The organism is Pectobacterium aroidearum (genome assembly GCF_041228105.1).
In the GTDB taxonomy this organism is placed as follows: domain Bacteria; phylum Pseudomonadota; class Gammaproteobacteria; order Enterobacterales; family Enterobacteriaceae; genus Pectobacterium; species Pectobacterium aroidearum.
This window is the reverse complement of record NZ_CP166097.1, coordinates 1,845,188-1,902,403: the sequence shown is the minus strand read 5'-3', so window position 1 is coordinate 1,902,403 and position 57,216 is coordinate 1,845,188. Positions and strand designations below refer to the sequence as shown.

At 42.6% G+C, this 57,216-nt stretch carries 62 protein-coding genes, 1 tRNA gene and 2 pseudogenes (1 of these 65 running past the window's edge); 38 read left to right on the top strand and 27 right to left on the bottom strand.

All coding sequences use genetic code 11. The features are described 5' to 3' along the window. The first annotated feature begins 153 nt into the window (after positions 1-153). A complete protein-coding gene (gene cycA, locus AB8809_RS08720) occupies positions 154-1,566 on the top strand; it encodes a D-serine/D-alanine/glycine transporter (protein ID WP_181828957.1) in 1,413 nt (470 codons plus the stop codon). A gap of 171 nt (positions 1,567-1,737) precedes the next feature. On the opposite strand, the gene iraP is transcribed toward cycA, so the two are convergent. Further along, complete coding sequence (gene iraP / locus AB8809_RS08715) at positions 1,738-2,004, bottom strand: anti-adapter protein IraP (RefSeq protein WP_015840872.1); 267 nt, start codon at positions 2,002-2,004, stop codon at positions 1,738-1,740. A 397-nt stretch (positions 2,005-2,401) separates the two neighbouring features. Next, positions 2,402-2,671 (bottom strand): annotated as a pseudogene (locus tag AB8809_RS08710) (LysR family transcriptional regulator); the annotation flags it as partial. A 379-nt stretch (positions 2,672-3,050) separates the two neighbouring features. Here AB8809_RS08710 and AB8809_RS08705 point away from each other — a divergent pair. Next, positions 3,051-3,126: transfer RNA gene (locus AB8809_RS08705), tRNA-Asn, on the top strand. Positions 3,127-3,305: 179 nt separating this feature from the next. Further along, a complete protein-coding gene (locus AB8809_RS08700) occupies positions 3,306-4,586 on the top strand; it encodes an integrase arm-type DNA-binding domain-containing protein (protein WP_349856155.1) in 1,281 nt (426 codons plus the stop codon). Between the two features lie 114 nt (positions 4,587-4,700). On the opposite strand, the gene AB8809_RS08695 is transcribed toward AB8809_RS08700, so the two are convergent. Next, positions 4,701-5,822 carry a PD-(D/E)XK nuclease family protein gene (locus tag AB8809_RS08695; protein WP_349856156.1) on the bottom strand — a complete coding sequence of 374 codons (1,122 nt, stop codon included), beginning with the start codon at positions 5,820-5,822 and terminating at the stop codon, positions 4,701-4,703. A 362-nt stretch (positions 5,823-6,184) separates the two neighbouring features. Between AB8809_RS08695 and AB8809_RS08690 the strand changes: the two genes are divergently transcribed. Next, positions 6,185-6,823, top strand: a complete 639-nt coding sequence (locus tag AB8809_RS08690) for a hypothetical protein (protein WP_236616670.1) — start codon at positions 6,185-6,187, stop codon at positions 6,821-6,823. A gap of 226 nt (positions 6,824-7,049) precedes the next feature. Here the strand turns inward: AB8809_RS08690 and AB8809_RS08685 are convergent, their stop codons facing one another. Continuing rightward, the gene (locus AB8809_RS08685) at positions 7,050-7,535 is read right to left on the bottom strand and encodes an Hcp family type VI secretion system effector (protein ID WP_038911501.1); all 486 of its coding nucleotides are present in this window, start codon (positions 7,533-7,535) and stop codon (positions 7,050-7,052) included. 515 nt (positions 7,536-8,050) lie between these two features. On the opposite strand from AB8809_RS08685, the gene AB8809_RS08680 reads away from it, so the two are divergent. Continuing rightward, positions 8,051-8,737 carry a hypothetical protein gene (locus tag AB8809_RS08680; RefSeq protein ID WP_349856157.1) on the top strand — a complete coding sequence of 229 codons (687 nt, stop codon included), beginning with the start codon at positions 8,051-8,053 and terminating at the stop codon, positions 8,735-8,737. A gap of 74 nt (positions 8,738-8,811) precedes the next feature. Here AB8809_RS08680 and AB8809_RS08675 read toward each other — a convergent pair whose 3' ends face one another. Both AB8809_RS08675 and AB8809_RS08670 read right to left on the bottom strand, forming a co-directional pair. After that, on the bottom strand, positions 8,812-8,943 hold the full coding sequence (locus AB8809_RS08675; RefSeq protein WP_349856158.1) for a hypothetical protein: 132 nt from the start codon (positions 8,941-8,943) through the stop codon (positions 8,812-8,814). Positions 8,944-9,010: 67 nt separating this feature from the next. Next, positions 9,011-9,205 (bottom strand): toxin-antitoxin system HicB family antitoxin, encoded by a 195-nt coding sequence (locus tag AB8809_RS08670; protein ID WP_349856159.1) that lies wholly within the window; start codon positions 9,203-9,205, stop codon positions 9,011-9,013. Positions 9,206-9,442: 237 nt separating this feature from the next. Here AB8809_RS08670 and AB8809_RS08665 point away from each other — a divergent pair, with 237 nt between their 5' ends. From AB8809_RS08665 to AB8809_RS08655, 3 genes are all read left to right on the top strand, one after another. Continuing rightward, positions 9,443-9,604: a hypothetical protein gene (locus AB8809_RS08665; RefSeq protein ID WP_180778238.1), complete on the top strand. Its 162-nt coding sequence runs from the start codon at positions 9,443-9,445 to the stop codon at positions 9,602-9,604. A gap of 890 nt (positions 9,605-10,494) precedes the next feature. Continuing rightward, entirely contained in the window at positions 10,495-11,724 is a 1,230-nt protein-coding gene (locus AB8809_RS08660) for an ImmA/IrrE family metallo-endopeptidase (RefSeq protein ID WP_349856160.1), read from the top strand. Between the two features lie 12 nt (positions 11,725-11,736). Beyond that, entirely contained in the window at positions 11,737-12,870 is a 1,134-nt protein-coding gene (locus tag AB8809_RS08655) for a beta family protein (RefSeq protein WP_349856161.1), read from the top strand. Positions 12,871-13,424: 554 nt separating this feature from the next. Here AB8809_RS08655 and AB8809_RS08650 read toward each other — a convergent pair. Further along, entirely contained in the window at positions 13,425-14,189 is a 765-nt protein-coding gene (locus AB8809_RS08650) for a hypothetical protein (protein ID WP_349856162.1), read from the bottom strand. Positions 14,190-14,421: 232 nt separating this feature from the next. Here AB8809_RS08650 and AB8809_RS08645 point away from each other — a divergent pair, with 232 nt between their 5' ends. Next, positions 14,422-15,921 (top strand): SIR2 family protein, encoded by a 1,500-nt coding sequence (locus tag AB8809_RS08645; protein WP_349856163.1) that lies wholly within the window; start codon positions 14,422-14,424, stop codon positions 15,919-15,921. 38 nt (positions 15,922-15,959) lie between these two features. Next, complete coding sequence (locus AB8809_RS08640) at positions 15,960-16,478, top strand: hypothetical protein (RefSeq protein ID WP_349856164.1); 519 nt, start codon at positions 15,960-15,962, stop codon at positions 16,476-16,478. 156 nt (positions 16,479-16,634) lie between these two features. On the opposite strand, the gene AB8809_RS08635 is transcribed toward AB8809_RS08640, so the two are convergent. Next, positions 16,635-16,814: a hypothetical protein gene (locus AB8809_RS08635; RefSeq protein ID WP_349856165.1), complete on the bottom strand. Its 180-nt coding sequence runs from the start codon at positions 16,812-16,814 to the stop codon at positions 16,635-16,637. Positions 16,815-17,119: 305 nt separating this feature from the next. Here AB8809_RS08635 and AB8809_RS08630 point away from each other — a divergent pair, with 305 nt between their 5' ends. The 7 genes from AB8809_RS08630 (at position 17,120) to AB8809_RS08600 (ending at position 23,590) form a co-directional block, all read left to right on the top strand. Then, a complete protein-coding gene (locus tag AB8809_RS08630) occupies positions 17,120-17,497 on the top strand; it encodes a hypothetical protein (RefSeq protein ID WP_349856166.1) in 378 nt (125 codons plus the stop codon). Next, complete coding sequence (locus AB8809_RS08625; RefSeq protein ID WP_349856167.1) at positions 17,466-18,863, top strand: relaxase/mobilization nuclease domain-containing protein; 1,398 nt, start codon at positions 17,466-17,468, stop codon at positions 18,861-18,863. The genes AB8809_RS08630 and AB8809_RS08625 overlap by 32 nt, the downstream gene beginning before the upstream one ends. Positions 18,864-19,181: 318 nt before the next feature. Continuing rightward, on the top strand, positions 19,182-19,985 hold the full coding sequence (locus tag AB8809_RS08620; protein ID WP_349856168.1) for a hypothetical protein: 804 nt from the start codon (positions 19,182-19,184) through the stop codon (positions 19,983-19,985). 28 nt (positions 19,986-20,013) lie between these two features. Further along, positions 20,014-20,391: a hypothetical protein gene (locus AB8809_RS08615; protein ID WP_349856169.1), complete on the top strand. Its 378-nt coding sequence runs from the start codon at positions 20,014-20,016 to the stop codon at positions 20,389-20,391. 26 nt (positions 20,392-20,417) lie between these two features. Next, positions 20,418-20,750, top strand: coding sequence for a hypothetical protein (locus AB8809_RS08610; protein WP_349856170.1), 333 nt, complete (start codon positions 20,418-20,420; stop codon positions 20,748-20,750). Between the two features lie 478 nt (positions 20,751-21,228). Continuing rightward, positions 21,229-21,750, top strand: coding sequence for a hypothetical protein (locus AB8809_RS08605; RefSeq protein ID WP_349856171.1), 522 nt, complete (start codon positions 21,229-21,231; stop codon positions 21,748-21,750). A gap of 769 nt (positions 21,751-22,519) precedes the next feature. Next, positions 22,520-23,590 (top strand): hypothetical protein, encoded by a 1,071-nt coding sequence (locus AB8809_RS08600; protein ID WP_349856172.1) that lies wholly within the window; start codon positions 22,520-22,522, stop codon positions 23,588-23,590. A 735-nt stretch (positions 23,591-24,325) separates the two neighbouring features. On the opposite strand, the gene AB8809_RS08595 is transcribed toward AB8809_RS08600, so the two are convergent. The 7 genes and pseudogenes from AB8809_RS08595 to AB8809_RS08565 form a co-directional block, all read right to left on the bottom strand. Next, positions 24,326-24,736 (bottom strand): hypothetical protein, encoded by a 411-nt coding sequence (locus tag AB8809_RS08595; RefSeq protein WP_349856173.1) that lies wholly within the window; start codon positions 24,734-24,736, stop codon positions 24,326-24,328. 104 nt (positions 24,737-24,840) lie between these two features. Continuing rightward, positions 24,841-25,239 (bottom strand): hypothetical protein, encoded by a 399-nt coding sequence (locus AB8809_RS08590; protein ID WP_349856174.1) that lies wholly within the window; start codon positions 25,237-25,239, stop codon positions 24,841-24,843. After that, the gene (locus AB8809_RS08585) at positions 25,240-26,871 is read right to left on the bottom strand and encodes a DNA-binding protein (RefSeq protein WP_349856175.1); all 1,632 of its coding nucleotides are present in this window, start codon (positions 26,869-26,871) and stop codon (positions 25,240-25,242) included. Further along, positions 26,871-28,181, bottom strand: a complete 1,311-nt coding sequence (locus AB8809_RS08580) for a tyrosine-type recombinase/integrase (RefSeq protein ID WP_349856176.1) — start codon at positions 28,179-28,181, stop codon at positions 26,871-26,873. The genes AB8809_RS08585 and AB8809_RS08580 overlap by 1 nt, the downstream gene beginning before the upstream one ends. Before the next feature lies 1 nt (position 28,182). Further along, a pseudogene (locus AB8809_RS08575) lies at positions 28,183-29,387 on the bottom strand (site-specific integrase). Between the two features lie 551 nt (positions 29,388-29,938). Continuing rightward, positions 29,939-30,142, bottom strand: a complete 204-nt coding sequence (locus AB8809_RS08570; protein ID WP_226308989.1) for an AlpA family transcriptional regulator — start codon at positions 30,140-30,142, stop codon at positions 29,939-29,941. A 78-nt stretch (positions 30,143-30,220) separates the two neighbouring features. Beyond that, complete coding sequence (locus tag AB8809_RS08565; RefSeq protein WP_349856177.1) at positions 30,221-31,090, bottom strand: DUF6387 family protein; 870 nt, start codon at positions 31,088-31,090, stop codon at positions 30,221-30,223. Between the two features lie 413 nt (positions 31,091-31,503). On the opposite strand from AB8809_RS08565, the gene AB8809_RS08560 reads away from it, so the two are divergent. After that, positions 31,504-32,775 carry an integrase arm-type DNA-binding domain-containing protein gene (locus tag AB8809_RS08560; protein ID WP_349856178.1) on the top strand — a complete coding sequence of 424 codons (1,272 nt, stop codon included), beginning with the start codon at positions 31,504-31,506 and terminating at the stop codon, positions 32,773-32,775. Between the two features lie 134 nt (positions 32,776-32,909). Here the strand turns inward: AB8809_RS08560 and AB8809_RS08555 are convergent, their stop codons facing one another. Both AB8809_RS08555 and AB8809_RS08550 read right to left on the bottom strand, forming a co-directional pair. Then, complete coding sequence (locus AB8809_RS08555) at positions 32,910-33,224, bottom strand: helix-turn-helix domain-containing protein (RefSeq protein WP_039551213.1); 315 nt, start codon at positions 33,222-33,224, stop codon at positions 32,910-32,912. Positions 33,225-33,408: 184 nt separating this feature from the next. Then, the gene (locus AB8809_RS08550) at positions 33,409-33,723 is read right to left on the bottom strand and encodes a helix-turn-helix transcriptional regulator (protein ID WP_349856179.1); all 315 of its coding nucleotides are present in this window, start codon (positions 33,721-33,723) and stop codon (positions 33,409-33,411) included. Between the two features lie 146 nt (positions 33,724-33,869). Here AB8809_RS08550 and AB8809_RS08545 point away from each other — a divergent pair, with 146 nt between their 5' ends. The 6 genes from AB8809_RS08545 (at position 33,870) to AB8809_RS08520 (ending at position 37,729) form a co-directional block, all read left to right on the top strand. Further along, positions 33,870-34,142, top strand: a complete 273-nt coding sequence (locus AB8809_RS08545; protein WP_014699383.1) for a helix-turn-helix transcriptional regulator — start codon at positions 33,870-33,872, stop codon at positions 34,140-34,142. A gap of 415 nt (positions 34,143-34,557) precedes the next feature. After that, on the top strand, positions 34,558-35,472 hold the full coding sequence (locus AB8809_RS08540) for a hypothetical protein (protein ID WP_349856180.1): 915 nt from the start codon (positions 34,558-34,560) through the stop codon (positions 35,470-35,472). A gap of 153 nt (positions 35,473-35,625) precedes the next feature. Further along, positions 35,626-35,820 (top strand): AlpA family transcriptional regulator, encoded by a 195-nt coding sequence (locus tag AB8809_RS08535; RefSeq protein WP_039508997.1) that lies wholly within the window; start codon positions 35,626-35,628, stop codon positions 35,818-35,820. Between the two features lie 16 nt (positions 35,821-35,836). Then, positions 35,837-36,421 (top strand): DUF2857 domain-containing protein, encoded by a 585-nt coding sequence (locus tag AB8809_RS08530; protein ID WP_349856181.1) that lies wholly within the window; start codon positions 35,837-35,839, stop codon positions 36,419-36,421. Then, a complete protein-coding gene (locus tag AB8809_RS08525; protein WP_349856182.1) occupies positions 36,411-36,620 on the top strand; it encodes a TraR/DksA family transcriptional regulator in 210 nt (69 codons plus the stop codon). Before AB8809_RS08530 ends, AB8809_RS08525 begins: the two co-directional genes overlap by 11 nt. A gap of 473 nt (positions 36,621-37,093) precedes the next feature. Further along, positions 37,094-37,729 (top strand): isochorismatase family cysteine hydrolase, encoded by a 636-nt coding sequence (locus AB8809_RS08520; RefSeq protein WP_349856183.1) that lies wholly within the window; start codon positions 37,094-37,096, stop codon positions 37,727-37,729. Between the two features lie 26 nt (positions 37,730-37,755). Here the strand turns inward: AB8809_RS08520 and AB8809_RS08515 are convergent, their stop codons facing one another. The 9 genes from AB8809_RS08515 to AB8809_RS08475 form a co-directional block, all read right to left on the bottom strand. Beyond that, complete coding sequence (locus tag AB8809_RS08515; RefSeq protein WP_349856184.1) at positions 37,756-38,340, bottom strand: TetR/AcrR family transcriptional regulator; 585 nt, start codon at positions 38,338-38,340, stop codon at positions 37,756-37,758. A gap of 116 nt (positions 38,341-38,456) precedes the next feature. Next, positions 38,457-38,915, bottom strand: a complete 459-nt coding sequence (locus AB8809_RS08510) for a tautomerase family protein (RefSeq protein WP_349856185.1) — start codon at positions 38,913-38,915, stop codon at positions 38,457-38,459. A 235-nt stretch (positions 38,916-39,150) separates the two neighbouring features. After that, complete coding sequence (locus AB8809_RS08505) at positions 39,151-39,588, bottom strand: DUF2000 domain-containing protein (RefSeq protein ID WP_349856186.1); 438 nt, start codon at positions 39,586-39,588, stop codon at positions 39,151-39,153. Positions 39,589-39,602: 14 nt separating this feature from the next. Then, positions 39,603-40,208: a LysE family translocator gene (locus tag AB8809_RS08500; protein ID WP_349856187.1), complete on the bottom strand. Its 606-nt coding sequence runs from the start codon at positions 40,206-40,208 to the stop codon at positions 39,603-39,605. A gap of 15 nt (positions 40,209-40,223) precedes the next feature. After that, a complete protein-coding gene (locus AB8809_RS08495) occupies positions 40,224-41,054 on the bottom strand; it encodes an AraC family transcriptional regulator (protein WP_349856188.1) in 831 nt (276 codons plus the stop codon). Between the two features lie 137 nt (positions 41,055-41,191). Further along, positions 41,192-42,379, bottom strand: coding sequence for a pyridoxal phosphate-dependent aminotransferase (locus tag AB8809_RS08490; protein WP_349856189.1), 1,188 nt, complete (start codon positions 42,377-42,379; stop codon positions 41,192-41,194). 59 nt (positions 42,380-42,438) lie between these two features. Further along, positions 42,439-42,834 carry a RidA family protein gene (locus AB8809_RS08485; RefSeq protein ID WP_349856190.1) on the bottom strand — a complete coding sequence of 132 codons (396 nt, stop codon included), beginning with the start codon at positions 42,832-42,834 and terminating at the stop codon, positions 42,439-42,441. Then, positions 42,831-43,775, bottom strand: coding sequence for a DMT family transporter (locus tag AB8809_RS08480; protein ID WP_349856191.1), 945 nt, complete (start codon positions 43,773-43,775; stop codon positions 42,831-42,833). The genes AB8809_RS08485 and AB8809_RS08480 overlap by 4 nt, the downstream gene beginning before the upstream one ends. 35 nt (positions 43,776-43,810) lie before the next feature. Then, on the bottom strand, positions 43,811-44,689 hold the full coding sequence (locus AB8809_RS08475; RefSeq protein ID WP_369987359.1) for a PhzF family phenazine biosynthesis protein: 879 nt from the start codon (positions 44,687-44,689) through the stop codon (positions 43,811-43,813). A gap of 192 nt (positions 44,690-44,881) precedes the next feature. On the opposite strand from AB8809_RS08475, the gene AB8809_RS08470 reads away from it, so the two are divergent. Next, complete coding sequence (locus AB8809_RS08470; protein ID WP_349856193.1) at positions 44,882-46,321, top strand: PLP-dependent aminotransferase family protein; 1,440 nt, start codon at positions 44,882-44,884, stop codon at positions 46,319-46,321. 123 nt (positions 46,322-46,444) lie between these two features. Here the strand turns inward: AB8809_RS08470 and AB8809_RS08465 are convergent, their stop codons facing one another. Then, positions 46,445-46,819: a DMT family transporter gene (locus AB8809_RS08465; RefSeq protein ID WP_349856194.1), complete on the bottom strand. Its 375-nt coding sequence runs from the start codon at positions 46,817-46,819 to the stop codon at positions 46,445-46,447. Positions 46,820-46,921: 102 nt separating this feature from the next. Here AB8809_RS08465 and AB8809_RS08460 point away from each other — a divergent pair, with 102 nt between their 5' ends. From AB8809_RS08460 to virB11, 13 genes are all read left to right on the top strand, one after another. After that, entirely contained in the window at positions 46,922-47,638 is a 717-nt protein-coding gene (locus tag AB8809_RS08460; protein WP_349856195.1) for a LysR family transcriptional regulator, read from the top strand. A 422-nt stretch (positions 47,639-48,060) separates the two neighbouring features. Then, positions 48,061-48,282, top strand: a complete 222-nt coding sequence (locus AB8809_RS08455; RefSeq protein ID WP_349856196.1) for a hypothetical protein — start codon at positions 48,061-48,063, stop codon at positions 48,280-48,282. A gap of 82 nt (positions 48,283-48,364) precedes the next feature. Continuing rightward, entirely contained in the window at positions 48,365-49,030 is a 666-nt protein-coding gene (locus tag AB8809_RS08450) for a lytic transglycosylase domain-containing protein (protein WP_349856197.1), read from the top strand. Then, positions 49,027-49,308, top strand: a complete 282-nt coding sequence (locus tag AB8809_RS08445) for a TrbC/VirB2 family protein (protein WP_349856198.1) — start codon at positions 49,027-49,029, stop codon at positions 49,306-49,308. The genes AB8809_RS08450 and AB8809_RS08445 overlap by 4 nt, the downstream gene beginning before the upstream one ends. Positions 49,309-49,317: 9 nt before the next feature. Further along, positions 49,318-52,065, top strand: a complete 2,748-nt coding sequence (locus tag AB8809_RS08440; RefSeq protein WP_349856199.1) for a VirB3 family type IV secretion system protein — start codon at positions 49,318-49,320, stop codon at positions 52,063-52,065. A gap of 23 nt (positions 52,066-52,088) precedes the next feature. Further along, positions 52,089-52,805 carry a type IV secretion system protein gene (locus tag AB8809_RS08435; RefSeq protein ID WP_349856200.1) on the top strand — a complete coding sequence of 239 codons (717 nt, stop codon included), beginning with the start codon at positions 52,089-52,091 and terminating at the stop codon, positions 52,803-52,805. Positions 52,806-52,815: 10 nt separating this feature from the next. After that, complete coding sequence (locus AB8809_RS08430; RefSeq protein WP_038907531.1) at positions 52,816-53,040, top strand: EexN family lipoprotein; 225 nt, start codon at positions 52,816-52,818, stop codon at positions 53,038-53,040. A gap of 11 nt (positions 53,041-53,051) precedes the next feature. Beyond that, on the top strand, positions 53,052-54,092 hold the full coding sequence (locus AB8809_RS08425) for a type IV secretion system protein (RefSeq protein ID WP_349856201.1): 1,041 nt from the start codon (positions 53,052-53,054) through the stop codon (positions 54,090-54,092). A gap of 87 nt (positions 54,093-54,179) precedes the next feature. Then, positions 54,180-54,320 (top strand): hypothetical protein, encoded by a 141-nt coding sequence (locus tag AB8809_RS08420; protein WP_040031394.1) that lies wholly within the window; start codon positions 54,180-54,182, stop codon positions 54,318-54,320. After that, positions 54,313-54,996: a type IV secretion system protein gene (locus AB8809_RS08415; RefSeq protein WP_349856202.1), complete on the top strand. Its 684-nt coding sequence runs from the start codon at positions 54,313-54,315 to the stop codon at positions 54,994-54,996. Before AB8809_RS08420 ends, AB8809_RS08415 begins: the two co-directional genes overlap by 8 nt. Beyond that, the gene (gene virB9 / locus AB8809_RS08410) at positions 54,993-55,886 is read left to right on the top strand and encodes a P-type conjugative transfer protein VirB9 (protein ID WP_369987354.1); all 894 of its coding nucleotides are present in this window, start codon (positions 54,993-54,995) and stop codon (positions 55,884-55,886) included. The genes AB8809_RS08415 and virB9 overlap by 4 nt, the downstream gene beginning before the upstream one ends. Beyond that, positions 55,883-57,115, top strand: a complete 1,233-nt coding sequence (gene virB10, locus AB8809_RS08405) for a VirB10/TraB/TrbI family type IV secretion system protein (protein WP_349856203.1) — start codon at positions 55,883-55,885, stop codon at positions 57,113-57,115. The genes virB9 and virB10 overlap by 4 nt, the downstream gene beginning before the upstream one ends. Beyond that, positions 57,105-57,216, top strand: the start of a protein-coding gene (gene virB11 / locus AB8809_RS08400) for a P-type DNA transfer ATPase VirB11 (protein WP_349856204.1). It continues 905 nt past the right edge of the window; 112 of the gene's 1,017 nt are visible here — the first part of the coding sequence; it begins with the start codon at positions 57,105-57,107; the stop codon falls past the right edge of the window. The genes virB10 and virB11 overlap by 11 nt, the downstream gene beginning before the upstream one ends.

The following is a 57,216-nucleotide window of genomic DNA, read 5'->3' as shown; positions in this document are numbered from 1 at the left end:
ATCATTATCTGCCCTCTTTATGCCTGGCTATTTCAGACATCCGCTGTAATAAGTACCGCGGTTGAGCTATCTTATTTGTTTCGATTTTCGCAAACGAGAGCCGCCAAAGAGCTCAAAAAAACATCACAGACAGAAACAGGAACGTGTACTTAAATGGTCGAACAATCAAAAGAAACCGCAGATCTCGCCCCTGAACAAGGCGAAGGACTGCAACGGAATCTGACTAATCGTCATATTCAGCTCATCGCCATCGGCGGAGCGATCGGTACTGGGCTATTCATGGGCTCGGGCAAAACAATCAGCATGGCTGGCCCTTCGATCATCTTCGTTTATATGATCATTGGCTTTATGCTGTTTTTCGTCATGCGCGCAATGGGAGAGCTATTACTTTCCAATCTCAACTATAAATCATTTAGTGACTTCGCGGCCGACCTGCTTGGGCCATGGGCAGGCTTCTTTACCGGCTGGACTTACTGGTTCTGCTGGGTTGTCACCGGGATAGCCGATGTCGTAGCCATCAGCGCCTACTCTCAGTTCTGGTTCCCTGATTTATCGCAGTGGGTCTCTTCTCTGCTTTGCGTTCTGCTTTTACTTACGCTAAATCTGGCAACCGTGAAGCTGTTTGGCGAAATGGAATTCTGGTTCGCCATGATAAAAATTGTCGCTATCGTTGCGTTAATCGCAGTCGGCGCCGTGTTGGTGATGATGCAATTCTCTTCCCCATCAGGCAATGTCGCCTCTTTTACCAACCTCTGGAATGATGGCGGCATGTTCCCTAAAGGAATAAGTGGGTTCTTCGCCGGGTTCCAGATCGCCGTATTCGCCTTTGTCGGCATCGAACTGGTGGGTACAACTGCTGCTGAAACGAAAAACCCGAAAGTCGTACTGCCTCGCGCGATTAACGCCATTCCGATTCGCATCATCATGTTCTATGTTTTTGCGCTAATCATGATTATGTCCGTCACGCCTTGGGGTGCGATCACAGCGGATCGGAGTCCTTTTGTGGAAATGTTCGTACTTGTCGGCTTACCTGCGGCTGCCAGTATGATCAACTTCGTCGTCCTGACGTCTGCGGCATCCTCAGCAAATAGCGGCGTCTTCTCCACCAGCCGTATGCTCTTTGGTCTGGCTAAACAAGGCGATGCCCCGAAAAGCTTCGGCATGCTTTCTAAACGCGCCGTTCCTTCGACTGGACTGATGTTTTCCTGTATTTGTTTGCTTTCCGGCGTTGTATTGATCTACCTGATTCCGAACGTGATGACCGTCTTTACGTTGGTGACCACCGTCTCCGCTATTTTATTCATGTTCATCTGGAGCATCATCCTGTGCTCTTACCTGACCTATCGTAAAAAGCGCCCTCAGCTACATACCGAGTCATCCTATAAAATGCCATTGGGTATTTTCATGTGCTGGGTATGTCTGGCCTTTTTCGCTTTTGTTATTGTACTGTTAACATTACAACCAGATACCCGGCAGGCGCTGATTGTCACGCCGCTGTGGTTTATTGTTCTGGCTATTGCTTATCAGTTTATTCGTCGGAAAAAGCAGACTATTGACGTGAAGTAAAAAGCATATAAATGCAAGAAAGGCGCGGACAACGTCGGCGCCTTCAGTTTTTTTCAGCAAAATCACACATAGCACAAGTATTCTCTATTATTGGATATAAACAATTCTCAATTGGATATGCAAAATTAATATGCGATCAATTAATGTCGTCACCATTGATATATAAGAAAGTTATTCCCGTAATGAAACGGTTGTGATTCGATTGATATTTTTTGCTAATAGTTCGAAAGCTAAGGAATTATGGTCATCCTTTCGCTGAGAAGCATCAGCAACAGCGCCTTCTATCTTTCTATTTAACTCATTGATTTTACTGTCATCAAATGTTGAAACAATGGCAGAAATCAGCATCTCTAACGATTCAATCTTCGCGTTAAGCGCTTTTTCTCCAACTTCTTTTTCTGCCAACTTTATTAAAAGATGAGAGAGGATATTATTCATTTGAACTCCTAAATCAAAAAAATAACCGTCATACACCCATAAGGCAAGACCTGTCATGACGTACAGGATTAGAGAAAACATAACGAAGATTAATGTAACACTGTGAATGGCCTGATCGCTAGTGTCTATTATCATTTTACGGAAATCATATTCACACTGCGGCAATAAAATGAAGTTGAAGATAAATAAACCAAATAAATAAAAAAACTAAAAACCCATTTTATTTTTAAGAGCAAAAGTCGCTTTTCTGAAGAAGATCGATAAAACTGTGAATTGTGATGAAGTTCACGAAAAAAAAACAGAAACACATAGACTTCAGGCAGAATGCCAGAAAAGAGAATCAGATTAAGTAGCCAGCCATCGGGAAATGGCTGGCTCTAATCGTTAACGCTTACGCACTCATTGATTGTCGTGCGCCACTCACCGCATCCTTTGCCTGTTCACACTGTGACAATATCGTCTGTGCATGAGAATAAAGAATTTTCCCCGCCTCGGTAGGCGTTACACCACGCCGACTCCGCACCAGCAGCTGTTTTTCGAGTTCACTCTCCAGCGTCGCGACCTGCTGGCTCAGCGCCGGTTGTGCAATATGCAACAACTCAGCAGCCTGCGTCAGGCTACCGATATCAACGATTTTCACAAAATATTTGAGCCGTCTAAGATTCATGTCTGCCTCCTGAGTAGTTACCCTAAAGAGGTAGCAAAAAGCGCGCCATATTATGTTCCTATACCTAAGAAAAAGTGATACCTCATTGATAAGCCACAGGTAAAATAAGGAAAAGCAATGATTCTGCTAACCAACCCCTCTGATTTAACATGCAGAACCTGTCACAGAACCACTCCCCATCTGCACCATCCTAAAGCAAACCCTGCTATTTTAGAGTGCAGCCCTGCCCGCTAACCGGCACGTTTCACTGCTTTCCCGTGCTCAACTTGAGCAATAATTTCAATATGTTGGTTATTAGTTCGGCAATCAAACGCACCGAACGATAACAGCCTTTGACAACCCGAAATGCTCCCGCTATTATCCATCGCACTTAACCGATTCCTCTGTAGTTCAGTCGGTAGAACGGCGGACTGTTAATCCGTATGTCACTGGTTCGAGTCCAGTCAGAGGAGCCAAATTAAAGAATGTAGACGTCTACGGGCGTCTACATTTTTGCATTTAATCAATCACTTGCCTCCCCTCTCTTGTCTACTAACATCCACTGAAATACACCTATATCCAGCAATTTTGTTGGTAGATTTCTTGGTAGTTCTGGTTAGATTTTCCTTATACCAACAAAAAGGAAAGAGAATCTATGTCACTTACTGACACCAAAGTAAAAAAAGCTAAACCTCTTGAGAAAGAATACAAGCTTACTGATGGTCTTGGTATGCACCTGCTTGTCCACCCGAACGGATCTAAATACTGGCGGCTTTCCTACCGCTTTGCACAAAAGCAAAAACTGTTAGCGTTGGGCGTTTACCCTGCTATTTCGTTGACTGACGCAAGGGAGCGTCGTGATGAAGCGCGTAAGCTGATTGCTAATGGGATTGATCCCGGAGCTAAGAAAAAGGCAAGTATCAGGGATCAACCAGGGACACACGATGAGTCCCGCTCCTTTGCTGTAATCGCTCGTGCATGGGCTGAAACCAAAACCAAGTGGTCAGAAGACTACAAGGTTAAGGTCTGGAGACGTATTGAAAGCTACCTTCTGCCAGATCTGGGAAAACGTGGTGTATCAGAGCTTGATACCAGTGATTTACTCATCCCCCTCAGAAAAGTTGAGAAATTAGGCTATCTCGACATCGCCATGCGCCTGAAGCAGTATACAACCTCTATCATGCGATACGCCGTCCAGCAGAAGATCATCAGTTATAACCCTGCTTATGATTTGCAAGGCACTATCGAAAAAGGTGAGACAGTTCACCGCCCTTCTATCGAAATCTATGAAATTCCCGATCTCTTACAAAAACTCGACAACTACCGTGGCCGGGGTCTTTTAACAGAATTAGCGATCAGGCTCACATTATTGGTTTTTGTCAGGTCAAGTGAGTTACGTTTTGCCCGATGGAGTGAAATCGACTTCAAAAAATCTCTCTGGGTTATCCCTGAACAACGGAAGGAAGTTAAAGGGGTAAAACACTCTGGCCGTGGTGCCAAAATGAAGAGAAAGCATTTTGTCCCACTGTGCAGGCAGGCGGTTGAGATCTTGGAAGAGGTTAAACAGATCACTTATGGTGAAAAAGTTGGTGATGGGTTTATTTTCACCGGGTTTTACGACAGTGATTCTGCGATGAGTTCAGGCACTATCAATAAAGCCCTTCAGCGTATGGGATATGACACCAAAACCGATCTGTGTGGGCATGGCTTTCGCACGTTAGCTTGTAGTGCATTAACAGAATCTGGATTGTGGTCGGAAGATACAGTCGAGCTTCAAATGAGCCATAAAGAGAAAAACACCGTTAGATCTGCTTATACCCATAAAGTCAGCCATCTTGATCAGCGTAAACTGATGCTGCAATGGTGGGCTGATTTTCTGGATGCGAATCGCAATGGAGTAGTTAGCCCGTTTGAGTTTGCCAACAGGAAGCAATAACCACTGCCCTTTTAGCCCCTTCATGGTCGTTGGGGCTTTTTCAGGCACGCGGTTCAACGTAGATGGGCTACATTTTGTAGGAAAGTAGCCCATATCGTGCAAAAAAAGCCGCATTTACAGAACAGATTTTATTTTTTCATTCACCCACACAGTCATATCATGCAGCAGCGTCATTGCTCCCTGTTTATCTTTCGATAGCCCCCAGAAACTGAGAGAAAGATGGGCTCCATTTTTTGAGGAAGAGACAGAGTAATCTTCATTACTTGCACTCGGTATGAAATCATTCCTGGCTATGCTCTTTTCTACTTCACCCTTGAGATAGGCTATATCGGAATATTGATTTTTATTAATTTCAGCATTGACATAAAATTCAATTCCATCCCCATCAGGACTATAAACCAAAGTCATATACGTTTTTTCGCCTCCCCACTCACTTGGATAAAAGTGCAATGCTTTATAATCCTCATCCCAATTATTCATACGATTGGTGATATTGCTGTCAGGAAGGATTTTGGAAATGACACTTTTCCCTTCCTGAGAGATAGTATTTTCAAACGCCTCCAAAAGCTGTTTAGCTTTTATAAGTTTTCCAAAATTTTCCGTGATAAAATCAGACTGTTCATTACTCAATAAATCACTCATTTCTTCCTCACTCAATGCAGATAGATGGGATAAAAATTCGTTGTAGAAAATCGTCCATTTACTTAATGGTTCATTAATCATATCCTGACCCAGAAGGGAAATTGCCATATCAGCCAACTCAGTATAGGTAATAACTTCCCAGTCATTATTTACTGAGCTTTTATTCCATGAGGGCTTAAGTATGCACTTATATACATCTTGATTATTATCAATGTATTTCTTAAGTTGTTCCTCATATTTTTCAAACGGATTGTTAATACCGGAGATAACTTTATTCTCTATGCCGATTATAAAATCGTCATGGCATATTACGATATCGATTCTTTCTCCATCCTCACAGCCCACTTCTCTCTTGGCAGTGAGTGACGAAAAATCCATATTCTCAGCATCTACTTTTAATACTTTTAATAATGCCTTCAACAACCACGGCGTTACTTTTCCATGACCTCCCATAAACAATGCCATTAAATCTGATGTAGGGTTTTCAAAATAACCACATCCACCTACATCAAAGAAATTAGGCTCAGGGATTTCTTTAATCGTTATCTTGCTAAGTTGTTCCAGGAAATCATCTGGAAAAATATTTCCGCTCATAATCCCTCATATAATAATTCAATCATAAAAACAGTTTTTGTAACTCAATCACTTTTTACGCCAGTTACTGACCGGTGAATTCTTTGGGTCAGTGGCATAGATGATACCGTCTTTCGTTAAAAATTCATTGAGTTATTCACGACCTAACGGTTATCTATATCTGAAAATCAACACATCCCCCTCTGATAACCGCCTTTTACATTGTTTTTTGAGACATGAGCATACCTTCAACCATGATGAATCAAATAGCGGTTATCCTCACCAAATAAATAGCAAGCTATTAATGTAATAAGAATGTATTCCGCTCATTAGTTGATTGCATTACAATCAATCGTAACGCAATCATGTAATTCACGGATGGAATGACAGTGACTGAAGCAGATCTGGATGAACTGGCTGACCGTATAGTGAAGATGCTAACCACTACGGATTTTTATGAAGGGATGGGATCTGGAATATCAGAGATAGGCAAGAACTACGGTTATCTCGCATATGGCTTTATAGATACCGACTCTCGCTCATCAAGAGAAAGAGAGGTAGAAAGGCTGATCAGAGCGATTCATAAAGGGATTGTATCAAGAGATAAGATCATTGAAGCAATAACCCGCATATTCAACATCTTCAACCGTAATGTTTCCGAAGCTAAAAAAGAGGCAATTTATAATAAGGTAGCCGGAGGATTGGTCGGTGGATTCATTGTTTCTCAGGCTGTGATGATCACATCCAAGCGCATTGGTAATATGCCAAAAGTGTCTACCGCAATGGTGTATTATGTATTGCTATTAGGTGGAATGATGGATAGAGCAATATATAGATCCCGGTCGTTGAGAGAGCAGAATCCTGAGGTTTATTCAGAACTAAGAAGAGATGATTTAGATCTTCTTTTCTTTCTTTTCGAAGATCAAGTGGAGCCACTGGTTGAAGCGATAAAAATGAGAAGAACTTATGGCGCAGGTATGTTTAACAATCTGATTGATAAAGTTGAATACCGGATGAAATGACATGCTTAAACTCTTAAAAAAAACGGTCTATTTTTTATTTAAAAACATCATATTTGCTCTTTTCAGCATATCCTTTCTTTGTATCATCTATATTTTATTGGTTGGATATGCTCCGTGGAATGAAAAAACCATTCATCTCATCATCGCCATTGCAGTCTGCTTCGGATTAGGGAAGCTCTTCACATGGCTTGATGAAAAGTGAATGCAGGGCCTCCCCTGCACTTGTTCAGTTCATGAACTTCGTCATTTCCCACAATGCATAACCAGACGTTCCGGCTTTGTGGTGCGTCCATGTCACATCTTTATACCTGATAGAGATATGCTCCAATATCAGGCCAGCCCCATCATCAATGATATTAGGCATGACGAGGTTGATATCAGATATGAGTCCATCATTGATCTGAATGGAGAAAAACTTCTCTTGCTTGGCATGTTGCGTGGTGCGGTAAAAGTCGAGCAGCACTTTGACCTTCTCTTGCTCGTTCAATGCCATTGCCATTAACGGCGTTGACTTGTCGATAGGTTTTACCAGGGTGATTGGGTTATGGACGGCATGGCCGTCATTGCTCATCATATGGTTAAAAGCCAAAATCATGATTTCATCGGTATGCCCTGCCTGATATCGGTTACCAATAGATTCTAATGTGGAGCAACCCTCAGAAATCAATCCCTGTGATTTACCTTCGATAGTCATGTATGCATAATTAGCCATATAAATTTCCTTTTCAATGGTTTTGCACTTTGCATATTATCGTTAATGAACACACAAGACCATTGATGCAATTATAATGATTAGGATGATATGGATATCAAAGAGCTCAGCGAATCGATTTGCTCATTCGTAAACTATGATGGACGTTCCCCGTTGACTGAGAACGAAATAACCCTAATATACGAGTTTAAGAAGCAGCTTCTTGGTAGTGAAGTTGAGCCTCGTGATGTTTTTGTTGAAATGTATTTAAAGCACTACAGACACTAAAACATGGTGGTTAATTAAATATCCCATGATCCTTAACTCCAAAATGAGGGTGTATTCGCAGGCTTAACATTACTATAAATAACATATATTAAATATATCAATTAGATAAGTAGATTTTTAAAATCACCTCTTTATTTAAAGAGGGAAATGCCATTAAAAATAATTATTTTAATTTAACACATCAAACATTTATCAATTGTTATACTGATAAGGGTACTTACTAAAAAATTTATGTGAGAGAATGAGACATGGCTAAAAGGGAAGATAGTTCAGGTTATTGCTACCATTGGATTAGAGCAAACACATCATTAGGAAACAAAGAGTTATGGTATGAAGATGCATTTCAGACCTTAATAAAGATACTTACTTCTGGAGAGTTAAAATCTGGGCAATCGTTAAATATAACTTATGGTCATCCATGTATTTGTTTTACGGAAACCCCAATAAACTTTATCCACACTGACCGTTCTAAATATCAACCTTTTGGATTGGAGTTTTATAAAAATGACATATATACACTTGGTGGAAAGCAAATTATTAACTGCACTCAGGAAGAGTCTCATTCGTTACCGGATAATCTTAAATGGAGATATGCAAGACATGAGCCGTTACTAAGAGATAATGACCATCCGCATGGGATTGATTTCACATGGGAGAGAGAAATCAGAGTGAATAGCAGTGTAATTGATTTTTATGGAGAAAGCTCCATAATTGGTCCTACTTATAGAGGAAATGTTGATTTTGCTTTTAACCGTATTTTAGTTCCTAATCATTTCTTTCTAAAAAAACTCTTATATAATCTTTCAGAATATTATAAAAAAGAGTTCAATGAAAACTCTCTTAAAAAACCAGAAGATGCTCCGCTGTATGATGAGTTTTTTTATTGTTGGATCGAGGAATATGAGCGCCGCATTCAATCATTGAACATACTCTGATAGGTTATTTCTGAGTAAAACAGATTTCTGATTTGCATCATGGCGGTATTTTCTCAACCGCCAGATAATAATTTTTAATCGAGTGCATTACATGCTGTAGTATTGTCAATGACACTGATTATTCCGAGCGGCTTACCTGTAAGTTTGTTGTATTTCGCTGCCAAGTCTATTGCTGCAACCAGTAGCTCTTCGACTTCATCGTTCACTTACATTTCCTGTGAGATAGGTTTTGCTAGTTTTTGGCCAAGACCAGGAAAGGGAGAGAAAACCCGTTCACCCATTCGGCTCAATCCCCTGCTTTCTCAATTCCTGACGGGCAAGCTCTTTGAACCAGTTTCCGAGACTAACCCCTTCTTTCGCTACTACTTCGTCTAACTGTTCGCGTAGTTCAGGTGAGATCCGGATCTGAAAAGTGGGTGATTTCCCTGTTGATGAAGATTTCTTCGTATCGCGTTTTATCGTTGACATGTACGTACCTTTTTAACTATGCTGAGTTTTATAGGTACGTACACTATCACAAACGCATCTTATACTCATCACCAGTTTCGCCCCTGAAAGGTATTAGCCTACCAGACAGGGGCTAACCACAACGTTATGGAACTAACGATATGGCTATCAGCAAGTCTAGCAATTCCCTTTTGGATAAGCACCTTAAACAAGTTAAGCGCTATTTTAACCTGTTCTGGCAAGATACGGAGGTGCATCATGTTCGATAACACACCTTTAGAGCAGGAAGAAATCATCGATCAGTGCAGAGCACTGATCTACGCAGTGATCGAGACCAAACAGCCACAAGTCAAAGAAATTCTGACGTTCATCCTCTGGGAAAGGCTTGACTGGCTGTATCAGGATTTTCATTCAGAATGAATGATACACAAACTCAATGATGTGAAGTTATTGCAACTCCTTCAAATGGATCTGGCATATCCTCTTGTTCAGATCCCTTCCCTCAGTTAAATCATTGCTCTTAAAACAAACAACTATATAAAATCCTAAGCGAGGACCGACCCGAACATCGCAACTATCCTAATGATCTTAATAGAATAATTTAATAAAGATCAGCAAAGATACCATCATTAATCTCATCAGTATCGTTCCGTGATGATGGAATCATCACTGATGATAGGCTTATTTTTGTGAAAGATGCATCAGAATATCGATTTTATCCAAACTCAACTTGATATCGCGATTCCCGCTTCATATCAACATAATGATTATGATAAAAATATCAGCCCCGCCAACCTGTAACTTTCAAAAGTCAAACAACATAAGTAGCTGATTATAAAATACTTTATCTCTACTCACGCTTTTGTAGCACTCATCCATCCTTTTGATCTAAATCATATTTTTGTTCTAATTAATAAGCTTTGCATTGACTCTATAACTTCAGCATCCATAAAGAGATAAGAGCTGAATTCGCAATGTTCCACTTATGGGAACATTGTATTGACATTCAGAATCACCACTCTTATTCTAGTTCCCAAATGGAGAACATCGATGCGACTAATCGGCAAGCAAAGGCTACAAGTACTAAGCGGCACTAGCACGGAAACAGATGTTTGGCTTTCCGCTTGGATTACAGAGCTAACAAATGCTTACTGGAAAGATGCTAAGTGCGTTCTAGATGCTTTTCCCAGAGCACAACAGATTGATAATTTATGCTATGTGTTTTTTGTCCGTGGCATTAAATCGCAGAGCATAAAAGTTACGTTCCAGTTTGAAAGGAGCATTGCTGTGATCAACCAAGTGGTATCTAAATGAGTAAAATTACTGAAGTTCGAGTGATTCGAACTGAAGAACAATATCATGCGTCTCTTTCAGAAGTTGAGAGATTACTCAGATTGGAGCTTCCTGCTGGTTCTGAAGAATCAGAACGGCTTGATTTACTCACAGTTGTTATTGAGAATTATGAAAACGCCAATTATCCAGTAACCCCTGTTGATCCTATCGACGCCATCAAATTCAGAATGGAGGAACAGGGTTTACGTCAAGCAGATTTAACCCCATATTTTGGAACGAAAAGCCGTGTATCAGAGGTTTTATCTGGGAAACGACCTTTAACTGTTGCCATGATTAAAGCCTTATCAATAGGTTTAGGGATGTCTCCCCAAACATTATTAGGCTTAGAAACAGAAACTGGATATGCAGATCGCTCGCCAGTTGAAGAAGTAAATTGGTCAAAATTCCCTATAAAAGAAATGCTTTCCAAAGGTTGGATAGAAAACATCGCGTCTCAGACGAAGGTGAGCACTGAAGAAAAAGTTAAAAACTTCATTGAACGTTTGGGTGCAAACTATTCTACAGCAGCCTTCAAACGCACACTTAATGGTGAGGCTTACTCACCAACGACTGTTTATAAATTACATGCATGGATTGCAAGAGTCGTTCAGAAAGCCAGAGAAAAAAATCTCGAAATTACCTTTAAAAAAGATTGTATAAACAAAGATTTTTTGAAAGAAATCGCACATTTAAGCTGGTCTGAGTATGGACCTTTATTGGCGGTAGAATTCCTGGAAAAAAATGGGATTTGTGTAGTAATTGAACCATGTCTAACAGGCACGGCTGTTGATGGAGCAGCTCTGAAAGATATTGACGGTAGACCAATTATTGCTCTCACCCTCAGACAGGATCGCTTGGATAATTTTTGGTTTACACTTTTGCATGAGGTAGTTCATATATGGAAACATACAGACTCCAATAATACATTTGTTGATGATCTTGAAACGTTCAAAAACAGCACGGATAAAATGGAAGCTGAAGCCAATCGAATAGCGAGAGATACTCTCATCCCTCGTGTCATTTGGAAGCGAAGCTCAGCTTACTTAAACCCCAATACTGTCACGATTGAAGAACTGTCAAGAGAGTTAAGAATTCATCCCGCTATAATTGCAGGGAGAATTAGGAGAGAGACTGAAAAATACAATCAATTTTCTGAGTTAGTAGGTCAAGGTGAAGTAAGAAAACATTTCCCTAATCATATTTGGTAGACGAGGTTCTATATGTATCCTAAATATATGCCAATTTTAAAAGCTAAGAAAGGTGAGCTAGATGCCATCAACTCTATGCTCCCTTATCCTCATGTCATGGAGGACATGCTTCCAATTTTTGAAATACCATACCTCTCCAAAAAGCAAAGATTGAAAAAAAAATACTCTACCATCAGAAACCCTGTTGAGTTCTTCCTAAATAACAGTATTAAAAAACTATCAGAGGAAATGAAAAAATTCCCGATGGGAGTAGACATAAGTAGATGGCCGCCTAATTCTGCACTTGAATCTGGTGAACACATTTTAAGTCACATCATTAGTTCCTTAAATAATACTGGGTGTAATGTCATTCCTGTCATCGGTTATGACAGATGGGAAGATGATGAGTATGCAACCACTTTACAACAATTAGGAGCAAGTCAGACTGACTTTATCATTAGACTCAACTCATTTGCTTTTGAAGATATGATAGAAGAAGAACCATTTTTTGAAACAATAGACGATATTTTAGCCTCGCTCGGTGCAATGCCTGAAAATTGCTCAGTGGTGATAGACTTCGAAGATATAACAAAAACATCGATTGTTGATCTAAATGAAAAATTGCAGAGAGCACTAGATGCATTGCATAAATATAATTTTAAATTCATATCGATTGCTGGAAGTTCAATAACTAGTGACATTAATGGTATGGTTGCTACTCACAATTCAGAAGGTATCGTAATCCGTAAAGAAGTTAAAGTATGGAAAGCATTTAAAAAATTCCAACCTGGACTAAATTTAGTCTTTGGCGACTATGGTATTGTAAATCCTTCCATCGGCGATGACATCATTGCACCAGATGCTAATGGCAAGATTAGATATACTATAGATGATAGTCTTTTTGTGGTAAGAGGTTACTCTAGGGCCACCGGTAAAAAAGGGGCTCAAATGCAAGATTTGAGCAAAACCTTAGTTTCATCTCCGCATTATAAAGGAAGTCAATTTAGCTGGGGTGACAAAAAAATTCACGAATGTGCTATTGAAGAATTTGTCGGCAACACAACGAATTGGGTATCAATTGATACGTCACATCATGTAACTCATGTAGTTGCAGAAGTTAGAGAATTCGAATTAGTTATCCAGCATCAAAGAGAATATCAAAATTAAAAATAGAGTTTTCCTTTCAAAGGAGGTAGTACATATAAATAATTGACTGATGTAATTCTACAAGCCACACTCTCAGTAAATTACTTTTTAGTAAAACCTACGTCCATGGGATGAAATAAAAAACCATCCAAAACATGTGTGCTTAAATTGGAACTACATAAATATCGGAACATGAGGCTGTTTTTTATCTTTTTTAATAAACGGAATAAAATATGTCATATGTAATCGGCAATAATTATTTTTCTACAAGACAGGAAATAATTAAGAAGACACAGAGCATTTTAAATACAACAACAGACAATCAAGAGGTTAGTGGTAGGGATTATGATTTTTTGATTGAGTTATTCAAAAAACCACAGTGAATGGAAAAAAAAAGTGGAAATAATTTCTCAGGGATCACAGTTGGTAAATCGTTGCATGGCACAAGATGTTTTTATCTAAAAACTGACATAGTCTTAGAAGACATTTCTTTTCACCATACAGTGAAATGTATTAAAAAATGACCGACAACAGGAATTTAAGAATTATTTAGACAAAAATCCCCATAACACTAATCATTTTATATATCTCTTAGCATTGTTAGCAATGCGCACATCTTTCATTGCATTCTTAAGGTGAATTTCTATATCTTCTTTTTTAGAAAAATCTGCTGGCATAATAATTATGTCATTAAATTCTAAAGTAAGTGGTGGGATACAAATAAAAAAATGAAAAAAGAACTCAGGAATCATAAAAAAATAGTGATAGCAATTATCAGATTCTAATTTGAAGGGAGTTGTTGCAATTGGGAATAAATCTTTTTCGTTGACATAAACAATTAATGGTAGGCAATAATCGGCTTCATGGAGAAGATATTTTCTTATTTTAATTAACTCTTTTCTTACCAATCGAGGAACATTCTTACACACTATATTTCTAAATAGATTTAACATTGCGAAATATTTAATTACACTTACCATTTCATGTGTAAAAAAAAGAATATTTTTTTCATCTAATCCACCACAAATATCCTTTTTATATGCCAACAACTTTTGTTTCCTGACGTTCGTCATTTGGAGTTCACGAATGATTTCAGCAATAACAGTTTCTTTTTCAGAAAATAACCCTTCACATGTTGAACAAAGTAGAGTTTGTTTTTCTTGACGTTGTGACTTTTGTAAAATACCTAACCGGTTATCAACAACCATCGGTGAGCAATCGTTTATTTTCTCATATGGTTGACATTTTCTAATAATTTTATAAATAAACTTAGATATCAAATGACTATCAACAAGCTTTTTATTTTTACGACAAAGTGGACATTTATTAATATTTAGCATTATTTTCACCGAATAAAAAAACAAAAAATTTGAGTAAATGACTGTGTAAAAAATGAAACCAAGAGATAACAGTCGAATTAAATGCACGATTAGACTACTTTACTGATTTATGAATTTCTTATGATGTGCTGGACAACATACATGAAGAAGAATAATAATGTAAATTAAAAATGCAGTTGAATATTGACACCACCAAATTAAATACTATCAAATCAACAATTTATGGTGAAATATGGAGATTAATGAGTTTATAGGAAACTATCGAAATCATCCAGTTCTTTTCATAGGGACGGGGTTCAGTTTGCGATACCTGTCTAATTCTTTTGACTGGAATGGTTTGCTATCCCACATATGTTTCGAACTCACTGGGGATAAAGAAGCTTATCTTGATATTAAATCAAAGTGTTACATTAATGGAGAGTATAAATATGAAAAAATCGCAAGTGATATAGAAGAAAAATTCAACGAAAATTTATCTAAAGATAGAAATGGTAAGTTCAAAGAAATAAATGATATTTTCTATGACGAAATGGATAAAGGTATTAATTTAAGTCGATTCAAAATATATATAACCAAATTATTATCAATTACATTAATCAAAGAAGAAAAAAATGATGAAATAGCTGAATTGATAAAAATGAGAAAAAATATCGGTTCAATTATTACGACTAATTATGACACATTAATTGAACAATTTTTTGAATTTGAACCATTAATAGGCAATAGCATATTACTTAGCAATCCATATGGTTCTGTCTATAAAATACATGGTTGTGTGTCTTCGCCCTCGGAGTTAACTATAACAGAGAGCGATTACAATTTCTTTGATAGCAAGTATGAATTGATAAGAGCTCAATTACTGTCCTTATTCATTCATAACCCTGTTATTTTTATTGGGTATAGCATTAGCGATAGCAATATACAGAAAATTTTAAAAACCATTTTCTCCTACGTTCCCACTAACTCTGATATTGCCAACAAAATTAGAAACAATTTTTTACTAGTAGAGTATGAAAAAAACTCACAATCCACCACTATATCTGAACATGACATATATATAGGAAATGCAACAACAATAAGAATCAACAAAATTAAAACAGACGATTATTCTTCAATATACTCAAGTTTATCGGATTTAATTTTACCGGTGTCAGCTATGGACATTAGAAAAGTCCAAAAAGTTTGGAATGAGATTAAGAGCGGTGGCGATATAGAGGTAAAAATAACTGAAGACTTAGAGCAGTTAAAAAATGGACAAATGGTTTTAGCTGTAGGCTCGCATAAGCGGGTTAAGTATGAGTTCCAAACCAAACCTGAAATGATGCAAGATTACTTTAAAATCCTTGATGAAGCTAATAAGCAATTAATAATTTTATTAAATAAACAAAAAATACAAAGCTCGCAGTTTTTTCCTATATTTGCTTTCAGTGAAATCTGTCCTGACTTAGAAAATATTAGTACATACAAAGAACAGCAAATAAAAAAACTTGGTGACCACTTTGATCGAACGTCTAATAACAATTGTAGAAATGAACACATATCTATAAATAATTTAATCAGCGATTTTAACATTCCATTATCTAAGAAGGACGACTGTATTTTTCATAGTTATTATGAAAATCGTGTATCGTCTGAAGAAGTTAAGAATTTCCTCTTAAACTGTGAAGACAAAAACAGCACGCCCTATCGTCGTTTACTATGCCTTTATGATTATAAAAACTACAGTTTATGATTGATTACTAATTACAAAAAACCAAAATGGAGTTAAATGTGAGAAACAAACCTTTTATTAGTAAAATGATATCCCTGATCGTTGTTTTTGCATGTTTTTTATTTCTTTACATATATGGTGAAAGTCATAACTGGGCCCTTACGTTAATACTATTTCTAATTCCTTTAGTATGTGGAATAATTGTATCCTTCTTCTCAGAAAAGAGATATCATGAGTTATTTAAAAAGTCAGCCGAGTCATTATTAGCGTTATTTTCCATAATAAGTTTTGGGTATTATATATTTAGCATATCACATAAAAACCCCACTCTTTCTTTTTCTGATATATTTTCCAGTTTATTGGGATACCTATTCCTTACAATAATAAGCTTATCTGGAGTAATAAAACTATGTATTGGCCTGAAAGAACTTTTAAATGAATATTTTGCGCTTAGAGAACCAACTATCCAAGCCCCTATCGATTGTGAAATAATAAAACAAAACGAAAGTACAAACATATGTATAAAGTCAACAAATAATAATGATATATATGTTTTAATCGAGAAAGAAAAAAAATAGAAATATCGATAAAAAAATAAAATTCCTAAATAGCTTTGCATAATAGCGCTATACTTGCTGAAGGCAGCCCCACCAGTACTGGCCTTGCATGATGAGAAATGAAGCATCAATGTGCGAAGTTATTTAGTAGCTATCACTCCTTAATTGCTGTGATAGCTAATTTCTCCTATAAGGAAGTGACCATATAAGCATTGATAAATAAACTGCCGGTGTCATAAAAATAATAAAACATGCCATATTACCTAAAAATCCAGACGCAATAGCTTCATTAGCTCCTCCTTTTTCATATATATAAAAACCAAGGAATATATCCAGAACGCCAAGCATTAAAGCCATTATAATCATCTTAATATAATCTCACTTATTTAAATTTATTTAACCCATGATATGTACATACCACATAAAAAATTAAAATCAAATATTTTTTGAAAAAAATACAACATAATTAAGCAAGGGCTAACTCTACGAAGCGCTACGCTGCTTCTTCGAGTTCTCCCTTGTTTTTTCGCCCTTCGGTTGAAAAAAATTAAAAGAAAAATCAATACCATACGGATTGACATTGTTGGCTTCTGTCATATAAGTAAGTCTAAGCATAATCGGAATATGCTTTTATTTAAGAGATTATATGAAAAGGAGTTCATATGAGCACTGGTAATACTTTTAATAATATCCTTCGCTGCCATTGCGTCAGTGTTAGGTTTAATGATGAAGAGTTGTCGCTTCTGAATGAAAGGCGTGGCAGTCATCGCAAAGGTGAATGGTTGCGTATGGCATTCCTGCATAACCTTCCCCCGGTTATTCCCCCGATTAATCTCGAAGCATGGAAAACCCTTGGTGAGATTTCACAGAAGCTGAACAGGCTGGTCGCCCATCTGGATAACAAGGGTAATGACAGCCCACTCTCACAAACTGAAATCTTTGCCGTGAAACGCCAGATCGCAGAGCTTCGCCAGCACTTAATTGCAGATAATTTGTGGAGTGCTTCCCATGAAGGGAATGCAGAAGATCAGGCGGGGTAAAAACTTCGCTGGTGTCGTTCTTTACGCATTAAGACCAGGTTCTCATCATAAAAGAGATCCGGTAGTAATTGGTGGAAACATGATGGGGGATATAGCCGGTGATCTGATCGCTGAATTTAATACCACAAAAACGCTTCGCCCGGATGTGGTCAAACCCGTATGGCATAATTCGCTTCGCTTACCGAAGAATGAAGCGCTGACAGATGCTCAGTGGTCAAAAATCGCTGATGATTACATGGCACGTATGGGCTTCTCTGAAACGCATCTGAGATGCTATGTGTTACATGATGATGTTGACGGCCAACACATCCACATTATTGCCAGTCGTATCGACCTGAATGCCGGGAAACTCTACCTTGGCAAAAATGAAAATCTCATCAGCACTCGCATCATCCAGCAGCTCGAACGAGACTATTCACTGACAAGAACCAAAGGAGCGGAATTGGTAATATCACCATCCCCAGCTTCGCCCTACCCTCCTTCGCTATCTAGAAAATCCCCGACAAAAAAACCTATGGGCGCAATACCAAAACCTAAAAGGCTGTCGCGTAACGAAGCGATGATGGAGAAGTATAAAGGAGAGCCATCACCCAAAACACTCATCCAGGAAGCTCTGGAAGCGTTACTTGCCGGTAAACCATCTACCACTGAGTTCGTGACACAGCTTGTGGCACGAAACATAACGGTAGTCCCGAATATCGCTTCTACCGGAAAGATGAATGGGTTTTCATTCGAATACCAAGGGATTGCTTTCAAAGCTTCGCAGCTTGGCAAAGGCTATTCCTGGTCTACCTTACAAAACAGGCTCGACTACCAGCCGGAACGCGACAATGCTTTCCTGCTTGCATTGAAAATGCCCTCAGTCAGTAAGGCATCGGTTAGCGAAGCTCTTGATATAACCATTGCTACAGATACCCCTAAAATCATCAAAGAAGACGTTAGCAGTCCCATCGAAGCGTTTATCTTCAATAATGAAGCTGGTCAGGGCGAATACGCTATCAATTATCCCAAAGCGCTTCTCCCTGATGCTGATGCTGATGCTGATGCTGATGCCAAAGAAGCGTATGCAATCGAAGCAGTAAAAGAAGATGGTGCCGGTGGTAAAGAAGCACATGCAACCGAAGCGGTAAAAGAAACTCACCGCAGAAAACCGATATCTATGGTGCTAACGGGCTTCAGATGGCTAGAAACCATCCCCTACCTCAACATCATCATTGGCATGTTAAAAAAACTGAAAATCCCGATACTCAAACGCCCAGATAAACACAACACCATTACTGGCGTGAAGATGATAGAAATTACGACAACACCAAAAACCACAACTGAAATCCCTTCAATCCACAGCAACCGCTCCCCCTCAATGTAGGGCTGACAAGGCTTCCGCAAGCCCTTCTTCATACAAAAAAGACAAGATTAACGATCGGTATAAACGATCTATATTTTATTTATGATAGCTTTCAGCTATCACAAGTAAACCATCGATCGTTATAAGCGATTTGCTTTGTTTAATCACAACTGTTCAAAATGTAACTTTGCGATATCTCATAATAGACTGATTTAACTGGTCTATTTACTTATTCAGCTAACGAAAAGGTTTCAAAATGACAAACCTCATCTCATGCGTAATCCCTCATTTCTTCATACATCGAATATGACTTTCACTTTCAGCTATTGAGGAATTTGTATGAGCCTTTTACTCATGAGACGTTTCTGGATCGGCGTATTGCTTCCTGTGATTATTGAATGGGTTTCTATGACAGGTGCTATCCGGTTGTGGTGGCTCTGGCTACCCGTCAGTGCTCCCCTGCTCATCTGGGCTCTTTTCGCTTACAGGAAGAGCCGGAAAGAAGAGGCTGATAGCAACGACTGGCGGCGTCAGCAATGGGACGCTAAAATCACCACCGAAAAATTTGAGTTTTGCGGTCAGGCATACACCTTTGAAGAAACATTCTCAGGCACGGTCATCAGCTACAACCCGAACAATGACACTATCTGGGTAAAAACAGATGACGGAGCCGAAACACAAATTTCCGCGCATGGTTTACCTTTCCGAAGCTCACACCGTATTAAAAAATACGCATTTCATTGCTACCATGAACATAATGCCTATACGTCATTTCATGATGCACTGATTGTTAATACAACCACCAAAGAGCGACAAATTAACCTCCCCAGAAGATGTTTTGTTGTATTTGGGCCAAGTACGATTACGCTGCTTCTTGGTCCCGGATTTCAATTTACTGCTGCAAGCTATAGTTCTGCTATGTCTGTCCCTAGTTTTTTCCCTGCTACTTTTATCATCCTTAACATTATTGCTACCGTTTCAATTCTCATTTTCGTATTCGATTTTGACAATATCGAATTATGGCACACCTATTTATTAGCAACGCTAGGCTGTCATATCTTGATAAGGTGGTTGAATGCCAGAATTGACAAATTTGAGATCGCGTTCAGTCATCTTGTTAGTTCATTCAAATTAAAAAATTAATTAATAATAAACCCCAAGGTATATATTAATGAAAAAAATTATCATCGCAGCATTGGTATCACTTTCTCTGGCCGGATGTTCATCCAGTGGCAACCAGTCATTAAAGAACGAAACGTATGAAAGTGTGAAAACTAAACTGGTCAAAGGAAAAACGACAAAACAGGATGTCTTAGCTTCGTTTGGTGAGCCTGATAACCGTATGGTGACAGACGGTGAAGACCGATGGGTTTACTCCATGTATAACAATCAGATGAAAGCAACCTCGTTTATCCCTATTGTTGGCGGGTTACTCACTGGCGGTCATGATATGCAAATGAAATCCCTCTTCATCACGTTTAAAGGTGAAAAGGTCAGCTCCTATGAATTCAATGCCGGTGCCAGCGAAACTAAAAACGGTGTCTTTTAAATTAAGCAATATTCAGAATGAGAGCCATGATGAATAAAAAATTATCTTTAGGTTTACTGGTGCTGTCATTTTTCCTTACCGGCTGCGACAGCGAACCGTCTGATGCTGACGTTTCAAAGGCCATGCAGTCTTTTACTGAAGAGATGAACAAAGGCGCACCATCTGAATCAGCGAGGGTAACCTTTAACTCCGCTAAGAAAATCGCCTGCAAAGAGAAAGACAGCGACGGGGGTTACAAATGCACGGTCGAATACAGTACAAAAATCCCGTTGTTTGGTAATACACACGACAGAACATCAACTCTGGAGCTAAAGTTCTTTCGATTTGAAGGCAAGTGGAAGGTTTCGCCCTCAAAATAATGAATATGCCATAAACCACATCAGGGAAAGCACCAGCCCGTAGCGTTAAAACTACGGGCTTTTTCATCACATCCAACCACCACTCTTCCTGACACAGCGATGGCACATAGCCAAACCTAATCTGACAGGCAGTTCAGTGCCAAGTATGGACATCACCAGCTCGGCCTGCTTCAGGGCAAATACAATCTGCTCTTCGGCGAATCATGACTTTTTCATCGGCACCACCTCAGCTATTGGAGATCAATATCATGGTGGAATTTTGTTTCTGAATTGAGCAGGATTTTGGATCAGGGCCATAACGTACAATAATTTTAGATATAAACCGGCCCTCCTCCTTAAAGAACGATCCTATTAATAACTCATAGTTATTAATGCATAGCTAATAAAAGTAATGATTTGAAAAAATTTTTGGTCCAGACACTTGTAATACCGATTAAAAGCCATATGTATGCTCTAGTTATAAAAAAGGACGAGAACGATGACTGAAAAAGATAATTTCTTCAAGAAGATTGAAGAGAGCGGGAAAGAAAAAAACGCGAAAATAGAAAATGTCAAAAGTGATATTTCAATTTTCCAAAATTCCATGTTGACGTTAGCTGGAGATATTAAGCGCTGGTTTCAGGGGACAGATGTTGTAGTCGAAACCATCATTTATCCTTTGCAGGATGACAGTATTTTAAGAATTTTCCCTGAGGGGGAAGACCTCCGCACTTATGACATTACCTGTTTAAAAATCCAACACGATAACAAAATTTTTATTATCATGCCTCTCTGTATCTACGCCGAGCGTGATTTTATTAGCAAAGAAGTCATTAAGGGGCAAGCTCTCTTGATTGAGATTCCTAAAGGCCCGACGCGATTCATGCTTTGTTCGAACGGGCAAGGCGTTTGGAAGATTCGTTCAGACAGAGCTCCAATTACTATGCATGACTCCTTGGTACATCCTTTGGAGCCATTTACGGAAGAGAAATTCTTCGAAGTGCTCCAGCAGTTCGTCTGATTGCTTCCACTTCTCGATTTTCCTTAAGCCGCCTGATGGGCGGTTTATTTATGGATGGTACGGCTTTGTTAAATAGATCGGGTTTCGATAAAACTGCCCCTCCCAGCCATTTTGTAAGTATCCCGGCAGAGTGGACCATTCTCTTTCAGAGATCTTCAAGCGAGCTGATTAGTTTACATTTAAAGCGAACTTCCGCTCCTCGCTCTTAGCAGACCTCGCAGCTCTTCATTAGGTCCGTTTCGTGACAGAAGCTGACATTCGGCATTGTGGTAAATACCTGATTATTAATTCTTTTACTAGGTAGGCGATGGTTTTTTGTTCATTCTGAAAGCGTTTTAGGCACGACGCGAGGAATGTAGCTTAGTTATTCTAAGTGAATGACGAGCAAACAAAGCCTAAAACGCTTTCAAAAGAACCGGCAGGGCAGTATTTGTCTGGCATTTCTACGGCGTTATACCTGTATATGGAGAATAACTACACACAGGCTCTGCCTTGCATAAATACCAGACAAATAGCTGAAAAATCCATCACCTCCTAGCACAAACCACTGGATAAATTCCCACATCTCCAGCTTGAGTAAATTCAATAACAACTAGCATACTGTCTGTATAAATTTTGCTGGACGCGAATTTACTGATTTCAGAAAAGCCTGTTGAAATAGATGTACATTAGCGTTAGTTTGGTATGAGTTAAATTCAGGAAAGAAGGTATAAAAATGTTCGACTTGCGGGCAGGCTGCCTTTGAAAATGGATTGTTATGGGGATTGAAATGGATCTATTCGAACTAAAAGTATCAGAAGAAAATTTACATCAAAATTTTAGAAATATTTTGGTGCCAGAAAGAGAGATAGAGCGTAGGTTATTTCAATCATGGGCTGATGGTTTTTTTGATCGAGATAAAAAGTTTGTAAAGGAATTTCAAACCACCTTTAATTCTAGTTTTTGGGAAATTTACTTGTTTAAGGTAATCAAAGATTTTGGATATTCGGTAGACTGGACTAATTCAGCTCCCGATTTTGATATTGCATCTCCATTTTCTAATTTTACTTTAGAAGCAACAACGGCTAATGCGGCAAATGGTAAACTAAATGAATGGGACAAAACATTTTCCCAAGAAGAGCTAAAGAAGCTCAATCGCTTCACTGAGCTCAACAAGGAAGCGATGATACGGTTGGCAAACTCATTCTTGAGCAAATCAAAAAAGTACATAAAGTCATACTCAAAGTTAGAACATGTGAAGAGTAAGCCCTTTGTACTTGCTATTGCTCCGTTTGAACAGCCACATTTTAACCTACAATATAATCGACCAATTAATGCAGTATTGTATAACCAGTATGTTGATGAGGATGTATATTTAGACAACCCCCAAAAATATCCAATAGGCCCGCCAACTGTAGAGCTTGATTTTATTGAAAAAGATAATGGTTCTGAAGTGCCACTAGGATTTTTCTCTACGAATGAATTCGAACATATAAGTGCTGTTATTTTTTCTTGTACAGCTTCATGGGGAAAGCTCAGCGCAATGAGTCTAGATTTTGGCTCAAATGTTGAAGTTCGTTCTGTTTGGTCGAGCTCAAAAGATGGTGTTCCCTCCCAAAGAGTCTTATTTAGTCAAGAGCACTCCGAAACAGTGGTTGATGGTTTACAGGTTTATCATAACCCTTATGCTTTGAATCGATTGCCGTATAAAGTTTTTGATAAAAAGGGGGTTGTTCAAACATATTTTGATCCCCAAACAAAAGACATTACCCGACATGGGCTTGAACATGCGTTGTATTTTAGGCAGGTTATGCGTCTGACGCCCAAAAAAACCTATAACAAAGTGGCTAATTGCACTTAAAACACCATCGATGTGCAAGCACGACTTACTACTCGTTGCAAATTCACTGCACAACATGCAAGTTTTAGGATGATTGAAACTTCAAGGAGTTAAAATGCTTATAGCAAGAATCCCGGAGGATATTTTGTTGTCGCTGAATGTTTTATTTCGAATAAATAAGGGGGAATGCTTTTCAAATAGTGGTATGGCCACAATTTGCAATTTGGGTGAGTATGAGTACTCTAAAAAAATAAAAAACCATCAGCTCTTGATTCGATATGCACTTGGCTTTTTAAGCCCTCCAGGTCACGACACAGTCCCTCATGCATGGCTAATTTGTACCAAAGATAATAAGACCACTTTCTATTGGGATCCTACTCTCCAAGTGCATTCGCCACTATGGAACCAGAAAAGCCAAGAGTTCAGATATGCAGCAAGGCACGTCCTAACCCCTGATGAACTACGAAACTGGTTTCGTAATAAATATCCTGATAGGAAGTTGACTATTGATGGCATACCTGATGGAAACACTAGATTTCCCATAATCAATCAAACAGGACTTATTGAGTGAGCGCACAGCCTAACAAGCGCTACTACATCGCGCCTATGGCGTTGGACTGCCTGTGTAGCGAACGTTAATGTCCGCATTTCGCTGTGTTCTGCCTACAAAACCGATCAACTCAAGTCCGAGCTAATACACATAAATAGCATCAAGGGATGCATGAGCCCGTAGTTTCAACGCTACGGGCTTTTTCATCACATCCTACAACTACTCTTCCTGCCGCTCGTTGAAGCCCTTATCAACTTGTTCGCGTCATACTTCTTTTTCTCATGAACGTAAATTCTTTCAGTTCTTCCACCATTATCGATAATGAAACTGATGATGGCGTGGAAGACTTTATTCAGCCGGGGTTTATCAATCAAATCATCACTGATTTTTTCGATATGGCTATAGTAAGAGAGAAGTAAAAAACTTAGCACCACTTCTCGGTTTGAAAACGTAAGGTTTTCTATGTCTTGCTGGTATTTAATGTAAAACCCTGCACAAAAAAGATAAGACTGCTCGGTGATTTCTGCTTCTGAAAAACCAGATTCATTGATCTTATCAACGAATCTGTCCAGCAACAGCAGATACCTTTCCATCAAACTCATATTTATTTTTTTCATAACTATGCATCCTTGCATTTACATTATTATCAATTGTCATCCTGACAACTAAACAAATATCATAATATTTAACCATGTCAATAGCTAAAACCTATCGATTTATATTAAAAGAACTTTTCAGGTAAAGGATTATTGAGTTCTTCTGGTGTTATTTTTTTAAGATGCGCATTGTATATCCATACACTAAACCGCTCTAAATATAGAGTATTCATTGCCTTCAAAGCTTCATTCTCTGCTTCAAGCCTTTGAATTCTTTGGGATGCGACTTTTAAATTAGCAGGCTTCACACTGTGGACTTCACCAGTCTTGATAATGGTTTTTTTTACATTGAAGCTTTCCGCGATCCTTGCATGACTACTTAAAGATTGTCTCGATGGTCTTTTTCCAATGACTTCGATTAACTTGTCACATAAAGTATCCCAGGTTAGTTTGTTATCGGTGGGCCATGTGTTAATTAAATCTACTATCTTCTTTTCATGGAAACCATTTATATGCTTAGCCATTTACTCTCCTTTTATTATTTTATTTTGAAATTCATACCATCTCTCAGCATTTATATTTCCATCATTTTTATCATAACGTGTTCTTTCTATAATTTTATTCTGTATTTTAGATAAGTCCTCATTGTCCATACCAGACTCCTTAAAAGGGTAAAATCCACAAGGCTCAAATGCATATGAATGCTTACAACACCCATGCTTAGTAATGAGAATGGCACCACTACTCAATGAATCGAAATAATTTAGATCAACAACAGGTATTCGTTTTATTCTATGATCGTTAATAAATACTGATGATCCCCCCTCTCTTATCAATTTAGACATTTGAAGATGCGACCTGTGATCATAAGACACATTTTGTGAAATAAGCTTTCTTCCAGACCAACGGGCAATGCTAAATTCATCCATACCATTTATTTGAGAAAATGTGTTGAGAAGATGTCTCAACTGATGTGTTCTTAATAAATAGGGGCTACCATCTTCATTAAAATAGCCATGCCTTTTAAAGATATTAAACTCGCCTTTGATATACTTTGAATCAATAATATCTAATATAAAAAACTGAGTTGTAGGTCTGAATAATTTGTCTGACCTGACGGTCTTGTTTTTACATAACTGCCCTTCATTTAACAAACATAGTGCATTTGAATATTTGATATTCTTCTCTGCATCATACCAAGGGAAGTCTTCCGGTATATTCTTTTTGAGTGTATTTCCCAACGAATCAGAGTGATTATCTTCAAATTTGCTTGCCAAAAATCTTGCCTCATTGGATAACTGTTTTAATCTACTAATAGCTTTTTTAGCTACAGGTATCATTACAGTAGGTATCCATTTTATATCTCCCCCATATCCCTTTGCTGAAAAGAATCTCAAACCGTATCGTTGAATACCCTTACTATCATTTTCGGTGATTTCACAATCCGCTGGTAAACCTAAAATTTCTGAGATCCGGCCTGGCGCACACATGAGTAAAGCGAGGACAGAAGTAGTAAATATATCCCTCAGAGATAATTGTTTATCATCCTTTGAAAAAATCTCCGCAATGGCTATAACTGACTTGATATCAGGCAATTTTGGATGCGCTTCCAGTGAATAATCATAACCACTCCAGGTTTGAGTGATCTTATGCTTTAATGGATTTACCCAAAATAAGTAAGATGAGTTAGTCATCCTATTTTCATTTAGGAACGCACTTAATTTCTCAATCTCCTTTCCGACACCAAATGCATGTGATCTTGAATACTTTTTAAAGGCCAATTTTACACATTCATCAAAAACTAAATTATCGCAATTAATTATATTGGCTTGTGCATGTGATTTTAATAAAACAAATTCAACAATTTTCAACATTGATAATGTTATGGGTTTCAATTTTGCTTTATTGAACGAGTGAACATACAACATATATGCTTTTGCAAAATCAATAAAGCAGGCATCTAAAGGCTCTTGGCTGTTTAAGTTGTTTTCCATGTTAAACTTATTAAATCTGTAAGATCTTTTCCATACGTTGCTTGCCCATGAACTTACTAACTTGCTATTAAAAATAGTTGTCTTGAAAAATTCGATGAATTTAATGATATTTTCACCTGGATTATTTGTATTGATTGGTTCAAATATTAAAACATTGTTCATTATGCACTCCACGGGTTAAAATTTTTGCAGGTTAAACATTTAATTCCATCATTCTTATCGTCAGTTAGCCCGTAAGAACTCAAAATATAATTAATGAAAGATTTTTTGCTTTCTACGCTTTCTTCTCCCATAAATATCTTAGCTAGGGGAGCAAAAAATGAATGCAGTCTGTTGTCGATATCAGGAACATTGTCAGGACTGTTTTTTATATATATTCCAGATGAGTTTATTGATTTATGATCTAATGCTTTAGCAATGACCTCAATCGATGCACCTTCATTAGCCATACGACTCCCTAATGTATACCTGAACCTTCTGGCATTGAGTTCTAAATAGCAGTTAGTCCTTTCTGAAAGGACATTAAATTCAACAGGAAACCTTTTTAATTTTCTTGAGATAAATGAATTCTTCATGTGAAGATAATCCATCGTCAAGTAAGATGAAAAACTTGCAATAGTTTTTATTTCAACCATCTTTTCAAAATCCATAAAAATGGGTAACTCTTTTTTTAGATGACTAATATCAACACCAAATTTATCTTCAGCAAAAGCCTGATTTTCATTAATCAGTATCAATAAATTTTCATACAACACACTATCTATCATTATCATATTGAATTCTTTCCTGAAATCTTTTCCCTGCTTGACTCTTGGTATATTAAGAAAATACCCTTCTTCTTTTTGAATGAGATCTTTAGCTTTAAGAGAGGTTAACTGTAATGGTCTTCTTCCTGTTTTTACCAACAACATAATATAGCAATATAAATAGCTATCAATTTTCTTCTCCTGGTAAAGCTTGCTAACACTTACAAGGATGGTATTGAGTTCAGTTTCAGTTAATGGACCTCTATTTGGATCTCGTCTTTTGACAGCTTCTCCAGTTTGGTTCGGCGTTATTTTTATTGTTTCCATCACTCTAAGAGCTGTTGTTTCTACCCCAGGATACTTGAATTTTTTCCATTTGATGATAAAAGACTTAATAGTGTTTAGTTTGTAGTTTTTATCTGGGCCTAAATAAAAATCAAACTGATATACTGCCTTATCATCAATCGTATTTATGCTCACTATCTCAAACCACTTATGGAACAGACTATTAATATTTTTAATATAACCTGGACTATATTCAGAAGCATAGTAAGCCAATGTCTTTAGGTAACCAAGCCTCATCAGTTCGGGCATCCTTTCTACCACTTTATGCGGGCATACACAGATTTCTTTGTCTAATTGCCATTTACGGTCTGAAAGTTTGAAACTATATCCAAACCTCTTGGCTAAAAACACCTCCTCATTTTCAATAAATTTTATTTTCACTTTAGCCTCCATTAATTATTCTGTTAATTGAATCGTAAACGCTTAGTAAAAAGTATTTTTCTTGTTGCGATATGTATTTGAAATTGTAATGATCAGGCATTGTTGAATCTTTCGCCCAACCCATAATATAACGCACTAAATGTTTCACTACGTTAGCTTCTAAATTAGATCCTTCAATTTCCTTTGAAAATATATAATTCCAGGAATGCCTTAATCTATGACCTGATAGGCGGGATAATTCTGGACTTGCTCCTTTCAAGGTTGATATTACTTTCTCATAAGCTGAAATACTTAAAGGTTCTCCAGCGCTTTTTCCAGTGCAGTGAGCCACTAATAAGAAATTATGTTTTTTCCTCTTAGCCATATTATCCCTGCTATCTTCTATGTAGCTGAAAATTTCACGGACTAAATTTTCGGACAATGGAATAACTCTCTCACCCGTTTTGACTAATGGCTGATAAGGTCTTCTATCTTCTTTTGAGTCATGTCTTCTTATAATACTCAGAGTGTTTTCTCTGAGATCAAAATCATCTATTTTAAGATTGAGTAATTCACCAGCTCTTAAACCTAAATTCAAAAGCAAGGAGAAGATAAGCCTGTTTCTTACCTGAACTTCCTTTTGAAAAGGATTTTTACCCCCCCAATTTCTAACAGACTGAAAAGTATTTTTATCTCCTCGTCACTTAAAGATTTATCATATCTATCATTCATATTTAATGAACGCTTTTTCGGAGTATGAGCTCTAATACTTTCAATAAAATCGTCTACTTCATTATTAGCATTAATTCCCATTCTGGAATGAACTAATCCACACAACCATTTAAGGTAATTTGAAAAAACATATATCCTATAACTAAAGGTCTTCTTAGCAAGAGGACTGCTATTCATCCGTTTTATATTTGTTATTTTCTGTTTGTCGAACCTTTGTTTTGCGTATCTTACCAGGTCATCTATTTCAGCAATACTGAGATATGTTCTAATCTTAATTCTTTCTATTATATCTATTTCTCTACTCTTTAAGAAATTACTGAAAATTAGTAGGTTAGTTGCAACTATCTCCATCGTTGATGCAGTAGCACTTTTATTCCTGATATTTGTGATAAGAAAAAGATTTTGATAGATAACTGGCAGTTTAGTTTCTTTATCAAGGATTAGGCATTCTCGCCCACCATTACTCATAATGAATTTTTTTATTTTATATCCCATAGCTCCCTCAAACTTTACATTTTAATATCGTCCTGACTTATCTAATATATCTACAAATTAAATAAGTCAACCTTTTACAAATAAATGGACTAATTCATTTATTTATTAATATCTTGAAGGAAATTATTTGACATAAAATAAACAGGTACGGCTAGTAAGAAAAAATAAAAAAGAAGAATTTAATTCCTTAATCAATAAGATGGAAATTAAAGATTTATTTCAAGCCGATGAAAATAGAAATAATATAGTTAATTATTTGTTTTATTTTAATCGAATAGAAATGTTTAATTTATTAAAAACTAAAAATGAAGAAATAATAAATAGCAATATAGATATATATAACAATACAAATTATTTGTTTGATAAAAATGCGAGTATAACCCGTAAGAATTCTGGGATATTTAGATGCATATATCCATACCGATCTCCCTTAGAAGTCTTTTAAATAAAGGACTTTTTGATAAAATGTAAAGTATTTTGTAAAGAATGCATCAATTCCCATAGGTAAACTTTACACTTTTATTAAAACATATCCTTTTCACTTAAATCACCTACCCTTTAAAAGATTTTCTCTTTTCGATAGCAGTCAATATCCATTCATCAATTTCATTTTCAACAAATGCAACAGCCCGGATACCGATTTTTACAGGTTGGGGGAAACGCTCTTCACTAATAAGACGATAGAGCCAGGCTTTTCCAAAGCCGGTTTTTCTCATTACTTCTGGGAAACGAATAAGGCGATTCTGGGTATTCATAGTCTCTCCTATTGGTTTTAGAAGAGACTATATGAAAAAATCAGAGAAACAAGCGAACTTCAGCACCTCCAGACTTCCCTAATTTTTCTCCTTATCTGCCTCCTTATCTGCGCGCTTCATGACCTCAGACACTTTTGTATCTCTCAAGTCGGGATTCTTGTTGAGAAAATGATGAAACTGAAGGATGAATGACTTACTGACTGTTTTAATCGCAAGGGGTTTGTCGGTATCCTTTATGCGACTACCCGTTCTTGTTTTATCTTCCTTATCAGTATCGCTGTGGAGCAGAGTGGAAAGGCGATCATCTGACACCCGGATATCATTGCGCTTTGCCCAGATAAGTATGTCAAGTATCGGGAGCAACCTGTAATTGATAATTTTCTTAATCGTTCCATAGCCAAAGCGAACAGAGTCTGATGGTTCTGGCTCAATCCCCCGGATTTTACGCCACTGAGGAAGCATGGCTTTCAGTGATTCAGTGATTTCTTCGTCTGTGCCACTGGTGAGGTCTATATCAATCATCACACTATGTTGACATAATTCCGGCATAGCCTCCGCAACCGGGATATTTGCGACTTTTTCATCAATCCAATACTCATCAAGGTTATGCTGACCAAACAGAGACTTCTTCATCCCGTAAATACAAAGATCGGCCAGCATTCCGGTTGTTGTTACAGAGAAGTATGGGGATAACGAAAGCCTGGCTTCTGTTTTAAGTCGGTTCATATGACTATCTGTAATGAGGAGTGGCTCCCCTCGGAAGATACTGGCTGCATAAGTTTCAACCAGAAAGCGTTCATAATCCCCATGATCAGGTTTAAAAAATAGCGCCCTCACCACTAGCTCATGATAAAGCCGCTCAAGGGATATGTTTTCAAACTGACGATAGGTATCAATATTTAGCCATTTTTCGATTTCTTTAATGCCTTTGTCTGACAAGTTTTTCATTATTGCCATCCAGTGTCTTTTGTTCTTCCGTCCAGAAAGGATAGTTGATTCAGGCTGACCCGCGATTTCTCAGTGCCAGTTACCCTCATCCCTGCCACAGCAACGAAAGTTAGCTTAGGTTCTTATTGACATTGGTTTCTAAAAACAGATAGTGTTATTGGTAGATTTGTTGGTAGAAGTTTTCCGACAAATCGGTTTTAACATGAAAAAACAACCAGATAGGTGCATGTTAAAGTCCAGTCAGAGGAGCCAAATTCTTGTTTTCATGCCGCTTTGCGAATCCCTATATGATTCAGATTCAATAAGTTAGCGTGAAAAGTCTTCCCGATGTATTTTCAGTTTACCCTCCGCATCGGGAGAATTTGGTGGTCAGATTTGGGGTCTTTCCGGTTCGATAATGGAGTGACCCGCATATGTCTCTTAACGACACTAAAATCCGCAACTTAAAACCACCTGTTACCCCCATAAAACTATCCGATTCACACGGCCTGTATCTTCACGTTAAACCTACTGGTTCGCGCCTCTGGTACTTCAGATACTATTTTTTTGGCAAAGAGACCCGCATAGCGCTGGGCGCTTATCCGTTAATCAGTCTGTCAGAAGCACGCCAGAAACGTGACGAACTCCGCAAACTGCTGGTGCAAAATATCAACCCTGCGCAGCAACGTGCCGCTGAAAAGGCAGCTCGTTCCCCTGCAAAAAGTTTTAAAACCGTGGCATTGAGCTGGCATAAGAGCAACAGAACCTGGTCAGAGAACCATGCCGCCCGTCTTCTCGCCAGCATGAATAACCATATTTTCCCGATCATTGGACACCAGCCAGTCACAGAACTGAAAACTCGCCACTTCATCGACCTACTGAGAGGGATTGAGAAAAAAGGTTTGCTGGAAGTGGCGGCACGAACCCGACAGCATATGTGCAACATCATGCGTCATGCCGTGCATCAGGAGTTGATAGAGCACAACCCGGCGGCAAATCTGGACGGCATTATTGCCCCTCCCGTTAAACGTCACTACCCTGCCCTTTCGCTGGAGCGGCTACCTGAACTACTGACTCGCATTGAGGACTACAAGCAAGGACGAGAATTAACCCGCTTGGCGGTCTCACTCACCCTGCACCTATTCATCCGTTCCAGCGAGTTGCGCTTTGCCCGTTGGTCTGAGATCGATTTCAGAAACAAAATCTGGACCATTCCGGCTACCCGTGAAGCTATCTCCGGTGTGCGTTATTCCGGGCGTGGTGCAAAAATGCGCACGCCGCATATCGTTCCCCTCTCCCGTCAGTCCATCACTATTCTGAAACAGATACGGGAAATATCCGGGCATCAGGAGCTGATATTCCCCGGTGACCATAATCCATATAAGCCAATGTGCGAAAACACCATCAACAAGGCGCTACGCTTGATGGGGTATGACACGAAAGATGAAATTTGCGGCCACGGATTCCGGGCAATGGCCTGTAGTGCGCTGATGGAATCTGGACTGTGGGCGCAGGATGCGGTTGAACGACAGATGAGCCATCAAGAACGCAATAGCGTTCGAGCGGCTTACATCCATAAAGCTGAATATCTCGATGCTCGTAAAGCGATGATGCAGTGGTGGTCAGATTATCTGGATACCAACCGGGAAGAATATGTTGCGCCATACATTTATGCTCAACAACATAAGACGGTCGGAACTGCCTGATCGATAACACTCTGGAAAGCAGATCCTGATAACAGGACCTGCTTTTCGGACTGCGAGAACGTTTTTCCCTCAGCATTTCACAAAAAATCGAGAAACGTCAGGAAATTGCTCAGGCCGGATACATGAATGAAGGTCTATTGCGGGGTAATCAACAACGTAGAATTAGGGTTACTTTTCTTATAACGATGGTATTGCAATATTAGCGTTGCGAGATCTTCATCGACAGCATAAAAGTAGGCTTCCGGCACATCCAGCACCGCCGCAAAACGGCAAACCAGACCAAAATCTGGTGAACTGACTTCCCTTTCATATTGGCTTACGCGGGAACTCGACGTCTCTTCATCCAGTCCAGCGAGACAACCGAGCTCGACCTGTTTTAATCCTGCATTCACTCGCGCCAGTCTTAATCGTTTACCAATCACGGAATTACCTGCTTCGCAGATTAACATAAGCCGATTATCGCCGTTCCCGCTATACCTCTCTTGAAGTGGTTCTTTACCCAGTAAATTTAAAATTTATTTTTGGTTGTTTTAAACTCAAAAATGAAGATTTAATTTATTGAGAGTAGGAATAATTAAATTTAGAAGGGTAAACGCACAGGAATTGAACACCAGACGCATTAGGGCACCAACCTTACTGAGGTGTGATGAGCAGCGTGGAGTTTGGGTTGGCTTTCTTGAAACGGTGATACTGTAAGATCAAGGTGGCGAGATCGTCATCGACGGCATAGAAATACGCTTCAGGAACATCCAGCACTGTAGCGAACCGAGAAACCAGCCCAAAATCTGGCGCACTGATTTCTCTTTCATATTGGCTCACACGAGAGCTTGCTGTTTCCTCATCCAGACCAGCTAGGCAACCGAGCTCTGCCTGCTTTAATCCCTTGTTCACTCGGGCTAGTCTTAATCGCTTACCAATCACGGCGTTATCCATGGTACTGATCAACATAGACTGATTATCACTTCTCTCAACAAGCCTTTCTTAAAGCATTTCTTTCCTAAATAAATTTTATCTTTATTTTTGGTTGTTTTTTCATCCATAATAAAGATATAGTTTACTAGAAGAAGTAAAGTTTTAATCCAAGAGGAGGAAGTATGAACATTGAACAACAGGAACAACGAATGGACTGGCATCCTGCCGATATCATTGCAGCCCTGCGCAAACGAAAGACGACGTTAGCAGCCGTATCACGTGAGGCGGGTCTTAGTTCATCAACGCTTGCAAATGCACTAAACCGGCCCTGGCCGAAAGGTGAACGACTAATCGCCGACGCACTGGGCATTCCGGCAAGTGAAATCTGGCCGAATCGTTATTTCGATTCACAAGGGCAACGCATTCCGCGAGAAATTCGTCATAAAAACAATTAGATCACTTGCTGGGCTTAATCGCCAACCATCAGGGAATAACATTCTGGTCTCCACTCGATTCAACCATTCCACATCATCAATTGGTTCGTTAATTACCTCGAACCAATTGATATGCCTGATTCAGTGTATGTCCCTTCTTTTTTGATACAGAGCTTTGACTGTGTTGATCTGAATAAAATCGGCATCGCGTGGAGTAAAAATCGACATGAGCGAGATAGCTCGTTTGGTGATGGCTTCCTAATTTAGACATTTTTTGTGACGGCCAGCGAAAAGCGATCAATAACATCATCGTTATCCCAACAACCCTTCACTAATCCTATTCCTCATTTTCAGAATCCTATCTATACGTCATGGCTGCATAAGGAAACGTTAGCCACCTATGCAATATATCATTTTCATATAAAGGAGATGAATCATGATAACGAAAAATAGGATATTTAATACCACGAGTGATGAATTTAGCTGGATTACGATACCAGAAGCCATAGTGATAGCGACTCAGGTAAGAAACTCACCGTTAACAGAAGCTGATATTTATCGCCATGCCTTATACGGAGATATCAACCTTTCGATCTACTTCCAATCTCCAATCATCTTACGAAGAATCAAAACATCAAATGCTAAGGCAAAGCTTAAGCCTATAGGCAATCATTTGATTAACCAGCTATGCATTCTCGAAAAAAACTGTTTAATCAATAACAGAAACTTAATCGTCACCACCGAGGGTAAATATACTTACCCCACTCAACAAGTGATTGATACAACGCTTGTCGGCTATGAATACGTTCTGGTTCAACGTTTATTAGCCAGATCTCTGGGTATTCCACAACCCGTAATCGGAGAAAATCACGTTAACTATGGTCTTACCGTCAATATCGGCGACGATCACTTTCAAATATTTGAGAAAATCAGGTATCGCGAAAGGATAAAACAGCAAACCATGAGACTTCCTAAAAATATTGCATCACATATTACTGAAAACATCCCATACCAGAAAACAAAGCAGTATAGCCAAAGAGAATATTTTCCGATTCACGATTTACCAAAGGACGCCTGTTTTGTCATCAAACATGCCGAACTTGAAAAATTAATTAGCATGCCTGCCAAAAATGATACTTCTCCTCCCTCCTCAACACGTATATCTACGCCGTTATCCAGATTGTTCTGGCTTGCCTGTAAAAACAATGAGTCTATCAGCCCATTAATCAGGCAACCCTATAAGCTTCTGTCCATCTTTGAACAGTGGGCCTCAGACGAAGGCATGACCGATCGATTCAGCGGCGATACGTTAAAAACGGCGCTTGAACGTGGTTCACCGACATCCGTTTAGGCTCCCAATTAAAATGACATTACACGCTTCAATCTAAAAACCCGTATTAAGGATTGTGGTGTCCTTAATACGGGCTCTTCAACTTTCACTCCTTTCCTCATTGTGTTTTTTTGTCATCTCCGGGCATATCCCATTTCTGCACTGGAGGTATTTATGACAGCTCATCAGTTATTACGTCTGAAACAAGTGGAAGTAAAAACCGGTCTGAAACGCTCGCAAATCTACCTGTACATGAAAGAAGGCACCTTTCCCTCCTCAATAAAGATTGGACCTGCCAGCGTAGCCTGGCTGGAATCTGAAATTGACGAATGGATTAACCTCAAATTAGCTAACCGCTTAACGCGCTGAAGGGAGATACAGCATTATGTTCCCCTCACTGAATTACGCGGTGTTAACAAACGCCCTTGCCGCACTCAAGGAAGGTAATTTTCGTTATTGTGAAACGTTAGGATTCACATTCGACGAATTGAATGCCCTCAATCAGCTATCCCTCGACGAACTGTTTATCGTCAGCAGGGCATCGGCACAGTTTATGTCGATCACTGTCCGCCACGACGCTCTACAACAAATCCTGACGCTGTCCCATCAGGAAGCGCAGCGCCAGCAGCAGATAAATCGGGCCATCAGATTGGGGGGATCTATTGCACTCCTTAATCATTTTTTTGGCCTCACCTCGAATGAAGTCTGCACTCGCCGCCGGTTGCTGGGTGTCACCATCCCTTATGGCCGAACGCCTATTCCAGATGAAATCGTTGATGTTGAAATCTGGCTGTCATGGCAAAAGAAACGCACTGAGAACCTTGATACACCTAATGCGTTGGAAGCAATGATGCAGGTTACTGAATCATTGTCTTCTCGCGAAAAAGGACTTTCCCTGACCGCCGTCTGGAACCGTATCACCCTTTGCGAGAAAGAAGCACTAAACAGGAGGACATCGCATGCCAGATGAGATCGATCGCGATCAAGAATTTAATGAGCAACGTCTGGAAGAGATGATTGAACAGAACCGTTTCAAGCCAGCAACTACACCCTCATTACATTACTGTCGTTTGTGCGGTGAACCCATCCCTGAGAAGCGGAGGAAAACCCTTCCGGGCGTGACAACCTGTACGGAATGCCAGACTATTCTTGAGAACCGTCAGCGCTGATAGCAGGATGACCTTCGCGCAGAGAAGTTATTCTCTCTGCGCGTTATTTATTATCTGAATAAGTAAGCCACGATGCTTATTTTAAGCAGTGAAATACTGAATAGGAACCGTCACTATTATTGCTTTTCTGCATTGTCTCAGATTTGATTTGGCAAGGTTCTGTATTACAACGATTAAACCTGACAGTCAGTAATGAGCGAAGATCGGGCACCAAAATAAATAGCCCGCTAAGAGCGAACAGCGGACATTGCTGGCAGCATTCTGTGTGAATCAAGAGGGACTAGGTCAATACCTCAATGTCAGAAGGAATAATCTTTAAAGAGTGAATGAAGAGCCGTTGGACCTCCTAATCTAAGACCCAACAGAAAATTTGATATCGGATTGTGGCAGGAGCAAAAATCCGGATGCTTGCACCAAAATAGATTACAATGATAATATATTTTCATCATAAACGTGTGTACCAAGGAGTCAGAATGGCAAACCCAGTCTATGAACCAGAAATCACAGCCTTATTGTGCATTGATTTATATAATGATTTTCTTGCTGAGGGCGGAAAGCTCTATCCCTGGGTTAAGGAACTCGCTCAAAAGAACAACATGCATGAAAACCTGCGCAAAGTGGTTTCAGCAGCCCGTGAGGCAGGTATAACGGTTTATCATGTTCCGCATCACCGCTGGGAGGAAGGCGACTACAAGGACTGGAAATATCCTTCTCCTTACCAGATTGGCGCAGGAGAACGTCAGGCTTTTGCCAAAGATACTTGGGGTGGTACTTTCCATGATGATTTCCAGGTTCAGCCGGGTGACGTTGTTGCGACTGAACACTGGGGATCCAGCGGCTTTCCCAACACAGATCTTGAGCACAAACTGAAACGCTATGGCAAAGAAAAGATAATTTGCGTAGGACTTCTGGCAAACACCTGTCTTGAAGCCACTGCCCGTATAGGCATGGAACTAGGCTTTCACGTGACACTGGTTCGCGATGCAACGTCCGCCCGTTCAGAAGAAGCGCTACACGCAGCACTGGATATTGATGGTCCGACGTATGCAACTGAGATACTGACCACTGAAGAATTGACTGCGGCGATTAGAAAATCTGCCGGAAAATAATCCTGAAATGTACTGAACAGGGGTCGTTAAGATCCCTGTTCTGCAACAGTAATTAATTGTTGAACAGCTTTCGCAAACTGTTCAGCCAGCCCTCTGTCTGCAATCACTTCATTCAGATAACTGGCCCCAATCATAGCCGCAAACAAGGCTAAATCACGCTCTGGTGCTGAATTCAGTCCATCCGAACCGCCCGCTTTTACGAATGATTCAAGCAGTGATTTCAGCCCTTTCGTATAACACGCTTTAAGATCCTCATCATCTGACTGCCTGATATCACTCCCCAGTGAAATCATCGGGCATCTTTGTTTACCAGATACCGGCGTCAGGTAATAGGAGGCTATATCTGCCTGAGATGCAGTGATGCTTTGTACTGAAGTCTGTATTTTTTGCCAGTTGTTACTGGCATCAGTGAAAGCCAGATCAGCTGCTTCTGCTGCAAGCGCCTCCTTGGACTCAAAGTGTTTGTAAAAACCGCCTGTTGTCATACCGGTTGCCTTCATAACGTCTGAGATACTGACATTATCGATGCCGTTTGCACGGAACAGCCTGCTCGCATTTTCGACGATATGCCGACGACTGATAACTGACTGCTCTTTGCTTGATCGTCCCATTACGGTCCCTTTAGATGACAAGACTAATCTATTAAGGGTATACCGGCTCATGCGGGCTGTCACGCCGGTTTTCCGGGCGTGACCAGTTTGTTTATCTGATGGAGAGTGATAGTGGATCAGAGGGTAAAACGGGAAGGATGAACTCCGAGGGCTTCGAGCCGATTGCGGAGTGATTCAGGCAATGCATTAAACCAGGACTGCTCGTTTCCGGGCGGAGGAAGGATATGGCCATATTCTGCCATGTTCTCAGGTTCAAGATTATTGAGATAAATCCATATGTCATCCTGGCTTATACCGGAAATTTTGCTCACATCATTCAGGATGTTGGTAATCAGAGATTCAAGCTGCTCCTTCTTACGCCCGGCCCTTATATCAGCTCTTATCCAGACGTGTTCATCGTAACGTTCTCCCCCCAGATAGCGCTGCTGGCCTTCTCCCTCGTTGATGATTACCTGTACAAACCAGCCCGGTGCACCGGTCGCTTCAGTATGTCTTTCAGTAATGGCCTGGGCGATAGCATTTTTCTGACTATCCGGGATGTTACCGGATGGAAATGAGCAATAGTAAGTCGGCATATGATCTCCTCTTGTTAATGAACCTTAAATAAAATCATTATGAACAGTAACAATGAAATAAATCTCAGAAACATAACTACAGGTAATTCTTAAGTGCGGAATCCATATGATGTGTTCAGAAAGATGATTTAATCATCCTATCGAAAAATATTAATCCATGGAAAATAACCATTACTGCGCAGGATCATGTTTGTGTGCTGCCACATTAAAAATTGATATTTTTTAAAATCAAATATCAGCTCAAAAGGGTCAGGCTTTTTACAATCTTATCAGCCGAGTTTTTCTTCTCTCTGAATGCTATACCTACAAGAGGAAGATCTTCTGCGTTCTTATCAGAAACCACTGCCCGGTTATCGATATCATTAAAGGTATTAAATATATCTTCCGTAAAAACAGATAAAGATATTGATCGCGACATTGCTTTATTATATGTAGCCCGCAGTTCTTCATCCGTGACTGCATATGCCATCACCGGATCAGTGATCATGCCATTATAATGGTTGCCAGAGGCATCCGTATAAGGTTCTCCCGTCGCACCTTCCTGAGTGGCAATGCCACTTATTAAAAAAGATGTGACGTTGATTTTTTTCCAGGTCGGAAGATCTTTATGCAGGATGACAATAATGCGCATTTTCTGTCCGGCTGAAATCGGTGCTTCTGATAATTCGTTCATATTTCCTCCGCAAATTAATGAATAAAAGGTTGATAAACATGCTCATACAGGATCATAAACCCACTGTATAACAGCAGGGCTCCCATAAGGTAATTGATAATCATACGGGACCTTCCGCTGGAAAAAAGCTTCGAGCAGTATCGGCCTGCAAGGTTATAAAACACAGAGGAAAACCCACAAATCACGGCGATAACCGTAGAGATAAATAACAGTTTCCAGCCATAGATGTTATTGGCAGGATAATACAGTGCGACCAGTGGCAATGCGGCCAGCCATGCTTTGGGGTTAAATAAGTGGATGACAAAGCCGGATTTAAATCCGATTTTACCGCCGCCCCCGACTTCATCCTGACTTTCGATTGAGGATAATATTACTTTTACAGCAAGGTAGAGAATATACACGCCACCTACTGCGCTTATCCAGGGTAGCAGGCTTTCATTGACAACCGCCTGCCCGGAATAACCACACACCAGTAAAAGAAGATACATTGCCACACCAACGCCAGTTGCGAATCCGATACGGAAAGGCGCGCGAGGGTTCATGCCTGAATTAAATGCGATGGTTGTTACCGGGCCAGGCGTGTACATAATACTGAAAACGTAAATAAATAGTTCTAACATAAATATCCTGAAATTCTAAATGCCCTTGCGTATGGCGTGCTGATAGCCCTTTGGGGTGACGCCATATATTTCCCTGAACCGTTTATTGAAGTGGCTCTGATCAAAGAAAGACTCTTCACTGAACGTTTTTTCTGCGGAATAGCCCGAATCAATATCAAGCTTAATTTTATTGACCTTGCAATTAATGATGTACTGATAAGGCGTAACGCCGACCTGTGCCTTAAACATTCTCATGAAGTGATATTTCGAAATGCCTGCGACCTGGCTGACTTCATCAATTGAAAGGCTCGTGTGAATATTCTGCCGTATATAATCCTCTGCCCGGCGGATCAGGTTATCGACCCTGCCGGTATGGTAACCCGCACCCTCGCCGAGATTCAGATTGCACAGGCAATGGATGAGGTCTGCAAATGACTGCTCTAACGCAGCATCTGCTGTCCGATCGCCGAGCATTGCAGCGGCAAAATTCACATACCGTTCCCTCAACAACGTATTCCTACTCACATTTCCGGAAAAGTTGAACGTTTTAAAGCGGGAAAATCCGCAGTAATCGCTGACAACTTTTGCCATTTGTGATGCAGGAATGTAGAGCATCCAGTAATCATAGCCCCTCTCAACGTCCGGCGTACCCTCATGGGGATCTCCCGGATTTAACTGCATCAACCCACCACCCGGAATGTGAAACATCCCGTCACGGCAGTTAAAACCTATTTTTCCAGTATTGATAAGCCCTATCGCATACTCTTCGTGAGAATGCTTTTTGTAGTAAAAATCCTGAATACTGGCATCAAGGAAGGTGACGTCTTCCAGTACATTATTTTTAAGATATAAAAATCTGTTCTTCATGCCATCACCTTCATTGAATCACTTACAGAGGATAGCGTTCCCCTGGACCTGGCGGCTAGGACAAAGTTGCTCAATGCCGCTGCCATAATGCGTTTTACCTTGCCATTTCTGAATCAGCTACAGGTAAAGTCAGCCATCTAACTTCTCTTTAAGTCAATGAACCGGGTGATGGCCTGTTCAAGTTCACCCAGTGAACTGGCGGTTGAAAACCGCACATACCGGTCCGTTGAATCAAAACCAAAATCGCGGCCCGGAGAGATGGCTACATGGGCTCGCTTCATTGCTTCAAAAGCGAACTCCCAGCTTGTCGGAACGCCCCATCTTTCGCACCAGTCAGTGCAGTCTGCCCATGCATAAAATGCCCCGTCGGGGAGAACAGGAACATGGAACCCTGCTTCCTGAAGAGCCGGTATAAACCAGTCACGGCGCGCTTTAAACTCCGCGCGGCGTTGTTCGTACTCATCAATGCTGTCCGGTTCAAAACAGGCGATCGCCGCATGCTGGGCAACCGTGCTTGGGCAAAGGAAGAAGTTCTGCGCTAACCGCTCAATCACCGGTACAAGAACCTCTGGCACAACCATCCATCCAAGCCGCCATCCGGTCATTGAAAAGTATTTCGAAAAACTGTTAATACTGATGATGCTGTTATCGATTTTCAGGCCGCTGACGCTGAATTCCTGCTGGAAACTGAGCCCGAGGTACAGCTCATCAAGAATGGTTATCCCGTTCCTCGCTTTGACAGCAGCATGAATCCTTTTTAGTTCATCAGGATGTACCGATGTACCGGTTGGGTTTGAGGGGGAAGCCAGGAGCACGCCCCTTGTCTTTTCACTCCAGCTAGCTGCCACCTGAGACGCAGTCAGTTGGAACCTGTTTTGCGGTGTCGTGGGAAGCAACACGGAGCGCCCGCCCGCTGCACTGACAAAATGCCGGTTGCAGGGATAACTGGGGTCGGGCATCAGGATCTCATCGCCTTCATCAATCAACGCAAGACAGGTAAGCAATAACGCAGCCGATGCCCCCGCTGTCACAACTATTCTTTCCGATGGAACGTTGAGCCCGAAGCGCTGGCTGTACCAGCCACTTATTTTTTCACGGAGTGGCATGATCCCCAGCGCAGGCGTGTACTGAGTCACGCCTTTCCTTATCGCTTCTGTTGCGGCCCGCTGAACCCGCTCAGGCGCGGTAAAATCCGGTTCGCCAATGGTCAGATGGATCATGGAAGGGTCACCAGCAGTTAACCCTGACTCCATCAGTGATGCGGCTTTAGCCACTTCCATCACGTGAAAAGGGTCAATTTTCAGTGCGCGTTCAGCTATTTTCAACGAGAGACTCCTTACAGCCAGATGCGTCGGGCATCTGCGAATGGGTTTATGACTTTGTATTATTGTGGCGCGGCTCTGAATGCTGTTGCCTCAACTTCAACCTTTGCACCAAGAGGCAGCGCACTGACTGCGATACACGTGCGCGCGGGGAAATCCCCTTCACTGAAGAACTCCTTATAAACCGCGTTGAATGCCGTGAAGTCATCCATGGTAAGCAGATAACAATTCACTTTGAGAACGGTGTCGGATGTTCCTCCGGCGGCTTTTACAGCTGTCATCAGGTTGCCAAGACTCTGCCTTGCCTGATCCTCAACCGAATGGCTTACCAGTTTGCCAGTCCCGGGATCCTGGCCTGTCTGACCGGACACAAAAATGAGATTTGCATAAGATGTGGCAACTGAAAACGGTCCGACTGGCGCAGCCAGCGCATCTGAAATGGTGATTATTTTTTTCATGAAAGTTTCACTTTCCTGTTTGTGCTTGCCAGACTCACACCGGCCAGAATCATGCCTATTCCGATGAGATGATAGAGATGGACCGGCTCGTTAAGAAATAACGCTGAAATTGCAACGCCAAAAACGGGGATAAGGTGAATGCTCAATCCCGCACGTGCAGCTCCTATCGCCTCCACACAGCGCCCATACAGTAAATAAGAAATGAAGGAGGGAAAGAGCCCAAGAAAAATCACGGCGGTAACGACCGGCAGGCTCCAGTGAACTGAAGCACTGACTCCCTGCTCCCAAATCCACAGAGGGAAAACAGCGGTCACAGTAATAATCACCTGCATGCCCAGTAGCCCCATGCGGTTTATTTCCGGGGGCATTTTTCTAAGCCAGAGTGTGTAAAATGCGAAGCAGGACATGGCTGCAAGAAGCAACAAATCCCCGGACGAAAACACCAATTGCAGAAACCCACCAGGATCACCTTTAAAGATGATGGCCAGTACCCCGCAGCATGAAACTAAAAGCCCTGCGCACTGCCTTCCGGTAAGACGTCCCCCGAAGAAAAGAGCAGAAAAAAGCATGATAAGCACAGGCACACATGAGTTCAGCAACAGTGCGTTGGTGCCAGAGGTATGATGAAGTCCCACATAAACCAACAGACTGAAGGCCGCTACGCCACTAAGCGATACAGCAATAATGCGACCCGCATGCCTGTAATAGAGCGGTAAATCACGCCGGATATGCGGCAGCGCAAAAGGCAGAATGATTGCCAGGGCCACAATCCAGCGAACCAGCGTTAACGTCACAGGAGGAACGTCATTTCTTATGGCTCTCCCTACGATGAAATTCCCGGCCCACAAAAGGGGCGGGATGACGAACATGAAGAAAACCGCTGCGGATGAAAAATGCGGTGATGAAGACGACGGTTTCTCTTTTGACTGAAACACGCTCATTCCTGCAATCCTTCTTCTGACATTTCAGCCTTCACTCAGTAATGAATCGTTCCGCGTATGCAGGTGACTGCCAGTCCACCTACCAGAATTTTTTCCCGGCCGATCGTCAGGCCAATTTCTCCCTCCCGCCCGAGTTTTTGTCCCTGAGAAGATTTCACCGCTCCGCCGGGTGGAAGAGTAACTGAATGATGACGCAGGAACGCAGCAACGCTGCCATTACCACTGCCACAAACGGGATCTTCATTAACACCACATGCAGGAGCAAAGGATCGCACTTCAATATGCATTCCGTTGTCAGCGCGGTGCTCTCCATACAAACAAACTCCGGTAATCCCCATGTTCCGATCATGCTCAGTCAGCCGTGCGTAGTCTGGCTGAGTCTGCAGGACGCGTGATGCGTCTAGCGTACGGGCAACAATCCAACGGGCACCGACGTCAACGAGTGCTGGCGTGAGGGAACGGTCAATCACGCAGCCAAGAATACTGTCCAGCTGATCAACCTGCTCCGGCGTAAGCAACGTTATACGGGGTTCAGGAAGTTCAAATGAGATAAACGTGCCCTTTGAACCGGTGGCTGATACCGACAGACTGACCAGACCTGCGCCACATTCCTGTACGATCTTTCCGTCAGTGGGATGAATAACACCTGCTTCCAGCAGCGCATAAGCAGTGCCTATCGTCGGATGGCCGGCAAACGGTAACTCACTCCCCGGCGTAAAAATTCGCACCCGATAGTCGGCATTTTTATCTTCCGGTTTCAGGACAAAGGTTGTCTCTGAAAGATTCGTCCAGCTGGCGATCGACTGCATCTGCTCATCAGTCAGACCACTTGCATCCATTACAACGGCAACCGGGTTACCTTTGAAAGGTCTGGCAGTGAACACATCAATTTGTCGAAACTCAACTCCGCCCATCATCCGTTCCTTAAATACTGTAATGAGACTCAATATCCTACACGGCAAAATTGTAGGGATACAGACACAGAAATGTGAAAGTTAGATGGACACAGTGTAATTAAATGGCGCAGGTGTAAAGAATTTAAACCTTGTTGAAACTGATATAATCCAGCGTTAAATTGTGCCCATCAGTTATCAGGAAAGTATGAGATGTATATTTACGAAAGGCTTGCTGAAGAACTGGCGAATGCCATTATTAACGGGCAATTGCCGCATGGAGCACGTCTGCAGTCAGTCAGAGACTTTGCCCTCATGCACCAGGTCAGTATCAACACGGTTAAAACCGTCTACAGGCTCCTGGAAGATCGCGGATTAATTTCCGCACGTCCTCAGTCAGGGTATTACGTCAATCATTCGCTCCCGGAACAACCGCACAGCAACGGAAACATGGTCCCTGATGAGGAGGTGTCCCTGACGGGTGTTAACCGGCTTCTTTCGGTTGTCATGGAAAACCAGCAGCGGGGGGACTGTATTGATCTGGCGCTGGCCTGCCCGACTGGAGACGTTTTCTACCCAGTCAGCAGGATAAAAAAACTGATGGCGCAACACCTGCGCTCAGGCCAGCATTCTCAGAATGTGTATTGCATGCCCCCTGGTTCGAAACTCCTGAGAACTCAGGTTGCACGTCGGGGCATGCAACTGGGCATGTATCTGTCTGCTGACGATATTCTGATTACTCATGGTGCAATGGAGGCGCTGAGCATCGCGGTAATGGCTTCAACGCGCTATGGCGATCTTATTGCCGTCGAAACGCCCACTTTTTATAACCTTTATCCTATGCTGGAAAATATGGGTAGGAGAATCGTCAGCATCCCCACACATCCACAAACCGGCATGTGCATGGATGCATTAAAGAAGGTTGTGGATAGTGAGCAGGTCGCCGCCGTGCTAACAATCCCAACCGGTCACAATCCACTTGGTTTTATCATGCCGGAAGATAACCGCAGACAACTGGCACGAATGGCGCGCAGGCATGAGTTTGCGGTCATTGAAGATGCCATGTATGCAGAGCTTCAGTTTGGCGAGCGTATCATCCCGAATATCAAAGCATTTGATGAGGATGGCTGGGTCATGGTTTGTGCGAGCTATACGAAAACTATCGCACCAGACTTCCGTATTGGCTGGCTGGACGCCGGACGTTTTCGCAGCCGCGCCAGGCAAATAAAATTTTCAACCAGCGTTGCTGAATCGGCACTGTTAAGTGAAACGCTGGGAACATTTCTCGAAAGTGGTGGCTATGATTTGCATCTTCGTCATTTGAGGCGGCTGTACGACCGGCAGATAGACACCGTCAGGGCTTGTATAGCAAAAAACTTTCCGGCAGATACGCGCGTAACCAGGCCGCAGGGCGGGTTTATCCTCTGGATCGAGCTGCCTGATGGCGTCGATACCCTGAAACTGTTTCATATTGCCCTGGAGGCTAAAATTCTGTGTATGCCTGGCCTTTTATGCGCAGGTAACCGGGGTTTTAAAAACTGCCTGCGTATGGCGGTTTGTTTCATACTTACGGAAGAGTATAAAAACGGAATTGCCCAGCTTGGACAGCTTGCCCGTAGACTTGTCCATGAAGAAGCCGCCAGTCAGAACTAACTTAGGAGCGGAAGCCTGACTTATTTATCACGGTCAGCACTGGCTTGTCCGGAGCTGATAAATACTGCTGTGATAATGAGAACTCCGCCTAGCGAGTGTACGAAATTCAGGCTGCGCCTGGAACTATGCGGCAGCGAACAGAATAGCCCAGACAGGCTCTAGAGAAATAATCACCGCAGCCCGGGCTGCCTCGACCTTTTTCATGGCGAAAATGAGAAGCGTATAGGCCAGTCCGGTACATATCAGTCCCAGGAGCATAGCGCTGACAAAATCTGCGTTACTCATTGAAGTCAGAAAGGTATATCCCCAGGGCAATGTGACAATTGCACAGCTGAAAAACTGAATACATGACGACTGTAAGGGGGGGACGCCGGATGCCGTATAGCGGTTATACAACACAATAATCGCATAGGAGAATCCTGCTGCCAGAGACCAGACAAGCGCCAGTCCTGCTTCCGGGTCATGCAGAATGTCAGGAGTGATAATAAGTAACCCCACAGCTATAAGCACCATACAACATATTTTTTGTGGCGTTGTCGGCACAAACGCTTTGTCGCTCTCAGTCAGCAATAAGTATGCACATCAAAAAAAATTGAGGACGTGCTTGAGCGTAAAGTTTTCTACCGTCAAGTCAGGAGACTGACGCTGACACCGGCGGGAAAAGATCTTTTAGGTTATGCAGATAAAATTCTTCGAACACATGCAGTTGCCTTAAATACGCTTAAACAGAAAGCTCAACAAGGCCACGTCAGCCTCGGTATCCCTGATGACTATGCAGCCCGATATCTTTCACCTCTCCTGAGAACATTCAGCCAGAAGTATCCATGCATAGAGATTTCGTTGCTCTGTGAACCTTCCTCTTCTCTGATACCAAAAATCGATGCTGCCGAACTTGATGTGGCTATCGTGTCACAGAACCGCCCTGACAGAGGCACCTGGCTGGTCAGTGTGCCGCTCGTATGGTTCGGCAATCTTATTAAAGCAGAACCTGTCCTGCCTGAGCCTTTACCGGTAGCGATGTATGAGTTTGGTAGTGAGGCGCGTAGAAACCTGCTTGAAGCCCTGGAAAAAATGCCGGGAGGTTATCGTATTGTCTATAACAGCCCCTATATTGCGGGGCTGATAGCCGCAGCTGAAAGCGGGATGGCCATGGCCGTGCTGACCGAATGTTGTGTTCCTGAGCATCTCAGTCCGAGCGGACACGAGAGCCTTCCTCCTCTTCCGGTTCATGAAGTGGCAGTGGTGAGAAGCGAAAGCTCTATGAACAACGAAATTGTGAACCTGATGATCGATGAAATAGTAAAAACCGTGCGCTGATAGTGTGCTTAAAGGGAATGAACTTCTTTTAACCTGCCGCGGATGTTAACTACTTCCGCTTTTGGCACAAACCTGTCAGTCATTTTAGGTATTTCCATAAGCGACAACTCAAAACCAAGCCAATACAACCATTCAAATAATTACCACGCTACATATTTTCTCTCTCATTCCCTTTTTGATTTTAGCATTCTCATCCTGGCGCCAATATCGCACGCTTATCACGCCACCTTCCACCGGCGAGCTTTATGGACGTTCATTCGTCCGGGCCGAGTATTGCTCTTTAAAAATATAAGTCGGGCTGTCACACAACCACAATTCAGGGTGCCGCTGAATGTTCTCGCTGACCCGTTGAAACCGGAATGCAGAATCGGGATGTGATCGATGTAGTTAATTCACCATGACTTTCTATTAAAGGAAATAACATGAGAAAACCTACCTATCACGTATTTGTCACGCAGGAAAGCCAACCCGACTTAAACCGAGAGAAAAACACCTACTGGACAAAAGTCGGCGTGGCGTTCGCTCATAACGGCAAACCCGGATTGAACATCGTACTGACACCCGGCATTGCTGTCTCCGGTAAGTTGGTGCTCCTTGAACCCAAGGATGATAGCGATACGCCGCTGGCAGCCCAGAACGATTAACGCTCAATTCTCCTCCTTACTTTTCTCTTGCCACCGACTATCCGATGGCTACGTGTGGCTAGACTTTGTTATCGAGGCAACCATGCTTTCACCCACTGCTTTTCTGGCGGCGGTTATGCAGTGTGCCGCCACTATTCCCCCCTCCACCGCGTCTGATGTAGCGAAGGTAGAATCCAGTTTTAATCCTTATGCCGTCGCTGAAATTGTGCCGAAGGAAGAAAGAGCGCCCGATAGCGTAGGCGTCATTTCTCATCAGCCCACCAGCAAACAAACTGCCATCAACATCATCAAGCAGGTAGTCGCGAAAGGTCGCCGTTATTCGGTCGGGCTGATGCAAATCACCAGTACCAACTTTCGCCATTACGGCGTAACAGCGCATGACTTGTTAGATCCCTGCACTAATCTATCCGTTTTTGAACGCATCCTCACCGACTGCTACCAGCGAGGCGGCACGCTGAAGAGAGCGCTCAGTTGTTACTATTCCGGCAATTTCGATACGGGTCAGCAGCCAGAATCCGCCTTTAACCAAACCAGTTATATCCAGCGTATTAGCTATGTGGTCCCGTCTACGCGGGAAGATCTCAAGCGCAGTACCACCAGCCAATCCACTTCAGAGATTCATTATCCGACCACCGTCCTGCGCGGTGAACTCACCGATAAATTCATACCGGTTTTGACTTCCCTGCACTATCCCAACGCCATCATTCGCGGCGATGTATCCATGCATGTAATTAATGAGGAGCAATGACGATGAAAAAACGTAAATACTGGCCTGCGTTTTCTTCCCTGTTGATATCAAGCCAAACGCTGGCAGCAGGGAGCGGATTTAATAAAGCCAACGATACGCTGAGTAATACGTCCACTGGTTTGCTCGGGCTGGCCGCCGTCACGATCACACTGGCAACCATGTGGGTGGGTTACAAGGTGCTGTTTGATGGTAAAAGTTTGCATGACATGCGCAACGTCATTATCGGAGCCATCCTGATTGTCGGCGCATCGGGCTTTGGTGCCTATTGGGCATCCTAGGGGGAACCGATGACCACCCTGAACAAAGCACTTACCCGCCCCGCCGCCATTATGGGCATCCCTCTCGTCCCGTTCGTGATCGTCAGCGGGGCTATTGTCCTGCTGTCGGTTTACACAAGCTATTACCTTGCCTTGTTATTAATCCCTGCCTGGCTGGAAATGAAGGCAAAGGCCCGAACGGATATTCATTATTTCGGACTGCTGTGGCTGGCCTTTAAAACCCGTGGGCGATTTGCCACCAATCGCCATTTCGGTGCCCGTGCCATTCTGGCAAGCCACTATGACGCCGTCGATGTTTCGGAGTTTACCGCTAAGATGAAATTAAACGAGCGCATCACGCTGGATAAATACATCCCCTACTCCTCCCACATTCACCCTCACATCATAAGAAATCGCGCCGGTGATTTAGTCGCTACCTGGGAATTGAACGGCACTGTGTTTGAATGTGAGGATGAACATCATCTGACAATGCTGGCAAGCCACCTTAGCAACCTGATCCGCTCGTATGAAGGGCTACCGATCACCTTCTATATTCACCGCATACGAGAGAAATATCAGGATGGCTTTGAGGCCAGTTCGGGCATCCCCTTTTCGGATGACGTCACGGAACGCTATTACCAGTCACTACAAGAGAAATCACTCTGGCGGCACCGGCTGTTTTTCACTGTCTGTTATGCCCCTTTCTCCACGCTGGAGAAAAAAGTCATGAAGACGCAGAGCGCCGGAAAAAGGAAAGCAGCACTGGCTGATGCTCTGAAAGGGATGCTGGAACACCATGAAGCCCTCAACACCGCCCTATCACGCTATGTGGCAACACCATTAGGTACTTATGAGGAAAAAGGTCGGGTTTACTCTTCGCAACTGGCTTTCTACCATCGCCTGATTACCGGCAAATGGCAGAACGTGGCGGTGACACGCACACCGTTTTATCACACACTCAGCACGCCGGATGTGTTCTTCACTACCGATACCGCCGAATGTCAGACGGTCGGCGGTTCCCGCTTCTTCCGCAGTCTGGAAATTAAAGACTATTCACCGGAGACCTACACCGGCCTGCTCGATGCGCTGCTGTATGCCGAAAGCGAGTATGTGCTGACGCAGTCTTTTACCTGTATGGCACGGGATGAAGCGCAAAATCATATCCGACTGGCGGAAAAACGACTGAACTCAACCGACGATGACGCCATTTCACAGCGTGAGGAATTGGTCGTCTTACGCGACCTGCTCCAGTCCGGGCATGTGTCTTGCGGCAAGTATCACTTCTCGCTGCTGGTTTCGTCCGCCAGCGCCGATCAGGTAGTCAAGGAGACCAATGCGCTGGCCCAGCCTTTTAACGATCTCGGCATCATGACATCCCTGTCTACGTTGTCGTTACCAGCCGCCTATCTGGCTCAACTCCCCGGCGTCTATGCGTTGCGACCGCGTCTGGTGGTCGTTAGTAGCCAGAATTACGCGGATATGGGGAGTCTGCATAACTTTCACCCCCACAAACGTCACGGCAATCCGTGGGGTGAGGCTATTGCTATCCTAAAATCCCCCAGTGGTGGCGGTTACTATCTAAACCTGCATGACAGTCAGGCAGGACGGAATGACTTCAATGAGAAAACACCGGGGAATACCGCCATCATCGGTAAAACAGGTTCAGGAAAGACCCTGCTGATGACGATGATGAAACAATTGATGCAGAAGTACCGCAACCCAGCGACCTTTTCCGCCTCTGCCACCCTCAAACGGCTGACCACCGTTTACTTTGATAAAGACAGAGCGGCGGAGATGTCTATCCGCCAAATGGGTGGTCGCTACTTCCGTATCCGGACCGGTATCCCTACCGGATTCAACCCGTTTTCACTTGCACCCACGCGACGGAACATCAGCTTTATCAAGCGGCTGATCCGGATGCTGTGCCGTCGTGACGGTAAGCCACTCGATCCCCGCGATGAAGAGCGTATCAGTACTGCGGTGGACACCATTATGCTGGACTACCCGCCAGAATATCGCCGTTATGGTATTACCCGATTGCTGGAAGTGTTGCCGGAGCCACCAACCAAAGAGGCCCGGACCAACGGTCTGCGTATACGCCTGAAACAGTGGACGCAAGGCGGTGAATTCGGCTGGGTGTTCGATAACGAGGAGGACACCTTCAACATCAGCAATATTGATAACTTTGGTATCGACGGTACGGAATTCCTGGATGATGACGACATGCGTGGGCCGATCACCTTTTACCTGCTATACCGTGTCACCAGCCTGCTGGATGGTCGCCGACTGGTGATGTTCATGGATGAGTTCTGGAAATGGCTGGCTGATGTCGAGTTTTCTAAATTCTCCCTCAATATGCTCAAAGTGATCCGCAAGCTGAACGGCATTTTTATCCCAGCCACCCAGTCGCCCGATGAAATAGTCAGGCATCCCATCGCTCCGGCGATTATTGAGCAATGCAGCACGCAAATCTTTCTCGCTAACCCCAAAGCCAGCCATGCGGATTACGTTGAGAAAATGAAAGTTCCGGAAAGCGTTTACGATATTGTCCGCAACCTTGATCCCGGCGAGCACTATATGGTTGTCCTGAAAACACCACTGCGTGCTGGTGAAACTCGCCCGTTTGTCGCCATGGCAAGAATGGACTTATCGGGCCTCGGGAACATCACCAAAATCCTGAGCGGCAGTGAAGACAACCTGAAAATATTTGATGCCATTTATCAGGAAGGCATGTCACCCACCGACTGGAAAGAAACGTTCCTTAACCAGGCTATCTGATATTCACCTCGGAGGTCATCACCATGCAAACCAGAAAGATGTGTCTGGCGTTATCGCTATTGATATCTACACCGGCGATAAGCGCTGGTATACCGGTGTTTGATGCAGCCAGTAATACCGAGTCGATTAACCAATGGGTACAGAAACTCCAGCAATGGCAGGAAACGGTCACACACTATAAAAGCGAGCTTGACGCCTATAAGCAGCAATTAGCGGCCGCAACAGGCATACGGGATATTCAGGGATTTCTCCGCGAGGCGAAAAGCCTGAAAAATGATATCGAACATCTGCGTAAAAATGGTATTTCACTGGATGACCTGCTGACTAACCCAAGCGGTTATTATTCCTCTGATCTTCAGCGTCTATATAACAAATATCACTCGTTTGATATTTGTAATCAGTCCAGTTCATCGCAACGTTATCTTGAAAGTTGCAAACAACTTGTCCTCAATCAGGCAGTATCGATTGAGAATACCAGCGATGTCCAAAACAAGATTAATAGCACATTAAACGATATATCAGACTTATCCGACCGCATTGCCAACGCCAAAGACTCGAAAGAGTCACAGGACCTGGCTAACGCGGTGGCAGCCAAAAGCGTACAATTGAACGCATTAACCAGCCAATGGGAAATGTCAGTCAAGCAGGCTGAACAGCGATCCGTGATGTTGACTCAACAGCGGCAAAAAGCATTCAATGAACAACAACTCGTCTCCCCGATTCCTGACTTCAATCATTGAGAGGGTAAGAATGAAAACGTCACTTTACATTTTCCCGGTTATTTTAGGCTCATTATTTCTGGCGGGGTGTGATAACCCGAAATCAACGCAGTGGTACAAAGAACATCCGGATGAAATGAGTCAGCGATATAAAGCGTGTGAATCATCCGGCGATGACTCCCAGGATTGCAAAAATGCACGAGAGGCGCGATTTGAACTCCGTCAGGAAAATGCCAAGGTTCCCGATTTGAATTAAAGGGGTCATCTATGTCAGGTGGTATGTTTGTTGGAATGAACAACACGATCACTGACGGTTTACATGCCGTACTGCGGGGACAAACCTCCGTGTACGGCGATATGGTAAGCGTTATCGCCGTCAGCTCCTTCACGTTATTTGTCACTTATCGGGGTTATCAAACCCTAGCAGGAAAACTCCACACACCAGTAGAAGATGTCATATGGGATGTCGGGCGAATGCTATTAATCATGACATTCGTTTTAAATCTCGATGGCTGGCTGGATTTAGCCATTTCTGCCATTCACGGATTAACCGACGGCGTCAGCGGTGATGACAATGTCTGGGTGTTACTGGATACCGTTTGGGCGAAAGCGCAAACAATAGGACAAAAGCTTTATCAGCAGGATGATTCCACCTATGTAAAGCTCAACGGCGGTATTGCCCAACTTCTGGTCTGGGGAGGTGCAATCGTCACTTTGCTATTTGGTTCGGCGGTTAACCTGTTAGCCGGAATTATCATTGTATTAATGACTACCACTGCACCGCTATTTATTTTCTGCCTGCTGTATGGATTCCTTATTCCGATGTTTAACAACTGGCTGAAAATTATCTTCACAGTGATCCTGACGATTATGTTTTCCGCGTTATCCATCAGGATTGTCATCAATTATCTTAATGGCCTGTTAGATAAAGCGGTTAATTTTGCAGATAGCGCCAACATCATCACACTGGGTGTTCAGTGCTGCGTTGCGGGTGTTATTTCAGGCGTCATTATTTGGTTTTCAGCCAAAATCGCGAACGCATTAGGCGGCGTCGCTGTTCAGGTCGCACTACAGGGTGCCGCTATGGGCGGTCTACGTGGGTTGACAAAACCGTCTTCTGACGCGGCGAAACCCGCTATGAAAGCCGGGGCGGCGGGTGCCCGGCTAGCGGCAAAAGCGGGCGTCAACGCCGCTACTGCAACAGGTTCACTTATCGCCGCAGGCACCAACAAAGCCCTATCCGCATGGCAAAAACGTGCGGCGTCTATCGATAGTATGAAGCGCTTCAACCAACAGCGTCACCGCTAATCCCCTTCTAACGTAGTCTCTCCACCGCATGCCGTGGCAACCGCCATCGGTATGGTATTTCTGTCTTCGACAAACACAGGAATCGATATGAAATCCAGCCTCATTTTTCTGATGCTGTGCGTCCTCACGGGCTGCGCACAGCGTCAGCACGATTTGACGCCAGTATCTGGCGATCCTCAACCGGTTAATTCCCCCGCGATTATTCAGGAGCTGACAAAGCATGTCTGAAACAGAAAACATCATTGCGTCATCCCGTACCTTTGAATCTGTCCTGCTGGAAAAGGATGAACGGGAAAAAAAACTGGCGTGGCGCATAGCAGCCATAGGGTTTGCTTTGGCCGCTATGGCGATCACCACACTGATTATTCTGCTACCGCTGAAAAACACAGAAATCGAATTGTGGTCAGTGGATAAACAGACAGGGCGCTATGAATATATGACCCGGATTAAAGAGCAGAATATTTCCACAGAGAAAGCGCTGGCTCAGGCGTTAGCGGCGCATTACGTCAGGCTCCGCGAGGGTTACAACTATTTTGCTCTCCAGCGCGATTACGACGATGTGCAGTTATTCAACAGCGACAGTGTGAATCGGGATTATCTCGACGGGTTTAACAGCAATCAGGCTCCCGATGTGATTTTTAATAAAGCGGAATATGTCGTATCTATCGACATTATTTCCAACGTTCACGCGACCGCGACAGATCCTGACCATCTGGCGACCTTACGCATTAAACGGACTATCCGCCGCATTGTCGATAATTCGGTTAAAACAGATGTCTGGAACATCCGTCTGACTTATCGCTACCTCCCCCGCAAACAACTGACAGACAGCCAGCGAGAAGTGAATCCGCTGGGGTTCATTGTGACCAGCTATCAGCGCGATAAAGAACTGAGAGGTGAATGATGCTGAAAAAAATAGTGATTTTGTGGCTCCTTCTGATGTCATCCACGGCCTGGAGCGCGGCGATACCGAGATCCAGTACGTATGACAGCCGAATGCAGAATGTCACCTATAACAGCCAAAATGCGACCATCGTCAACACTCGCCCCGGCTACCTCACCACACTCCTGTTTGATGACAATGAAGAAGTCATCGACGCGCAAGCTGGCTTTCCAAAGGGCTGGAAAGTCACAAAAAGCGATAACCGGGTCGGTGTCAGCCCAAACCCCATTACCCAGCCGGTAACCGATGATAACGGCAACAACGTCAATAAGGTGTTTCTGCCAACGGCTAAAGAGTGGAGAACCAATCTCTTTATCGTGACATCAAAGCGCGATTACAGTCTGGAACTGAACGTGCTGGAAAATGACTCGCCTTCGCAGGCCTTTATTATCCGTTTTCGCTATCCGGATGACGAACGCAGGCAAGCAAACGCAGCCAGCGCAGCGCGGCTGAAACTCCTGCGTGAAACACAGGAAAAGCAGCAGATAACGACAGCATTTGAGCAGGCTACCACGCCGCGTAACTGGCTTTATACCAAGCGAGTCGCGACGGGTTCAGCCTCCATTGCACCAGATTTTACTTACGATGATGGCCGCTTTATCTATCTCGGTTTTTCTCCCGTCAAAATCCTTCCGTCGATCTTCCGGGTCGTTAACGGGCAGGAACAGACCGTAACACCCCGCATAACCAAACACGGAAACTACACCGTGGTCGTCGTGCGGGCAATGTCGCCACAGTTGGTATTGCGCTACGGCAGCGCGGTAGTCGGGATTGAGAATACGTCATTCGGCAACGCCACCGTTGGCAGCGGTGACACCGTTTCACCTGTCGTCACACTGGAGGCCAGATGACTGATAAAGCAGACTCAGAGACAACGGAAAAAACCGTGGCGGAGCTGGAAGCCGAAGCCCGTGAACGCGCCCGTTCAGCGATGGCGAGTCAGGCACCAGAGCAAAACACACCTCCCGGTCAACCCGAAGTGACCCGTTTCAGAAAAGCCTCAAGCCGCCGGACACTGCTGGTCAGCCTGCTAAGTCTGGGCGCACTGATTGCACTGGCATTGGGTGGAGATCGCTTCCTTGTCGCATTAAAGCAAAGCGATGATAAGGCGGTTGAAACCCCAGCACCGCCATCAACCAGTACAGGGCAACATGAGCGTAAAAACCTCGGTATGGACAACAATCCGTTCGGCCTGTTCGGTCAGGACAAACGGGAAACCGCAACAAATAATCTCCTAATACAGACTGCACCACCGTCAGAGCCACCTGCTTTAAATAAAGCGGCGGCACTGGTCGATGGGTCAAGTAGTGCCGTTGAGTCCACACAACGCGGTAATACTCCGGCTTCACAAATTGCCCCTTCCGGCACACAACGCAATCAGAGCAAAGACACACCTGCAATCACATCTGGCACAGAAACTAACGACGCCAATCCCGGCATGGCGAAAGTGACCAGCGTCAGACGACTTGGTCTCGATCCCAATCTTTACCTGCCGGTTGATCGTTATATTCCGTGCTCAATGATGCGGCGTTTTGTCTCTGACGTGGGTGGCCGGATTTCCTGCCTTATCGGTGAAGATGTCTACAGCGCCAACCATTACGTGAAGTTGCTCCCTGCCGGAACCGTCGCCAGAGGGTTCTACCGTACCGGGGCGCTACAACATGGCCGGAGCCGAATGTTTGTTATCTGGACGGAATTACGCACACCGGAACCCGGTAGCCTGCAAATCCCACTGGTTGATACCGAAGCGACTGGCCCTTTGGGTGAGGCCGGGATTAGCGGCTGGATTGATACCCATTTCTGGGAACGGTTCGGCAATGCGTTGATGTTGAGCACCGTACAGGACGTGGCCGCCGCCGCATCCAATTCAGCACCAGGTAAAGACCGCAATACCGATTACACCGAAAACACCCGCGCTGCCGCGTCAGAAATGGCGAAAACAGCCTTAGAAAACAGCATCAACATCCCGCCCACAATGTACCTCAATCAGGGCGATGTGATCGGTATCATGACCGGTACAGATATCGATTTCTCTTCCGTTTATCAACTGCGTCTAAAAAAGAGGTGGTATGAACGCTGAAAACCTGTCTCTGGATTTTATGAAAACTCAGTTGTTCGGCGATTATCTCAAACTGGATGGCCTGACGGAAATCGCCATCAACCGTCCCGGAGAGATCCACA

Bases quoted from the DNA above. Each gene is read 5' to 3' on its own strand.
- cycA (WP_181828957.1), top strand. From the start codon at position 154: ATGGTCGAACAATCAAAAGAAACCGCAGATCTCGCCCCTGAACAAGGC.
- iraP (WP_015840872.1), bottom strand. From the start codon at position 2,004: ATGAATAATATCCTCTCTCATCTTTTAATAAAGTTGGCAGAAAAAGAA.
- AB8809_RS08700 (WP_349856155.1), top strand. From the start codon at position 3,306: ATGTCACTTACTGACACCAAAGTAAAAAAAGCTAAACCTCTTGAGAAA.
- AB8809_RS08695 (WP_349856156.1), bottom strand. From the start codon at position 5,822: ATGAGCGGAAATATTTTTCCAGATGATTTCCTGGAACAACTTAGCAAG.
- AB8809_RS08690 (WP_236616670.1), top strand. From the start codon at position 6,185: ATGACAGTGACTGAAGCAGATCTGGATGAACTGGCTGACCGTATAGTG.
- AB8809_RS08685 (WP_038911501.1), bottom strand. From the start codon at position 7,535: ATGGCTAATTATGCATACATGACTATCGAAGGTAAATCACAGGGATTG.
- AB8809_RS08680 (WP_349856157.1), top strand. From the start codon at position 8,051: ATGGCTAAAAGGGAAGATAGTTCAGGTTATTGCTACCATTGGATTAGA.
- AB8809_RS08670 (WP_349856159.1), bottom strand. From the start codon at position 9,205: ATGTCAACGATAAAACGCGATACGAAGAAATCTTCATCAACAGGGAAA.
- AB8809_RS08665 (WP_180778238.1), top strand. From the start codon at position 9,443: ATGTTCGATAACACACCTTTAGAGCAGGAAGAAATCATCGATCAGTGC.
- AB8809_RS08660 (WP_349856160.1), top strand. From the start codon at position 10,495: ATGAGTAAAATTACTGAAGTTCGAGTGATTCGAACTGAAGAACAATAT.
- AB8809_RS08655 (WP_349856161.1), top strand. From the start codon at position 11,737: ATGTATCCTAAATATATGCCAATTTTAAAAGCTAAGAAAGGTGAGCTA.
- AB8809_RS08650 (WP_349856162.1), bottom strand. From the start codon at position 14,189: ATGCTAAATATTAATAAATGTCCACTTTGTCGTAAAAATAAAAAGCTT.
- AB8809_RS08645 (WP_349856163.1), top strand. From the start codon at position 14,422: ATGGAGATTAATGAGTTTATAGGAAACTATCGAAATCATCCAGTTCTT.
- AB8809_RS08635 (WP_349856165.1), bottom strand. From the start codon at position 16,814: ATGGCTTTAATGCTTGGCGTTCTGGATATATTCCTTGGTTTTTATATA.
- AB8809_RS08630 (WP_349856166.1), top strand. From the start codon at position 17,120: ATGAGCACTGGTAATACTTTTAATAATATCCTTCGCTGCCATTGCGTC.
- AB8809_RS08625 (WP_349856167.1), top strand. From the start codon at position 17,466: ATGAAGGGAATGCAGAAGATCAGGCGGGGTAAAAACTTCGCTGGTGTC.
- AB8809_RS08620 (WP_349856168.1), top strand. From the start codon at position 19,182: ATGAGCCTTTTACTCATGAGACGTTTCTGGATCGGCGTATTGCTTCCT.
- AB8809_RS08615 (WP_349856169.1), top strand. From the start codon at position 20,014: ATGAAAAAAATTATCATCGCAGCATTGGTATCACTTTCTCTGGCCGGA.
- AB8809_RS08610 (WP_349856170.1), top strand. From the start codon at position 20,418: ATGATGAATAAAAAATTATCTTTAGGTTTACTGGTGCTGTCATTTTTC.
- AB8809_RS08605 (WP_349856171.1), top strand. From the start codon at position 21,229: ATGACTGAAAAAGATAATTTCTTCAAGAAGATTGAAGAGAGCGGGAAA.
- AB8809_RS08600 (WP_349856172.1), top strand. From the start codon at position 22,520: ATGGATCTATTCGAACTAAAAGTATCAGAAGAAAATTTACATCAAAAT.
- AB8809_RS08595 (WP_349856173.1), bottom strand. From the start codon at position 24,736: ATGAAAAAAATAAATATGAGTTTGATGGAAAGGTATCTGCTGTTGCTG.
- AB8809_RS08590 (WP_349856174.1), bottom strand. From the start codon at position 25,239: ATGGCTAAGCATATAAATGGTTTCCATGAAAAGAAGATAGTAGATTTA.
- AB8809_RS08585 (WP_349856175.1), bottom strand. From the start codon at position 26,871: ATGAACAATGTTTTAATATTTGAACCAATCAATACAAATAATCCAGGT.
- AB8809_RS08570 (WP_226308989.1), bottom strand. From the start codon at position 30,142: ATGAATACCCAGAATCGCCTTATTCGTTTCCCAGAAGTAATGAGAAAA.
- AB8809_RS08565 (WP_349856177.1), bottom strand. From the start codon at position 31,090: ATGAAAAACTTGTCAGACAAAGGCATTAAAGAAATCGAAAAATGGCTA.
- AB8809_RS08560 (WP_349856178.1), top strand. From the start codon at position 31,504: ATGTCTCTTAACGACACTAAAATCCGCAACTTAAAACCACCTGTTACC.
- AB8809_RS08555 (WP_039551213.1), bottom strand. From the start codon at position 33,224: ATGTTAATCTGCGAAGCAGGTAATTCCGTGATTGGTAAACGATTAAGA.
- AB8809_RS08550 (WP_349856179.1), bottom strand. From the start codon at position 33,723: ATGTTGATCAGTACCATGGATAACGCCGTGATTGGTAAGCGATTAAGA.
- AB8809_RS08545 (WP_014699383.1), top strand. From the start codon at position 33,870: ATGAACATTGAACAACAGGAACAACGAATGGACTGGCATCCTGCCGAT.
- AB8809_RS08540 (WP_349856180.1), top strand. From the start codon at position 34,558: ATGATAACGAAAAATAGGATATTTAATACCACGAGTGATGAATTTAGC.
- AB8809_RS08535 (WP_039508997.1), top strand. From the start codon at position 35,626: ATGACAGCTCATCAGTTATTACGTCTGAAACAAGTGGAAGTAAAAACC.
- AB8809_RS08530 (WP_349856181.1), top strand. From the start codon at position 35,837: ATGTTCCCCTCACTGAATTACGCGGTGTTAACAAACGCCCTTGCCGCA.
- AB8809_RS08525 (WP_349856182.1), top strand. From the start codon at position 36,411: ATGCCAGATGAGATCGATCGCGATCAAGAATTTAATGAGCAACGTCTG.
- AB8809_RS08520 (WP_349856183.1), top strand. From the start codon at position 37,094: ATGGCAAACCCAGTCTATGAACCAGAAATCACAGCCTTATTGTGCATT.
- AB8809_RS08515 (WP_349856184.1), bottom strand. From the start codon at position 38,340: ATGGGACGATCAAGCAAAGAGCAGTCAGTTATCAGTCGTCGGCATATC.
- AB8809_RS08510 (WP_349856185.1), bottom strand. From the start codon at position 38,915: ATGCCGACTTACTATTGCTCATTTCCATCCGGTAACATCCCGGATAGT.
- AB8809_RS08505 (WP_349856186.1), bottom strand. From the start codon at position 39,588: ATGAACGAATTATCAGAAGCACCGATTTCAGCCGGACAGAAAATGCGC.
- AB8809_RS08500 (WP_349856187.1), bottom strand. From the start codon at position 40,208: ATGTTAGAACTATTTATTTACGTTTTCAGTATTATGTACACGCCTGGC.
- AB8809_RS08495 (WP_349856188.1), bottom strand. From the start codon at position 41,054: ATGAAGAACAGATTTTTATATCTTAAAAATAATGTACTGGAAGACGTC.
- AB8809_RS08485 (WP_349856190.1), bottom strand. From the start codon at position 42,834: ATGAAAAAAATAATCACCATTTCAGATGCGCTGGCTGCGCCAGTCGGA.
- AB8809_RS08480 (WP_349856191.1), bottom strand. From the start codon at position 43,775: ATGAGCGTGTTTCAGTCAAAAGAGAAACCGTCGTCTTCATCACCGCAT.
- AB8809_RS08475 (WP_369987359.1), bottom strand. From the start codon at position 44,689: ATGGGCGGAGTTGAGTTTCGACAAATTGATGTGTTCACTGCCAGACCT.
- AB8809_RS08470 (WP_349856193.1), top strand. From the start codon at position 44,882: ATGTATATTTACGAAAGGCTTGCTGAAGAACTGGCGAATGCCATTATT.
- AB8809_RS08455 (WP_349856196.1), top strand. From the start codon at position 48,061: ATGAGAAAACCTACCTATCACGTATTTGTCACGCAGGAAAGCCAACCC.
- AB8809_RS08450 (WP_349856197.1), top strand. From the start codon at position 48,365: ATGCTTTCACCCACTGCTTTTCTGGCGGCGGTTATGCAGTGTGCCGCC.
- AB8809_RS08445 (WP_349856198.1), top strand. From the start codon at position 49,027: ATGACGATGAAAAAACGTAAATACTGGCCTGCGTTTTCTTCCCTGTTG.
- AB8809_RS08440 (WP_349856199.1), top strand. From the start codon at position 49,318: ATGACCACCCTGAACAAAGCACTTACCCGCCCCGCCGCCATTATGGGC.
- AB8809_RS08435 (WP_349856200.1), top strand. From the start codon at position 52,089: ATGCAAACCAGAAAGATGTGTCTGGCGTTATCGCTATTGATATCTACA.
- AB8809_RS08430 (WP_038907531.1), top strand. From the start codon at position 52,816: ATGAAAACGTCACTTTACATTTTCCCGGTTATTTTAGGCTCATTATTT.
- AB8809_RS08425 (WP_349856201.1), top strand. From the start codon at position 53,052: ATGTCAGGTGGTATGTTTGTTGGAATGAACAACACGATCACTGACGGT.
- AB8809_RS08420 (WP_040031394.1), top strand. From the start codon at position 54,180: ATGAAATCCAGCCTCATTTTTCTGATGCTGTGCGTCCTCACGGGCTGC.
- AB8809_RS08415 (WP_349856202.1), top strand. From the start codon at position 54,313: ATGTCTGAAACAGAAAACATCATTGCGTCATCCCGTACCTTTGAATCT.
- virB9 (WP_369987354.1), top strand. From the start codon at position 54,993: ATGATGCTGAAAAAAATAGTGATTTTGTGGCTCCTTCTGATGTCATCC.
- virB10 (WP_349856203.1), top strand. From the start codon at position 55,883: ATGACTGATAAAGCAGACTCAGAGACAACGGAAAAAACCGTGGCGGAG.